Raw genomic sequence first — 57,671 nt, forward strand, 5'->3', positions numbered from 1 at the left:
ACCGCTCGGGAAGCGAGACATGAGTGGGACGCCGGAGCCGGCGCGACCGCCCGTACTCGTTTCTCACTCCTCCCCACTCACTCCTCAAGCCCCGCAGCCCCCTCCCCCGCGGACAGCGGGGGAGGGTTGGGGGAGGGGGCGCTTCTGCTGCGAGAAGTGAGACATGTGAAGTGAGACATTGAGGAGTGAGAAACGAGGGAGGAGATGCGACTGCGCGTTCTCTCCACTCACTTCTCAAGCAGCGCGCTGCGCGCGCTCACCCCCGGTGAGGAGTGAGAGATGAGGAGCGAGAAACAAGAGGAAGCGCACGCACTGGCCCTCGTTCCTCACTCCTCCCACTCACTCCTCAAGCCCCCGACGGCCCGGCCCTTCGGGCACTTCCGGCGGGGCGGGAGGCGGGCCTTCGGGCGTCTCCGGGGGCCGCGGCGATTCCTCGGGGCCCGGCGGGATCTCCTGCGGCGTGGGCGGGGTCTTCTCCGGCGGCGCCGGGTCGGGAATCTCGCGCGGGGCGGGATCCGGGGTCTCGAACGGTTCGGTGTGCATCACGACCTCAGGCGCGCTGCAGGAGGGCGATGGCGAAGTGCGCGGAGGCGTCGGTCCACAGCCGGGCGACCTCGAGGCCGGCGCGGCGGGCCAGCGCGGCGAAGCGGTCCGGCGTGTACTTGCAGCTGTACTCCACCAGCACCGGCTCGCCCTCGGCGAAATGCACGCGGCGCCCGTCCACGGTCACGTCCTGGCCGGCGAGGCTGACGATGTGGGTCTCCACGCGCATGGCCATCGGGTTGTAGACCGCGCGGTGGCGGAACCTCGACAGGTCGAAGTCGGCATCGAGCTCGCGGTTGATGCGCGCCAGGAGGTTGAGCGTGAACTGGGCGGTGACGCCGGCGGCGTCGTTGTAGGCGGCCTCGATCAGGCTGCGTTCCTTGACCAGGTCGATGCCGACGATGGCCGCGCCGTCGCGGCCCATCTCGGCGCGCATCTGCGCGAGCAGGCGGCAGGCGTCGCGATGCTCGAAGTTCCCCAGCGTCGAACCCGGGAAGAAGATCGCGGTGCGCGCGAACTCGCGGCGCGGCCGCGGCAGCACCAGCGGCCGCGTGAAGTCGGCGCAGACCGGCAGCATCTCGACCTCCGGGTAGCGCAGGGCCAGCTCGCGCACGCTGGCGAGCAGCGCCTCGCGCGAGATCTCGATGGGCAGGTAGGCGACCGGGTCCTCGAGCGCGTCGAGCAGCAGGCGCGTCTTGACGCCCGCGCCGCTGCCGTACTCCACCAGGCGCACGCGCGGGCCGAGGGCCTCGGCGATCTCGCCCGCGCGGTCGCGCAGGATGCGCAGCTCGTTGCGGGTGAGCGTGTACTCCGGCTGCGCACAGATCTCCTCGAACAGCGCGGAACCGCGCGCGTCGTAGAAGTACTTCGACGGCAGCTGCTTGGGCGTGCGCGCCAGGCCGGCGCGCACGTCGGCCGCGATGTCGCCGACGGCGGGATGGAGGTCGTACAGGTGCACGCCGTCGGGCGGAACGGGGGTGTGGAGTTCGAACTGTGCGTTCATCGGCCCTCCTGCTCGGCCGTTGGTCCCTGCCCCGCCGTGTCCTTCGCGAGACGGATGCCGGCGAACTGCCAGCGTGCGGCGGGATGGAAGAAGTTGCGGTAGGTCGCGCGGACGTGGCCGGCCGGCGTGGCGCAGGACCCGCCGCGCAGCACCCACTGTCCGCACATGAACTTGCCGTTGTACTCGCCGAGCGCGCCCGGCAACGGGCGGAAGCCCGGGTAGGCGACGTAGGGGCTGGAGGTCCATTCCCACACGTCGCCGAAGAGCTGGCGCGGACCTTCGCCGGCGCCCGCCGGGGCGGGGTGCAGCAGCCCGTCGTCGAGGAAGTTGCCGCGCACCGGCAGGCGTGCGGCACGCGTCTCCCACTCGGCCTCGGTCGGCAGGCGTGCGCCCGCCCAGCGCGCGAAGGCGTCGGCCTCGAAGAAGCTCACGTGGCAGACCGGCGCATGCGGATCGAGCGCGCGCACGCCGCCCAGGGTGAACTCGGACGCCTCGTCCTCCATCCAATAGAGCGGGCGCGTCCAGCCCTCGCGGCACACCAGGTCCCAGCCCTCGGCCATCCACAGTGCGGGCGTGCGGTAGCCGCCGTCGCGCACGAATTCCAGGAACTCGGCGTTGGTCGCGCAGCGGTCGGCGAGGGCGTGCGGCTGAAGAAGCACGCCGTGCCGCGGCGTTTCGCAGTCGAAGGCGAAGCCCTCGCCCTCGGCGGCGTGTCCGATCGTGCGGACGCCCGTCTCGCCGGGCACGAAGCGCAGCGGCGTCGCGCGCCCCGCGGGCGGCGCGGCCAGGTCCTCCCGATAGGCGGGCCGCAGCGGATGGATGGAGAACAGGTGCTTGACGTCGGTCAGCAGCAGCTCCTGGTGCTGCTGCTCGTGGTTGAGGCCGAGGCGGACGAGGGCGTGCAGCGCCGGACCGTCGTCGCGCGCCAGCCGTTCCAGCAGGCAGCCGTCCACGTGCGCGCGCCAGGCGACCACCTCGTCGAGCGTCGGCCGCGTCAGCAGGCCGCGCTGCGGCCGCGCGTGCATCGGCCCCACGCTCTGGTAGTAGGAGTTGAAGAGGTAGTGCCAGTCGGGATGCGGCGGGCGGTAGGCGGGATCGCGCGCGAGCACGAAGGCCTCGAAGAACCAGGTCGTGTGCGCGAGATGCCACTTGACCGGGCTGGCTTCCGGCATCGACTGCGCGACGGTGTCCTCGGGCGCCAGCGGCGCGGCGAGACGCAGCGTCGTCTCGCGCACGCTGCGGTAGGCGTCGGCGGTGCGCTGGCGTGCCGCGCCGACGGCGCGCGCGTCTGCGGCGGAAGCCGTGACGGAGGACATAGGGCGTCGATCTCGGGGGGACGGCAATGCCGTCGCGACCCCGCAAAGGATGCGGATGCAACCATTGAATCCATGTGACGAGCGCGCTGCAGCGCAGCGATTCCGGGTGCGGACGCGCGGTTTCCGTTCAGCCGCGCGGCTGCCTCTCGCGCGACCGCGACGGCCGCATCCGCTCCGCCGGCGGGATGCGGCCCGGGCGCGCGCCTTCCTCAGGCGCTGATGAAGCTCCCGCCGTTGACGTGGATGACCTGCCCGGTGACGTAGGAGGCGTCCTTCGAGGCGAGGAACACGAAGGCCGGGGCCACCTCGGCGGGCTGGCCGGGGCGCTTCATCGGCGTGTCGGCGCCGAAGCTCTTCACCTTCTCCGCGGGGAAGCTCGCGGGGATGAGCGGCGTCCAGATCGGGCCCGGCGCGACCACGTTGACGCGGATGCCGCGCTCGGCGAGCTGGGTCGCCAGCGAGAAGCTGAAAGCGTGGATCGCGCCCTTGGTGGCGGCGTAGTCCGGCAGCGTGCCGTGCCCGCGCGCGCCGGTGACGGAGCCGGTGGCGATGATCGCGCCGTCGTCGGGCAGGTGCGGCAGGGCCGCGGCCACGACGTTCATGTAGGCGAAGATGTTGGTGCGGAAGGTGCGCTCGATCTGCTCGGGGGTGAGTTCCTCCGGGCTCTCGGACTCGTGCTGCTCCGCCGCGTTGTTGACGTAGACGTCGAGCCGCCCCAGCTCGCGCACGGTCTCGTCCACGAGGCGGCGGCACTGTTCGGGGTCGCCGAGGTCGCCACCGAAGACGTGGCAGCGCCGGCCCTCGGCCTCGACCATGCGGCGGGTCTCGCGGGCGTCCTCGTCCTCGTCGAGATGGGCGATGGCGACGTCGGCGCCCTCGCGCGCGAAGTGCACCGCCACCGCGCGGCCGATGCCGCTGTCGCCGCCGGTGATCAGGGCCACCTTGCCGTCGAGCTTGCCGCTGCCGCGGTAGTCCTCGCGGATGACCACGGGCTCGGGATCCATCTTCGTCTCGCGGCCGGGCTGGTGCGCCTGCTGCTGCGCGGGCTGGCCGCCCTGCTGGCGGGAGGTGGGGTCTTCGGTCTTGCTCATGGCTCGGCTCCGGGGGGAGGAACGGGAGCCGGGTTGTCGCACGCGGCGCGCAAAGCCCGCGGCAAGATCGCGCAGGTGATGCGGTCTTCATCCCGGCGCTGCTGGAATCGGAAGGACTCACCCCCGCGTGGATGCCGCCATGGCACGCCCCATCTGGACCGGAACCCTCTCCTTCGGCCTGCTCAACGTGCCGGTCTCGCTGATGACCGCCGAGCGCAAGGTCGATCTGCACTTCCGCATGCTGGACGCGCGCGACAACACGCCGATCCGCTACGAGCGGGTCAACGCCGAGACCGGCGAGGAGGTACCGTGGAAGGAGATCGTCAAGGCCTTCGAGTACGACAAGGGCAACTACGTCGTGCTCGAACCGGACGACATCAAGTCGGCCTCCGCGGAGGGACGCGAGGCGGTCGAGGTGGAGGCCTTCGTCGACGGCGGGGCGATCGTCCCGCAGTTCTACGAGAAGCCCTACGTGCTGGTGCCCGGCAAGAAGGCGGAGAAGGGCTACGTGCTGCTGCGCGAGGTGCTCTCGCGCACCGGCAAGGTCGGCATCGCGCGCGTGGTGATCCGCACCCGCGAGTACCTCTCCGCGGTGATGCCGCAGGGCGACGCGCTGGTGCTCATGCTGCTGCGCTATCCGCAGGAGCTGGTGGACCTGGACGAGTACAGGATCCCCGCCGGGTCGCCCTCGCAGTACCGCATCTCCGACCGCGAGCTGGAGATGGCCGAGCAGCTCATCGAGTCGATGTCGACCGACTGGAAGCCCGAGGACTACCGCGACGAGTTCCGCGAGCGCCTGCAGGCGGTCATCCAGAAGCGGCTCGAGTCCAAGGGCGTGGTCAGCCGCGAGGACGAGCCGCAGGTGCCCGAGGATGCGAGCACCAACGTCGTCGACTTCATGGCCCTGCTCAAGCAGAGCCTGGAGACCAACAGGCGCACCCCGGCCAAGAGCGCGCCGGCCTCCAAGGACGAGGGTGCCCCGGCGAAGAAGACCGCGAGGAAGAGCGCGGCAAAGAGCGCGACGAAGAAGGCGCCGGCCAAGTCCGCGGCCAAGAAGGCGGCCAAGAAGAGCGCGAAGAAGAAGAGCGCGCCGCTGCGCCGGACGGGCTGATCCATGAGCCTGCGCGAGTACGTGCGCAAGCGGCGCTTCGCCGACACGCCCGAGCCCGAGGACGACGCCGCGGCCCGGCGCGCGCCGCGGTCGGGGCGCCGCCCCATCTTCGTCGTCCAGCTCCACCACGCGCGTGCGCGCCATTTCGATTTCCGCCTGGAGGCCGACGGCGCGCTCAAGAGCTGGGCCGTGCCCAAGGGCCCGTCGCTGCGCGCGGGCGAGAAGCGCCTGGCGATGCAGGTGGAGGATCACCCGCTGTCCTACGCCAGCTTCGAGGGCGAGATCCCGGAGGGCAACTACGGCGCCGGGCACGTGATGGTGTTCGACCACGGCGTGTGGGCCTGCGACGGCGATCCGCTGGAAGGCATCGCCGCCGGCAAGCTCGACTTCGAGCTGCACGGCGAGACGCTGCAGGGTGCCTTCAAGCTGGTGCGCACCCGCATGCGCGGCGGCAAGCCCAGCTGGCTGCTGCTCAAGCGCGAGGACGCCTTCGCGCGCGACGCCGACGCCGACGATTTCGTTCCGCCGGAACTGGGCGGCACCGGGCGCCTGCTCGGCAGCAGGCCCGCGGCCGAGGCCGGGACGTCGAAGGGCAGGGGCACGCGCGGCACGAAGGCGACGGGGAAGGCGCCGGCCCGGGCGGCGAAGAAGGCAGCGCGCCGACGCACGCAGGACTGGCACGCGCAGGCGCTGGCCATCGAGGGCGCCCGCGACCGGCCGCTGCCGGCGGGCTTCAGGCCGCAGCTGTGCGGCCTGCGCGAGACGCCGCCCCGCGGCGACGACTGGCTGCACGAGGTCAAGTGGGACGGCTACCGCATGCTGGTCGACCTCGACGACGGCGTGGCGCGCCTGCGCTCCCGCAACGACCTCGACTGGAGCGAGGACTTCCCCGACATCCGCCAGGCCATCGAGGCGCTGCCGGTGCGCAGCGGACGCTTCGACGGCGAGCTGGTCGCACTCGACGCCCAGGGCCGCAGCGACTTCTCGGCCCTGCAGCGCACGCTCGACGGCACCGCGCGCACGCCGCTGCGCTACCTGATGTTCGACATGCCCGCGCTCGAGGACGTGGACCTGACGCGCGCGCCGCTGATCGAGCGCAAGCGCCTGCTGGAGGCCCTGCTCGCCCACGACGGCAGCGAGGCGCTGGCCTTCAGCCAGCACGTCGTGGGGCACGGCGAGGAGGTCTTCGCCGCGAGCGCGAAGCAGGCGCTGGAGGGCATCATCTGCAAGCGCGTCGGCGCCGGCTACACGCAGGGCCGCGGCAGCGACTGGGTGAAGGTGAAGCACACCAACACCGACGAGTTCGTCGTGGTGGGCTACTCCGCGCCCAAGGGCGCGCGCCAGGGTTTCGGCGCCCTGCTCATGGCGCAGGTCGTCGATGGCGTGCCGCGCTACGTGGGCCGCGTCGGCACCGGCTACGACGACCGCACGATCAAGGCGCTGATGCAGCGCCTGAAGCCGCTCGAGCAGCGCGAACCCAGCGTGGTGCTGCCGGGCCACCTGCCCGCCGCCAAGCGCGGCGTCACCTGGGTCCGGCCGGAACTGGTGGCCGAGGTGGCCTTCCGCGGCTGGGCCAAGGAGGGCCTGCTGCGCCAGGCCAGCTTCCAGCGCCTGCGCGAGGACAAGGACGTGGCGGACCTCGGCCTGCGCACCGAACGCGGAGACGAGAGCGTGGACATCAGCCATCCCGAGCGCGTGGTGTTTCCGGAGGACGGCATCACCAAGGGCGACGTCGCCGCCTACTACCGCGCGGTCGCGGCGCACCTGCTCCCGGAGCTGGTCAACCGCCCGCTCTCGCTGATCCGCTGCCCGGACGGCGCCGCCGGCACCTGCTTCTTCCAGAAGCACCACGCCAGCAAGCTGGGCGACAGGGTCGGCGCCATCCCCATCGAGGAGAAGGGGGGCGACCGCGAGGACTACCTCTACGTCGACGGCCTGCCGGCGGTCATGCAGCTGGTGCAGATGAACACCCTCGAGTTCCACCCTTGGGGCGCGCGCATCGACGACCCCGAACACCCCGACCGCATCGTGTTCGACCTCGATCCCGGCGCGGGCGTGGGCTGGAAGGACATCGTCGCCGCGGCGCGGGAGATCCGCTCCCGCCTGCGCGAGGCGGGCCTGGAAAGCTTCGTGCGGCTGTCCGGCGGCAAGGGCGTGCACGTGGTCGTGCCGCTGGACCGCCGCGCCGACTGGGACGAAACCAAGGCCTTCTGCGGCGCCTTCGCCAGGGCGATGGCCGCCCAGGCGCCCGAGCGCTACCTCGCCGTCGCCAGCAAGGCCAAGCGGCCCGGGAGGATCTTCATCGACTGGCTGCGCAACGGCCGCGGCGCCACCAGCGTGACCAACTGGTCGCTGCGCGCGCGTCCCGGCGCGCCCGTCGCCATGCCCATCCGCTGGGACGAACTCGGCCGCACCCGGTCCGGCGCCGACTACACCCTGGCCCGGGCCCTGCGCCGTGCGCAGACGCTCAAGGCCGATCCCTGGGAGGGAATCGCGACGCTGAAGCAGGGGCTGCCGCGGTTCGGGGAGTGAGGGGCGAGGCGAGGAGTGGGAGATGAGGAGTGAGAAGCGAGAGAGAGAGCACGGCCCCCTCGCCCTTCGCTTCCCTCTTCTCTGCACTCACTCCTCGCCTTGCCTCACCGGCCCTCGCGCCGCCGGCCGCGTTCGGCCTGGGCGCTCCAGGTGCGGAAGGCCTCGCCGATGTGGCCGCGCAGTTCGTCGTCGTTCCACGGCTTGGTGAGGAAGCGGTAGATCGCGCCGCGGTTGATCGCGTCGGTCACCGTGGCGAGGTCGGTGTAGCCCGAGAGGATCAGGCGCACGGTGTCGGGGTAGAGCTCCTTCACCTTGCCGAGGAACTCCGTGCCGCTCATGTCCGACATGCGCTGGTCGGAAAGGATGACCTGCACCTCGTGGGTGGCGAGGAGCTGGAAGGCGTCGCGCACGTTGGAGGCGGTGAGCACGCGGTAGCCCTCGGTGCGGAACAGGCGCACCAGCGAGCGCAGCACGTTCTCCTCGTCGTCGAGCAGCAGCAGGGTGCGGTCCGGCCGCGTGGCCGCGAAGGCCTCCGGGCGCAGCACGCGCCGGTGCAGCAGGGCCTCCGCCTCGTCGGCGGGCAGCGGCGGCGCCAGCAGCTGCCCCTGGAGCTCGTCGCAGTGGTTGCGGCGCAGGTAGCCGAGCTGGGCCTCGGTCTCCACGCCCTCGGCCATGACCTTCAGGCCCAGCTCGTGGCCCATGGCGATGATCGCGCGCGCGATCACCGCCTCCCCGGCGTCGGTGGAGATGCCGGCGACGAAACTGCGGTCGATCTTGAGCTTGTCCACCGGCACCTGGGCGAGATGGCCGAGCGCGGAGTGGTCGACGCCGAAGTCGTCCAGGGTGAGGCCGACCCCGACCTCCTTGAGCGCCCCGAGCGTGCGCTTGGCGCGGGCGAAGTTGCTGGTGAGCGAGTTCTCCGCGATCTCCAGCTCGAGCCGGGCCGGCGGCACGTTGTGGCGCTGCAGGGCGGCCTCGACCTCCTCGGCGAAGCGCGGGCGCAGCAGCTGGCGGCCGGCGATGTTGACCGACATGCCGATGTCGTCGAAGCCGCGCCGGATCCAGCCGGACAGCTGCGCGCAGGCCGTATCCACCGCCCAGTCGCCGAGCGAGACCAGCAGGCCGAGGCGGTCGGCGATGTGCATGAAGCGGGAGGCGGTCAGCAGCCCGTGGTGCGGCGACTGCCAGCGCAGCAGCGCCTCGAAGGCGATCACCCGCGCATCCTGCGCGCGGACCTGCGGCTGGTACTGCAGCAGCATCTCGCCGTTGGCCAGCGCGTGGCTGATCAGCGAGCCGAGCGTGTGCCGCTCGCGCCGCTCGCGCCCGCCGTCGGTGTACATGCGCACGCTGTTGGCTTCGCTGCGCTTGCCGACGTCGACCGCACTGGCCGCGCAGGCCAGCACGCCGGCCGCGCCGTCGGCGTGGTCCGGGAACAGCGCCACGCCGACCGTGGCGGTCAGGAACACGTTGTAGGGAAGGATGGTGATGGGCGCTTCCAGCCGCGCGCGCAGCGCCTCGCCCAGCGCCAGCGGATCGAGCTCGGCATCGCGCAGCGGCACCACCGCCAGGAACTCGTCGCTGACCAGTCGCCACACGCGGCCGCGGCCGTCGAGCAGGCCGACCAGGCGCGAGGCGACCTGCGCCAGCGCCTGGTTGCCGACCATCTCGTCCATGTTGTCGTTGACCGCGCGGAAGCCGTCGAGGTCGATGTGGTAGACCGCCACGCGGCCGCCACGCGCCCGCGCGTCCGCGAGCGCCGCGGCGAGGTAGTCCTCGTGCACGCCGAAGCGGGGGATGCCGCTGATCGGATCACGGTCGTCGCGCGCATCGACCTCGGCGGCCGGGTTCGGCGCCTCGCGCAGGTAGACCATGTGCCGGCGTCCCGGGGTGGCCGCGGCCTCGCGCAGGGGCGCCAGCTGCACCTCGAAGGCCGCCTCGCGCCCGTCCGCGCGGCGCAGCAGCAGGGTCGCCACCCCGGCGCGCGCCTCCCGCCGCGCGCGCAGCAGGCGCAGCGCCTCGCGGCGGCCGCGCCGCTGCACGAAGGCGCGGCGCAGCGCTCCGGCGGTGAGGCCCGCCTGCGCGTAGCCGGTGAGCCGCTCGAACGCCGCGTTCGCGTAGACGATCGGGTGCGCCGCCTCCATGTCGAGGATGGCGACGCCCTGCGGGTGGCGGTCGAGCACCTGCTGCAGGAGTTCCGCGCTGGGCGGCTCGCACTGGACCGGGGCGCGCCGCGCGCTGGCGAAGGCGGCGGCCAGGGCGGCCGCTGCGGCGGCGTCCTCGTCGGGCAGGCTGACCGTCGCCGCGGCGGGATCGCTGCCGGCCGGAATTTCGCCGCCGTCGAGGTAGACCACGGCCGGCTGCAGGTGACCGCGCGCCCGCGCCTCGCGCAGCCAGGCCCACGCGCCGCCGGCATCGAGGTCGGCGGCCACCACGTAGGCGTCGCAGTCCGCACCGGCCTCGTCGAGGAAGGCCAGGCCAGCCCGGTAGCCGCCCGGCCGCTCGACCGCCGGCGCCGCGCTGCCGCGCGCCTCGCCGAAGGCCACCTCGCACAGCGCCGCGACCCGCTGCCCACGTGGACGCACGGCATCCAGCACCAGGATCCGCCGCCGCGGTCGCACCGCCTCCGCCTGCATGGGCCCGTCCTCCATCGCCGCTCCCCGGGCATCGCGCCCATGATGGCCCGGATGGCTCGCGCGGCACGCCCGATCCATGCCAGAATGCGCGGCCACGCGCCTGTAGCTCAGCCGGATAGAGTAGCGGCTTCCGAAGCCGTTGGTCGGGGGTTCGAATCCCTCCAGGCGCGCCATCTTCCCGCACCGGCGTTCGCCGGTCGCCTACGCCACGGTGCCTCCGATCCGCCGCTGTGCGACGGCCCGCCGGGATCTCCCGGAGGCGGCACCGTTCAGGGCGTCAACACCGCGCGGCCGCGGATGCGGCCCTCGCGCAGGCGCTGGTAGACGTCCGCCGCCTGCTCCAGCGGGAAGATCTCGACCTCGGCATGGATCCGCCCGGTCTCGGCCAGTGCGATGACCTCCATCAGCTCGGTGCGCGAACCCCAGTAGGGCACGCTGACCTCGCAACCGTAGGGCGGGCTGTTGGCGGCGTACTGGACCACGCCGCCGCCGAGGCCCACGACGGTGATGCGGCTGTTGCGCCCGACCACGCGCACGCACAGGTCCACGGTCGGCTGCGCCCCGACGATGTCGAGCGCCACCGTGACGCCGCGGGGGCCGGCGATCGCCGCGATCCGTTCTGCCGCCGCATCGGCATCGCGGGTGTTCACCAGGTGCTCCACGCCCATCGCGCGGGCGTGCTCCAGCTTGCCGTCGTCGATGTCCGCGGCGATGAGGGTCGCCGGGGTGAGCGCCTGCAGCAGCTGCACGGCCATGTGCCCGAGGCCCCCGATGCCGACCACCAGCACGGTGGCGTCGGGCGTCAGCAGCGGCAGGGCGCGCTTGATCGCGTGGTAGGGCGTGAGCGCCGCGTCGCTCAGCGGCGCCGCCTTCACCGGGTCCAGGCCGCCGAGCGGCACCAGCAGGCGCGGCGAGGGCACGCGCATGTACTCGGCCATGCCGCCGTCGGAGCCGAGGCCGCCGCCGTAGGTCGGGATGCTGGCGTGGCGCTCGCAGTAGTTCTCGGCGGAGGTCTGGCAGGTGCGGCAGCGGCCGCAGCCCCAGGGGCCGTAGACCGCGACCGCGTCGCCCTCCTTCCAGCCCTCGACGCCCGCGCCCACCGCGCTGATCCACCCGGTGTTCTCGTGCCCCAGGGTGAACGGGCCCTGCATGCCCAGGCCATCGTCGAGGATGTGGAGGTCGGAGTGGCAGACCCCGGCACCGGCGACGCGGATCACCACCTCCCCCGACGTCGGTTCCGGCACGGGGACGTCGACGACCTCGGGCGGACGCCCGGCTTCGATGAACTGCACGGCTTTCATTGCACCTCTCCTTCTGCCTGCGCGGCGGATTCCGGCCCGATGGAAGCACGCACGGCGTCGCCGTCGCGACGAGACGAGTGCGGACGACCGCGCGTGACCGTCGCGGGCGCGAAGCGACGGCACGGGCGGCCGGACAGCGCGCAGGCGCCTCACCCGACGACGCCGGCACTCCCGGACCGACAACCTCAGCGCCGCAGGATGCGGTGCTCGACGATGTGCATCCCCGCGTCGGCCGCGGTCTTCATCGCCATGAACATCGCCACGAAGGCGAGGCCGTGGCGCCCCGGGTCCAGGTTCGCCATCACGATGAGGGCGAGGTGCATGGGCACGACGCGCAGGTAGGGCATGAACATCAGCACCCCGGCGTTCCTGGGGCCTGCGGTGTCGGCCGCGAGGTGCTCGCGGTGCGAAGCGCGGTGGGCGATCCAGAACGACAGCGCCAGCACCGCGTAGAACGGCCACCGGATGCCGCCCTGCCCGCCGAGCCTGGCGCCCTCCACGAGCAGGAACACCGCGTAGACCAGGTGGAAGAAACCGTAGTGCAGCGGAAAGAACCAGCCGAGGACGCGCCGGGCCGCCTCGGGGTCCGTCACCTGCCTTCCGTTGATCTTCAGTCCGCCGACGTCGAGATGCGGCGCCAGCAGCAGCCGGCGGCGGGCGTACCAGCCGATGATCAGGCTCTGGATGAAGAACGGCCACAGCAGGTCGAGCACGCTCCACTGCTGCCAGAGCGCGACGCCGAGGGTCAGCGCATTGCTCAGCAGGATGCCGGCGAGGCCGCGGTCGGCATCGGTGCGCGGACGGGAGCGCGTTGCTGGTGGTGTGGTCGGGTCCATTCCGGAAGCTGCATCGGGCGCGCCCGATTCTAGCCCCGCAACCTCTGCAGGCTCACGGCGCGCTCCGGGCGGACGACTGGAATGCCGCAGCCCTGTCCCGCCGGCCCACGGCTGCATCGCCATGCCATGACCGGTTCGCCCGAGCCCAGGACGCCGCGCAGGCGCATCCGGCTGCATCCCCAGGTGCGCGCGCGACGCGGCCCCTGGCTGAGTGGGCGGAGCACGGAAGACAGGCACGCGCTGCGCGCGCTCACCCCCATCCCAGCCTTCCCCCGCAGGCGGGGGAAGGAGCGCGTCGTGCGGGGAGTGAGGCATGAGGAGTGGGAAACGCGGGAAACGTGCGACTCCCCCCGCCCGTTCCTCGCGTCTCTGGACTCACTCCGCGCCGCTGCCCAGCGCGCGTCGCTCATGTCCCTGCACGCATTCCTCAGGCCTGACCGCCCCCTCCCCTGCGAAGCGGGGGAGGGCTGGGGTGGGGGCGCTTCTGCCTTGCTGTCCTTCCCGCCCTCGAACAAGCCCGGCATCGCAGGTGCACCGAGAACAGGCGGGCATTGGCTATGCGAGCGGGTTCGGCCGCCGCACGCACGCTTCGCCGGCGCGCCCATGGAGGGCATCGCGTGGCGTGTGCGGCTCTCGAAGAACGGCGTCTACGCGCACTACCCGGGCAGGAGGCGATCCTCGACGCGCTGCTGATGACCGTGCTCGCACCCGTGGAAGGCGATGCCGGCGCGGGCTGCTCGACGGCATCGGGGACAGGTCCCTGCAGGAGATCGTCGACGGCCATCTCGACCGGATCCATGCGCGGCTGCAGGATCCCGCGGTCGGCACCGCGTTCAAGCTGATGTTCGCCGAGAGCGAACGCGCCGCGCCTCTGATCCGTCGCTGGCACGAACGCGTCGTACCGCGCTGCCGCGCCGGGGACCAGGCGGCGGCGACGCCAGGGTCGAACGCGGCATCGTGCGCCGCGGCGTGCTCCCCGAGCACTCGAGCTCGCCTTGGCGCCCGCAGTGCAGTGGCTGGTGGGCAGCATCCTCATGCAGGGCGTACCGCCCGCCTCCCTCGCGCGGATGCGCGACATGCGCCGTCGCCTGCTGCTCGGCCTGCTGGCGCCGCGCGCTGTGGCGGGCGGGGGAGCCTGACGCGGGAACGGGCGGGCGCCATCCGCCCGTTCCCGCGGTGCCTCAGTCGGCGAGGACGACGCTGCCCTTCATGATGCCGGCATGCCCCGGGAAGGAGCAGATGAAGCCGTAGCTCTCGCCTTGGGCGAGGGCCGATACCGGAATGCTGAAGGTGGTGGTCTCGCCGCCGCCGATCACCGCGCTGTGCGCGACGACGCGCGCGTCGCCGGGCTTCACGTAGTCGTTGTCGAGGCCGGCGGCCATGCCGTCGCTGTTGATGCCGGCGAGGTCGGCGCTCCTGCCGACGACGATGTTGTGGCCCATGACGTTCTTCGGCAGCTTGCCGACGTGCTTCAGGGTGACCTCGAAGGCGTCGCAGGATGCCGGCACCGCGATGGTGGCGGTGCTGAACTGCATGGTGTCGGTCGCCTCCACCGTGGTGGCGCAGTCCGCGGCATGGGCGGTGCCGCCGTGGAGGGCGCCGGCGAGGCCGAGGGCACCGAGCGCGAGGAGGGGGAAGGCGTTGCGGATCATCGGGTTGCTCCGGTCGTTCTCTGGTGCCGGGCACTCTAGGCGGGGCCGTCGGCCCGCGCCTTGATCCAGATCATGCCCGCGACGGCGGCGGATCCGGGATCCTGTCCCGTCCGGCTCATCCCGCCGGCAGGAGGACCTCGCCCGGCACCCGCACCCAGCCTTCCATCAGCACCCGCGCGCTGCGGCTCATGATGGCCTTGGTGACGGTCCAGCCGCCGTCCGCCTGCGTCGCCTCCGCGCCCACGCGCAGGGTGCCGGAGGGGTGGCCGAAGCGGACCGCCTCGTGCGCGCGTCCGCCGGCGGCGAGGCTCACCAGCGTGCCGGGGATGGCGGCGGCCGTGCCGATCGCGACCGCGGCGGTGCCCATCATGGCGTGGTGCAGCTTGCCCATGGACAGCGCGCGCACCAGCAGGTCGATGTCGCCGGCGGCGATGCGCTTGCCGCTGGACGAGACGTAGTCCGCCGGCGGCGCGACGAAGGCCACCTTCGGCGTGTGCTGGCGCCTGGCCGCCTCTTCGACGTGGGCGATCAGGCCCATGCGCAGCGCGCCGTGCGCGCGGATGGTCTCGAACATGGCCAGCGCCTTCGGGTCGCCGTTGATGGCGTCCTGCAGCTCGGTGCCGGTGTAGCCGATGTCGGCGGCGTTGACGAACACGGTGGGGATACCGGCGTTGATCAGCGTCGCCCTGAGCGTGCCGATGCCGGGCACCTCGAGGTCGTCCACCAGGTTGCCGGTGGGGAACATCGCACCGCCGCCCTCGCCGTCGCCCTCGTCGGCCGGGTCCATGAATTCGAGCCGCACCTCGGCGGCGGGGAAGGTCACGCCGTCGAGCTCGAAGTCGCCGGTCTCCTGCACCTGCCCGCCGGCCACCGGCACGTGGGCAACGATGGTCTTGCCGATGTTGGCCTGCCAGATGCGCACGGTGCATACCCCGTCCTGCGGGATGCGTGAGGCCTCCACCAGGCCCGACGCGATGGCGAAGGGCCCCACCGCGGAGGAGAGGTTGCCGCAGTTGCCGCTCCAGTCCACGAACGCGCTGTCGATGGAGACCTGCCCGAAGAGGTAGTCGACGTCGTGGTCAGGCCGCGCGCTCTTCGACACGATCACCGTCTTGCTGGTGCTGGAGGTCGCCCCGCCCATGCCGTCGATCTGCTTGCCGTAGGGGTCGGGGCTGCCGATCACGCGCAGCAGAAGCGCGTCCCGCACCGGGCCCGGCACGCGCGCGACCTCGGGCAGGTCGTCGAGGCGGAAGAACACGCCCTTGCTGGTGCCGCCGCGCATGTAGGTCGCGGGGATGCGGATCTGGGGGGCATGGGGCATGGCGGCGGTCGGGCTGGAGTCAGTCATCGGTGTCCTGCATCGGTGGGTCCGACCCGCGGGCGGCGTCCCGGAGGCGGAACACCTCCACGTGGGTCGGCAGGTCGAGGTAATGGATCGGATGGCGCGCGAAGCGCCGGACGGGGTGGACGCGCAGCGGCGCAGCGAAGCGGACTCCGATGAAGGCATGGCGGAGAGGACCCGTCGCCATGGCCATACCTCCTTGGCATGGATTGCCAGGATGCTAGTGCGGGGCCGCCGCCTCCGACAGGGCCCGGCAGGTCCGGGCCCCGTCCGGCTCGGCTCAGGCCGCCTGCGTCTCCGATTCCAGGAAGTCCTGGGCGAAGCGCTGCAGCACGCCGCCGGCCTCGTAGATGGAGACCTCCTCGTCGGAGTCGAGGCGGCAGGTCACCGGCACCTCCACGCGCTCGCCGTCGCGGCGGTGGATGACGAGGGTGAGGGTCGCGCGCGGGGTGCGCGCGCCGACCACGTCGTAGGTCTCGGTGCCGTCGAGGCCGAGGGTGAGGCGCGTGGTGCCCGGCTGGAACTCCAGCGGCAGCACGCCCATGCCGATCAGGTTGGTGCGGTGGATGCGCTCGAAGCCCTCGGCGACGATGGCCTCCACGCCGGCCAGCCGCACGCCCTTGGCCGCCCAGTCGCGCGAGCTGCCCTGGCCGTAGTCGGCGCCGGCCACGATGATCAGCGGCTGGCGGCGCTGCATGTAGGTCTCGATGGCCTCCCACATGCGCATGACCTGCCCTTCCGGCTCCACCCGCGCGAGCGAGCCCTGGCGCACGCTGCCGTCCGGGTTGCGCACCATCTCGTTGAACAGCTTGGGGTTGGCGAAGGTCGCGCGCTGCGCGGTGAGGTGGTCGCCGCGGTGGGTCGCGTACGAATTGAAGTCCTCCTCCGGCAGGCCCATCTTCGCGAGGTACTCGCCCGCGGCCGAGTCCGGCAGGATCGCGTTCGACGGCGAGAGGTGGTCGGTGGTGATGTTGTCGCCGAGCAGCGCCAGCGGCCGCATGCCGGTGAGCGTGCGCTCGCCGGCCAGCGCCCCTTCCCAGTACGGCGGGCGGCGGATGTAGGTGCTCGCCGGGCGCCAGTCGTACAGCGGGCTCACCTGCTCGCGCGCGTCGGTGGAGGCGGCGAACATCGGGATGTAGACCTTGCGGAAGTGGTCCGGCTTGACCGCGGCCTGCACCACGGCGTCGATCTCGGCGTCGCTCGGCCAGAGGTCCTTGAGCCGGATCTCGCGGCCGTCCGCCACGCCCAGCACGTCCTTCTCGATGTCGAAGCGGATGGTGCCGGCGATGGCGTAGGCGACCACCAGCGGCGGCGAGGCCAGGAAGGCCTGCTTGGCGTAGGGGTGGATGCGGCCGTCGAAGTTGCGGTTGCCCGAGAGCACCGCGGTCGCGTACAGGTCGCGGTCGATGATCTCCTGCTGGATCGCCGGGTCCAGCGCGCCGGACATGCCGTTGCAGGTGGTGCAGGCGAAGGCCACCACGCCGAAGCCCAGGGCTTCGAGGTCGGCGGTGAGGCCGGCCTCCTCGAGATACAGCTGCACCGCCTTCGAGCCGGGCGCCAGCGAGGTCTTCACCCACGGCTTGCGCGCCAGGCCGAGGCGGCGCGCGTTGCGCGCGAGCAGGCCGGCGGCGATGACGTTGCGCGGGTTGCTGGTGTTGGTGCAGCTGGTGATGGCGGCGATGATCACCGCGCCATCCGGCATCCGCCCGGGCACCTCCTCCCAGGCGCCGGCGATGCCGCGTGCGGCGAGGTCGGTGGTGGCGACGCGCGCGTGCGGGTTGGAGGGACCGGCCATGTTGCGCACCACGCTCGACAGGTCGAAGGTCAGCGTGCGCTCGTACTGCGCGTCGGCGAGGTCGCCGGCCCACAGGCCGGCCTGCTTCGCGTAGGTCTCGACCAGCTGCACCTGGGCCTCCTCGCGGCCGGTCAGGCGCAGGTAGTCGAGCGTGTTGTCGTCGATGAAGAACATCGCCGCGGTGGCGCCGTACTCCGGCGCCATGTTGGAGATGGTCGCGCGGTCGCCGAGGGTCAGCGCCGCCGCGCCCTCGCCGCGGAACTCCAGCCACGCGCCGACCACGCGCGCCTTGCGCAGGAACTCGGTCAGCGCCAGCACGATGTCGGTGGCGGTGATGCCCGGCTGCGGGCGGCCGGTCAGTTCGACGCCGACGATGTCCGGCGTGCGCATCCACGAGGCGCGGCCGAGCATCACGTTCTCGGCCTCCAGGCCGCCCACGCCGATGGCAATGACGCCGAGCGCGTCCACGTGCGGGGTGTGCGAGTCGGTGCCGACGCAGGTGTCCGGGAAGGCCACGCCGTCGCGCACCTGGATCACCGGGGACATCTTCTCCAGGTTGATCTGGTGCATGATCCCGTTGCCCGGGGGGATCACGTCGACGTTCTCGAAGGCCTTCTTCGTCCACTCGATGAAGTGGAAGCGGTCCTCGTTGCGACGGTCCTCGATCGCGCGGTTCTTCGCGAAGGCGTCCGGGTCGTCGCCGCCGCACTCCACCGCCAGCGAGTGGTCGACGATCAGCTGCACCGGGACCACCGGGTTCACCTTGGCCGGGTCGCCGCCCTTGTCGGCGATGGCGTCGCGCAGGCCGGCGAGGTCCACCAGCGCGGTCTGGCCGAGGATGTCGTGGCAGACCACGCGCGCCGGGAACCACGGGAAGTCGAGGTCGCGCCTGCGCTCGATCAGCTGCTTCAGCGACTCCGCCAGCGTCGCCGGCGCGCAGCGGCGCACCAGGTTCTCGGCGAGCACGCGCGCGACGTAGGGCAGGCCCGCCCAGGCGCCGGGCCGGATCGCCTCGACCGCCTCGCGCGCGTCGAAGTACTGGAGCTGGGTACCGGGCAGAGTCTTGCGGTGGGCGGTGTTCATGGCTGGCGAAGGCGGGCTCGAGGACGGAATGGGCGGCCGGACGACGCGGCCGCTGCGGATGCGGATGCGCGCCGATCGCGCGCCGGGCGCGGACGGCGTCCGCGCAATCCCGCGATTTTACGCCCTTCGGCGCGGCCGCCCCAGCGCCGCAGGGGCCCGCGCCGACGGACAGGCCGCACGAAGGCGTTTGTGCGGACGGCAGCCGCGGCTATACTCCGCGGTCTTTGATCCCCAACGGGCCACAGGCCCGCCAGGTGCGCCCGTGCGTAATCCCGACCTCGTCTTCCTGAAGCGCTTCTCCGTCATCCTCGGCATCCTCATGGCCGTGGCGGTGTTCCTCATCGTGGTGGCGGTCTCCATCCACTTCTCGCAGCCGCGCGAGGTCGACCCGTCGGTCCAGGCGCGCGTCGAGCAGCGCATCCGCCCGGTCGGCGACGTCTACGCGGGCGCCACCGGCGCCGCGGCCAAGGCCGCCGCCGAGGAGGCCGCGCGCGCCGCCGCCGCCTCGCAGGTCGCCTTCGGCGGCACGCTCGAGGGCGACGTGATCTACAACGGCGCCTGCGCGGCCTGCCACGGCACCGGTGCCGGCGGCGCGCCGACGCTCACCCGCGGGGAGTGGGGCGCGCGCCTCGCGCAGGGCAGCGACACGCTGCACCGCCACGCGATCGAGGGCTTCACCGGCTCGCAGGGCCTGATGCCGGCCAAGGGCGGCATGCCCTCGCTGACCGACGAGCAGGTCATCGCCGCGGTCGACTGGATGGTCGACAACCTGAACTGACCGGCCACGTCCATCGCCGTCCGACGCCGCCTCCGGGCGGCGTCGTCGTATCCGCCACCCGCGATGGCGCACCATCGCATCCGTGAGGTCCGCTCCATGCCGCTGCCGCGCCTTCTCCTGTCGCTCCTCGCCCCGCTGGCGCTCGCCGCCTGCCAGGGCGCCGGCGCTCCCGCCGGAGACGCCGCCGTGACCGATGCACCGGTGGTGCTGGCCGCCCCGCCCACGGACTGGTCGGCGCTGGACGGCCGGCGCGTGCGGATCGAGGCGCCGCTGACGGTGTCCGGCAGCCACCGGTTCGCGAGCGACGGCGAACTGGTGGTCGCCTTCGACGGCCGCCTCCGGGTGCCGACCGAGATCGCCCGCCCCGGGCCCGCCGCCGACGCGGTGGCCGAGGACAACGCGCGCCGCCGCCTGACCCTGGCGCTGGACGGCGCCGCGCGCGAGGCCCTGGCTCCGCGGCCGGACGCCCCGCTGCGCACGGGCACGGTGCTGGAAGGCATCGAGGGCGAGCTCGCGCTCTCTCCGCGCGGCCCGCGCCTGCAGGTGACCGAGCCGCCCGCCACGGTCGCGCAGGCGGAACGGCCCGCGCCGCCGCAGGTGGAGGGCACCCTGCGCATCGCGGCGCTCAACCTGCTCAACCTGTTCAACGGCGACGGGCGCGGCGGCGGCTTCCCGACGCCGCGCGGCGCCCGCACGCCCGAGGCCTACGCGGTGCAGCAGGCCAAGCTGGTGGAGGCGGTGACGGGGCTGGACGCGCACGTGCTGGCGCTGATGGAAGTGGAGAACGACGGCTTCGGCCCGGACTCCGCCCTCGTCCAGTTCGCGGCCGCGGTGTCCGCGGCCAGCGGCCACGACTGGCGCGTGGTCGACGCCGGCGCGGGCCCGGGCGGCGACGCCATCCGCGTGGCGCTGATGTACCGCGCCGACCGCGTGCGCCGCTTCGGCGCCCCCGCCACCCTGTCCGACGGGCCCTTCGCCTGGGGCAGCCGTGCGCCGCTGGCGCAGGCCTTCGTGCCGCTGGCCGACGGGCGCGATGCGGGGCAGGCCATCGTCGTCGCGGTCAACCACTTCAAGTCCAAGGGCGGCTGCGGCAACGCCCGCGGCGGCGATGCCGACCAGGGCGACGGCCAGGCCTGCTTCAACGCGGCCCGCGTGGACAGCGCGCGGCGGCTGGCGGCCTGGCTGGCCGACGATCCGACCGGCGCCGACACGCCCCACGCCCTCATCCTCGGCGACCTCAACGCCTATGCGATGGAGGACCCCATGGAGACGCTCGCGGCGGCCGGCTGGCGCGACGCCTTCGCCATCGCCGGTGGCGAGGCGCCGCACCACAGCTTCGTCTGGGACGCGCAGGCCGGCCGCCTGGACCATGCCCTGGTGTCGCCCGCCCTGGCCGGGCGCCTGCGCGGCGCGGCGCACTGGCACATCAACAGCGACGAGGCGTCGGTCTTCGGCTACGCGCAATGCGGGGACGGAGCCTGCCCCGGCCCGTGGGCCTCGTCCGACCACGATCCCCTCCTGCTCGGCATCGATCCCGCGCCCTAGCAGGTGGTTCGAGGTGGGTCGGTGCGCCATTCCGCGCATGTGGGAGCGGCTTCAGCCGCGAGCCGGAGCCATGCATGGAGCGTCGCGGCCGCCGCCCCTCCTCCGGCCAGGGCCTGCTGGCGACGACGCCCTGCCCCTGTTCCTGCTCCGTACCCGTCGCGGCTGAAGCCGCTCCCACATGGGCCCGACGCGGCCGTACCGGGGCGTCCGGTATCATGCCGGCCATGACGCCGGAAACCTTCCCCACCGAATCCACCTCCTTCCTGCTGCCCGGCCCGGCCGGCGCGCTGGAGGTCGCGGTGGACCTGCCCGAGGAGGACCCGCGGCCCGCGGTCGCCGTCCTCTGCCATCCGCTGCCCACCGAGGGCGGCACCATGCACAACAAGGTGGTGACCATGACCGCCCGCGCCCTGCGCGAGCTGGGCGTCGCCACGGTGCGCTTCAACTTCCGCGGCGTCGGCCAGTCCGAGGGCGAGTTCGACAACGGCCGCGGCGAGACGCTCGACCTGATCGCCGTGGCCGAATGGGTGCAGCAGGTGCTGCCCGACCACGACCTGTGGCTGGGCGGCTTCTCGTTCGGCGCCTATGTCTCCCTGCTGGGCGCGCGCAAGCTGCCGGTGAAGCAGATGATCTCGATCGCGCCGCCGGCCGGACGCTGGGACTTCTCCGCGGCGCTGCCGCCGGACGCCCCGTGGCTGGTGGTGCAGGGCGAGGAGGACGACATCGTCTCGCCGCAGGCCGTCTACGACTGGATCGAGCAGCTCGACGCGCGGCCGACCCTGGTGAAGATGCCGGAGGCCGACCACTTCTTCCATCGCCGCCTGCTCGACCTGCGCGGCGCCATCAAGAACGGCGTCCGCAGGAACCTGCCGCCGTCGCACACGCCCGCCGCCGACGCGTGATGCCCCGCAGGATTCCGCGCGCGCGGGTGTCGCGATGACGCCGTCCGCCGCCTATGCCGCCGGCGTCGCCGAAGGCCGCTGGCAGCAGGACCCGGCGCAGCTGCCGGCCCTCGCCGCCTTCGACCGCATCGCCGCGGAACTTGGCGCGGCACCCGCACGCGGCGGCCTGCTGGCGCGGCTGGGCTTCGGCAGGCCGGCGCCGCCGGTGCGCGGCCTGTACCTGTGGGGCGGGGTCGGGCGCGGCAAGACCTTCATGATGGACCTGTTCTACGCGCAGGTCGGCGAGACGCGGAAGCGCCGCACCCACTTCCACAGCTTCATGCAGGACGTGCACGCGCGCCTGCGTGCCCACGAGGGCAAGGCCGACCGCGTGGCCGAAGTCGCCCAAGACCTCGCCGCCGGCATCCGCCTGCTGGCGCTGGACGAGTTCTTCGTCTCCGACATCGGCGACGCCATGATCCTCGGCCGCCTGCTCGATCGCCTGTTCGCGCACGGCGTGACCCTGGTCACCACCTCGAACACGCCGCCGGCCAACCTCTACAAGGGCGGCCTGCAGCGCGCCCGCTTCCTGCCCGCCATCGCCCTGCTCGAACGGCACTGCGAGGTGCTGGAGCTGGTGAGCGACCAGGACTACCGCCTACGCGAACTGACCCAGGCCGAGACCTTCCGCGTGCCCGCCGGCCCCGAGGCCGACGCCGCCCTGCGCGCGCGCTACGAGCGGCTCAGCCGCAACTGCGGGCAGGAAAGCGAGACGTTGGAGATCAACGGCCGCATCATCCCCACCGTCGAGCACTGCGACGGCGTCGCCTGGTTCCGCTTCGAGGCGCTGTGCGAAGGCCCGCGCGCCGTGGCCGACTACATCGACATCGCCCACGCCTTCCACACCGTGATCGTCTCCGACATCCCGGTGTTCGACGGCAGCAACGACGACCCCGCGCGCCGCTTCGTGCACCTCATCGACGAGCTCTACGACCGCCAGGTTAACCTCCTCGCCTCCGCCGCCGCCGGCCCCGTCGAGCTCTACCGCGGCGAACGCCTCCGCAACGAGTTCGAACGCACCGCCTCGCGCCTGATCGAGATGCGCAGCGCGGAATACCTCGCGGGCGCGCACAGGGGTTGACCCCACCGGCAGCGCCACGACTGGACTGCCGGCGGCGGAACGGTGCAGGCTTGTCGCGGCCGGTGAGACGCGGCAGGCGGACGCTGGCCCGAACGCACGAACCCTCAGGGGGAGGGTGATATGGACATCATCGGCCGCGCCGGCCACACGGCCCGCGGAAGCGACGCAGGCGCTCTGTGCAAGGCACCGCTGGGTCGGCGGGGGTCGCCATGAACGACCTGAGCCCCTCGGATCTCAAGACGATCCTGCATTCCAAGCGCGCGAACATCTATTACCTCCAGCATTGCCGGGTGCTGGTCAACGGCGGCCGCGTCGAATACGTCACCGATGCGGGCAAGCGGTCGCTGTACTGGAACATCCCGATCGCCAACACCACGACGATCCTGCTCGGCACCGGCACGTCTATCACCCAGGCGGCGATGCGCGAGCTGGCCAAGGCCGGCGTGCTGGTCGGCTTCTGCGGGGGCGGCGGCACGCCGCTGTTCTCGGCCAACGAGACGGATGTCGAAGTGGCCTGGTTCTCGCCGCAGAGCGAGTACCGGCCCACCGAGTACCTGCAGGCCTGGGTGAGGTTCTGGTTCGACGACGACCTTCGGCTGTTCGCGGCCAAGGCGTTCCAGCGCGCGCGGGTGGCGCGCCTGCGCGAACAATGGGCGCACCGGCACCTGCGCGAGGCGGGCTTCGCCGCCGACCTGGGCCGCCTGGACGAGCTGCTGCAACGCACCGGCCGGCAGATCGAGCTCGCCCAGGACAACACGGCGCTGCTCGCCGAGGAGGCCCGCCTGACCAAGGCGCTGTTCAAGCTGGCGGTGGACACCGTCGGCTACGGCGACTTCGCCCGCGCCAAGCGCGGCACGGGCAGCGATCCGGCCAACCGCTTCCTCGACCACGGCAACTATCTGGCCTATGGCCTGGGCGCGACCGCCACCTGGGTGCTTGGGCTGCCGCACGGGCTGGCGGTGCTGCACGGCAAGACCCGGCGCGGCGGCCTGGTGTTCGACGTGGCCGACCTGGTCAAGGACGCCAGCATCCTGCCGCAGGCCTTCCTGTCGGCCATGGGCGGCGACGACGAGCAGGCGTTCCGGCGCGGCTGCATCGAAGCGCTCGCGCGCAGCGAGTCGCTCGACTTCATGATCGACACGGTCAAGTCCGTGGCGATGGAGACGGCGGGCAAGGCATGAACGTCCTGCTGATCTCCCAGTGCGACAAGCGCGCCCTGACCGAGAGCCGGCGCATCCTCGACCAGTTCGCCGAACGCCGTGGCGACCGGACCTGGCAGACGCCGATCACCCAGGCCGGCCTGGATACCCTGCGCAAGCTGCTGCGCAGGACCGCGCGCAAGAACACCGCCGTGGCCTGTCACTGGATCCGCGGCCGCGACCACAGCGAGCTGCTGTGGATCGTCGGCGACGCACGCCGCTTCAACGCCGAGGGCGCGGTGCCCACCGACACCACCGTGCGCAACGTCCTGCGGCGGGAGGACGAGAACGATTGGCACACCGCCGAGGACATCCGCCTGCTGGCGCAACTGGCGGCCCTGCTGCACGACCTGGGCAAGGCCAGCGTCGCCTTCCAGGAGCGCCTGCTGGGGAAACTGCAGGAACGGAACCTGTACCGGCACGAGTGGGTGTCGTTGCGGCTGTTCCTGGCCTTCGTCGGCAAGGACGACGACGCGACGTGGTTGGGCCGTCTCGCCGATGCGGACGTGTTCGACGAGCGACTCTGGATCGCCGCCGAGCGCTACCAACGCGACGGGCTGGATGCGCGCGACAGGCACCCGTTCCGCGACCTGCCTCCCCTGGCGGCTGCCGTGGCCTGGCTGATCGTGTCGCACCATCGCCTGCCGGTGGTGCCGGTCAAGGATCCGGAAACCGGAAAGCAGGAATGGCTTGGAAAACGTTATCGAGGCTCGGTTGCCGAATGGCTGAACACGCCACTGGATCAGGTCGCACACGACTCGAACGAGATTTACCAATCCGCCGAACGCGCGCAGGTTGAATCCTATTGGCAAGCTGCCGGCCCTCTTCCGGTCGTTGAGCCCAAATGGCGCGCACAAGCCGCGCGCCTCGCCAAGCGGCTACTGGAACGTCATCCACAACGCGACGGCAACTGGCTCGACAACCCCTACGTCATGCATCTGGCCCGCCTGAGCCTGATGCTGGCCGACCACCACTATTCCGGCCTGCCCAAGGATTCGCCGTTGCGGGTGAGGGGCGACGGCAACACCCGCCTGTATGCGAACACCGACCGCGACGGCCACCTCAAGCAGCCGCTGGACGAACACCTGCTCGGCGTTGCCCGCGATGCGGGCCTGATCGCCCACGCCCTGCCCGGCTTCGAACGCCATCTGCCACGTCTGGCCAACCATCGCGGCCTGCGCAAGCGCAGCGCCGACCCGCGCTTCTCCTGGCAGGACAAGGCCGCCGATGCCGCCACGTCGCTGCGCGATGCCGCACGCGGGCAGGGGGCCTTCATCGTCAACATGGCCTCGACCGGCTGTGGCAAGACGTTGGCCAACGCCCGGATCCTCTACGCCCTGGCCGATCCGCAGCAGGGGCTGCGCGCCACCTATGCGCTCGGCCTGCGCACCCTGACCCTGCAGACCGGCCGCAGCTATCGCAACGACCTGCATCTTGGCGAAGACGAGCTGGCGGTCCGTGTCGGCGGCTCGGCCAGCCGTACTCTGTTCGAGTACTACGAGCGGAAGGCCGAAGCGCAGGGCTCCGCGTCGATCCAGGACCTGATCGAAGAGGACAGCCACGTTCTCTACGAAGGCGTCGTCGCCGACCACCCCCTGCTGTCGCGCGCGCTGCACGACCCTGACATCCGCAACCTGCTGTCGGCGCCGATGCTGGTCTGCACCGTGGACCACATGGTGCCCGCGACCGAAGCGCTGCGTGCCGGACGCCAGATCGCCCCGATGCTGCGGCTGATGAGCGCGGACCTGATCCTCGACGAGCTGGACGACTACGACCTCGACGACCTGCCCGCGCTGACCCGGCTGGTGCACTGGGCCGGCATGCTCGGCACGCGCGTGGTGCTCTCCTCGGCCACGCTGCCGCCGGCGCTCGTGGAGGGCATGTTCCTCGCCTACCGCGCCGGGCGCATCCATTACCGCCGCAATCGCGGCGATGACGCGGGACAACGCCCGGAACAGGTCCAGGTGCCGTGCCTGTGGGCCGATGAGTTCGGCGCGCAGGTCGCCACCTGCACGGACGGCGATGCTTTCGCCAGGCAGCATGCGCAGTTCGTCGGCAAACGTGCGGCGAAGCTGGAGAAGGCCGAACCGCTGCGGCGGGCCGAGCTGGTTCCGCTGGACATCGCCAAGGGCGTTCCCAAGGCAGAACTCCGCACGGAATTCGCCCGGCACGTGCACGCGGCGTGCCTGCGCCTGCACGGCGACCACGCCGAAACCGATCCGGTCAGCGGCAAGCGCGTCAGCTTCGGCATCGTGCGCATGGCCAACATCGACCCGCTGTTCGACGTGGCGCAGGCACTGTTCGCCATAGGCGCACCGGCTGGTAGCCACATCCACCTGTGCGTCTACCACGCGCGCTTCCCGCTGCTTCAGCGATCCGCCATCGAGCAACAACTCGATGCGGCCCTCAATCGGCGCGGCGACGGGCAGGGCGTCTATCGGCTGCCGGCCATACGCGCCGCCCTCGATGCCCACCCGGAAGGCGACCACCTGTTCGTCGTCCTGGCTTCGCCCGTCTGCGAAGTCGGTCGCGATTGGGACGCCGACTGGGCGGTGGCCGAGCCCTCGTCGATGCGCTCGTTGATCCAGCTTGCAGGGCGTGTGCAGCGGCATCGCTGCAAGCGGGGCGAGCGACCGAATCTCCTGGTGTTCGAGCGGAACCTGAAATCGCTGGAAGGCCGGCTGCTGGCCGGCGGTCATCCGGCGCCCGTCTTCGTCCGTCCCGGCTTCGAGCGGCACGACGACACCCATCGCTTCCGCCTGCGCTCCCCACGCCTGGAGCGGGTGCTGTCGCCGGACGAGTACCGCACGCTCACCGCGCTGCCGCGCATCCGCCCACGACCCGAATCCGAATGGGCCAGCCGCGAACGGCTCGTGGACCTGGAGCAGGCGCGCATCGCCGCCGGCATGCTGCCCAGGCAGCGCATGCCCGGTTCGGTGGCGCCGCCGATGGATGCGCCCATGGAGCGCGACGAGTCCGCATGGTCGTGGCAGTACCCGAAGGCGGCCCTGACCGGTGTGCTGCCGCAACAGCAGCCCTTTCGCGAGGACACGCTGCGCAAGACCACCGTGGCCTTCCTGCCTGACGAGGACGAGGAACGCCTGGTCCTGCATCGCGTCGAGGACGACCCGCTCCGGCGCGGCCGGAGCCTGTACGTCTCCATCGACCGCAGCCTTCGCCAGAACGTGAAGCTCGATCCCGGCGCTCGCATCGATGTCTGGGGCCAGTTCGACCTGATGGCGTTGCTGGCCGAGCAGGCCGAGCACCTCGATCTGCCCCTGGCCACCTGCGCCGAGCGGTTGGCGACCGTGGAGGTTCCCGAGAGCGCCCAAGGGTGGCGGTATCACTCTTGGCTGGGGTTTGGAGAGAAGAAGTGAAGGGGCATCCATGCCTCAAGACTGCCTACTCGGCAGTAAGCCGAAGCTGGAACTTCGACTGCTATTTTCTGAGCTGCCTTCTCGGCAGTTTGGAACTTCGACTGCTATGGATTTGCAAGCGCGTTCCTATCCGTGTAGCTTTTAAAGGGCCGGGGCATTGGTGCGAACAATGCCCCGGCCCAGATCACAGCTTGCCGGTTGGGGCCGGCCTTGAAATCCAAGGAGGTAAAGGTGATGGGTGGTTCTCATCTGCGTAGAAGATCGTTAGGGAGCGCTTGCTCCCCATAGAAAACCTCCTCACCCACGGCGCGCTGCTGTGGGTGAGTCTACAGACTAGACCCATCAGGGTCGAATGAAAGGACTCTCCTAATGAGTGAAGAATCGGAACGTGGGTCACGCTCCGAGCTTTTCCGCTCGGCCATCGCCGCGTTCATCGATGCGCGGCGCGAGGCCAAGCTGAAAGGCAAGGAGGACGATGCCGACGGCGCATCGAAGTACGAGTACGGGGTGTGGCTGGCGGATGCGGCGCGCCGGGTTGGCCAGATCCAGGTCGTCACCCACGTGCTCAAGGCCACCCATCCGGACGCGCGCGGCAGCAGCCTGCACGTTGCCCCGGCCAAGCTGCCGCGGCACGCGGAGGTCGGCAGCCATCTGCTCGGCGAGGACTTCGCCGAGGACGTGGTTGGAAACGCCGCCGCACTGGACGTGTTCAAGTTCCTCAAGATCGAAGTCGATGGTCGTCGCTTGCTGGACTGGATGCAGTCCGGCGACGCCGATCTGCGCAGCGCCCTGCATCCAGACCCCACCGTCGCATCCGGGTGGATGGAGGCCTTCGGCGGCCTGGTGCGCAGCGAATCCGCGCCCGCATCGCATGGGGCGGCCAAACAGGTGTACTGGCTCATCGGCGGCCGACCTTCGAACGACGCCGACTACCACCTCCTGCAGCCGCTGTTCTCCAGCAGTCTGGCCCATGCCGTACATGCGGACATCCAGGATGCCCGCTTCGGCGAAACCAACAAACTGGCGCGGCAAGCCTTCCGGGCCAAGGAGGCACATGAGGCACCCTACCGCGACTACCGCAACCTGGTCGCGCGCAAGCTGGGGGGGACGAAGCCACAGAACATCTCCCAGCTCAACAGCGAGCGTGGCGGCATCAACTACCTGTTGGCGTCGCTGCCTCCCCCCAGGTGGGACCAGGACAGGTTCCGACAGCTATTGAACGTGGAGACGGCCCTCGACCGGTTCGCCCACTTCAAGGGCGTGCGCTTCCTGGTGAGTACGCTGGCCGACTTTCTGCTCTCCAATCCCGCTCCGACCATCGACACGCGGAACCGGCGCGAAGCCATCGAGCAAGCCCTGGGCTTCCAGTTGCCCGTGTTCGCCGCCAGCATCCAGGCCAACTCCGAGCCCGGCTGGACCCGCAACCCGGACTGCACGCTTCCGCTCTGCGAACAGCTCTGGCTCGACCCCGAGCGCATCGAATTGCCGTCGCGTGCGGGACATGAACAAGAAGACGAAGACTTCATCGCCGCCTATCACCGCGGCGATTGGCAAGACGAAGTCGCCGGCCGCTTCGCCAACTGGGTCAACGCCCAACTGCGCGAAGCCGGACTGACCACCGTCGGCGATGCCGAGTACAAGCATTGGGCCGGGCTGGCCATCGTCGATGCCGCCTGGCCGGTACCGATGCAGCGCCGCGCTCCAGCGGGAGTCGAGGCATGAGCGCGTGTCCCCGCTTCAGCCACCTGCTCGTACTGCCGCACCTGCACGTGCAGAACGCCAACGCCGTTTCGAGCCCGTTGACGCATGGGTTCCCGTCGATGACGGCGTTCCTCGGCGCGATGTGGGCATTGGAGCGCAAGACCCAAGCAGCCGGCCTCGACCTGGCGTTCAAGGCGGTCGGCGTGGTCAGTCACGGTCACCAGGAGCAGGTCACCGAAGGTGGCTTCGTCAAGGCATTCCGGCTGACCCGCAACCCGGTCGGCAAGGACGGCGGCACCGCCGCCATCGTCGAGGAAGGCCGCATCCATCTGGAACTGAGCCTCGTGCTCGGCGTCGACAGCGAACGCTGGAGCCGCGAACCGGAAGCGCGCGAAGCCGATCTCGCCACCGTGGCGGAGCTGCTTGCCGGCATGCGCATCGCAGGAGGCACCCTGTTGCCCCCCACCCAACCAGGCCGGTTCCGCTACCGTCCCTGGAGTCTGGACCTGACCGGCACCGAAAGCGATCGACAGGCCGAGTTCCGCAAGGCGCGCATGCGGTTGCTGCCCGGCTTCGCACTGGTATCGCGCGAGGATCGGCTGGATGCACGGTTGGCCGAGCTGCAGGCCGAGAAGCCCGCGTCCACCCGCCTCGATGCATGGCTGTCGCTGTCGCGGATCAACTGGCGCTACCAGCCGGGCGAGAAAGACGGCAAGGGCGAATGGCTCAACGACCGCAAGGGCCAGGGCTGGATCGTGCCGATCCCGGTCGGCTATGGCGCGCTCGGCGAGCTGCATCCGGCAGGCAGCGTCGCCAACGCGCGTGATGCGGACACGCCATTCCGCTTCGTGGAAGGCCTCTATTCGGTTGGGGAATGGATCAGCCCACACCGGCTGCAAACGCCCCAGCAACTGCTCTGGTATGCGGACAGCCAACCCGAGATCGGCCTCTATCGCTGCCGCAACGACTACCGCCCCGCTGCCGACGCGCTCGAGCAGCTCTACGACTTCGACTGACAGTCATCCGACAAGGAATCCCATCATGTCCAAAGACCTCAAGACCGCCTCCGTCCTTGCCTTCGAGCGCAAGCTCGATCCCTCCGATGCGCTGTTCTTCGCGGGCGACTGGGCTGCGCGCGGCGAGTCCACCACCTGGCAACCAGTGAAGATCCGCGAGAAGTCGGTGCGCGGCACCATTTCCAATCGGCTCAAGACGAAGGACCAGGACCCGGCCAAGCTCGATGCCGCCATCGAGAACCCCAACCTCCAGACCGTGGACGTAGCCGCCCTTCCACTGGAGGCCGACACGCTCAAGGTCCAGTTCACCCTGCGCGTGCTCGGCGGCACCGGCGAGCCCTCGGCCTGCAACGACGCCGACTACCGCAAGAAGCTCGTCGCCACTGTCGGCGGCTACGTGCAGCAGCACGGCTTCGGCGAACTGGCGCGGCGCTATGCCGCCAACCTCGCCAACGGCCGCTTCCTGTGGCGCAACCGCATCGGCGCCGAGCAGGTGGAGGTGCAGGTCGCACACCTGAAGGATGGCAAGGCCGCCACGCAGTGGACGTTCCAGGCACTCGACCACTCCCTGCGCGAGCTGTCCGCACCGGCCGGCGGGGCCGAGGGGGTGAGCGCCTTGGCGACGGTGGTCGAGTCCGGCCTGGCCGGCAATGCGCATGTCCTGCTTCAGGTCACGGCCTTCGTGCGCGCCGGTGCGGGCCAGGAAGTCTTTCCCTCGCAGGAGCTGATCCTCGACCGCGGCCGGGGCGACAAGAGCAAGACGCTGTACGCCGTCGGCGAAGGCGAGAAAGCCATTGCCGCAATCCACTCGCAGAAGATCGGCAACGCCCTGCGTACGATCGATACCTGGTACCCCGGCGCGGATGAGAACGGACCGATCGCCGTGGAGCCCTACGGCTCGGTCACGACCCAGGGCAAGGCGTACCGTCAACCGAAGGACAAGTTGGATTTCTACAACCTGCTGGACAACTGGGTCATCAAGGACAAGGCGCCCGACCTGGAGCAGCAGCACTTCGTCGTCGCGACCCTGGTCCGCGGTGGCGTGTTCGGCGACGCGGGCTGATGCCATGGATCATTACCTGGAGTGCCGCCTGCGCCGCGACCCGGAACTGACGCCTCAGCATCTGCTCAATGGCCTGTACGCCCGACTCCATCGCGCTCTTGCGCAGTTGGGCTGCCAGGACATCGGCGTCAGCTTTCCCGAACACGACGACAGCAAACCCACACTGGGAGGTCGCGTGCGTCTGCATGGCTTCGAAGCGTCGCTACGGACACTGATGGCAACCGGCTGGATCGAGGGGATGCTCGATCACCTGCATCTGTCGGCGATCACTCCCGTTCCTACGGGTGTCCAGCATCGGCGGGTAAGCCGGGTACAGGCCAAGAGCAGCCCCGCCCGGCTTCGCCGGCGCGCCATGCGTCGCCACGGACTCGACGACGACACTGCGCAGCAGCGCATTCCGGACACGGTCGCCAAGCGGCTCATGCTCCCCCATGTCGTCATCGGAAGCCGCAGCACGGGACAGCCCACGTTTCCGCTCTTCGTTCAGCACGGCCCCCTGCTTCCCGAGCCGGTGTCCGGTGCCTTTAACAGCTACGGCCTGAGCCGGGAGGCGACCGTTCCCTGGTTCTGACCCTTTTCTGAGCGAGCCCAATCTTCGGCCATCTTTCAATCACTTAGCGGCCGACCTCCTGAAAGGGAGGTCGGCCTTCTTTTGCCTCATACGCTAGAGTTGGCGCGGCTTCCGGTGCCATGGCTTCTAGTTCACTGCCGTGTAGGCAGCTCAGAAAATCGCTCGCGAGCTGCGCACGGCCATGGGCGCGTTCACTGCCGTGTAGGCAGCTCAGAAAGCGTCGTCCCGGCAGTTCTCGCTGGACATGCCGTTCACTGCCGTGTAGGCAGCTCAGAAATTGCGCTCCTTGAAGGCGTAGTCCGTCTTGAGGTTCACTGCCGTGTAGGCAGCTCAGAAAGTCACCGCCGTCACCAACGTCACCACCGTCACGTTCACTGCCGTGTAGGCAGCTCAGAAAGCGGACGCCAGCAACACCGCGTACTTCTCGATGTTCACTGCCGTGTAGGCAGCTCAGAAATCGTCCACGAACAAATGACCACCCGGAGGAATGTTCACTGCCGTGTAGGCAGCTCAGAAAACAACGACGAACGCGATCAGCGCCCTCTTGGCGTTCACTGCCGTGTAGGCAGCTCAGAAAGTCGTGGAGGGCAACCACACGGGCAACCCCGAGTTCACTGCCGTGTAGGCAGCTCAGAAAAGTCGGTGAGCCGCATGCCTGCGGCCCTGCTCGTTCACTGCCGTGTAGGCAGCTCAGAAACGGATGGGGTCAGCGAGCACGACTGGCGTTTCGTTCACTGCCGTGTAGGCAGCTCAGAAATCCAGTGAGTACGGCAGGGTTCGGCTGGTACCGTTCACTGCCGTGTAGGCAGCTCAGAAATTCGTGTCGCCGGACGCCGGAATGGTGGCGGTGTTCACTGCCGTGTAGGCAGCTCAGAAACGTGGCCGGCTCCGTACCCGGGGCTTGCGCTCGTTCACTGCCGTGTAGGCAGCTCAGAAAGCGTCAGGGTCCAGCGCTCCCGGCTCACGCTCGTTCACTGCCGTGTAGGCAGCTCAGAAAAGCCCGCCGTGCTTGCGCGCGATGGCGTCGAGGTTCACTGCCGTGTAGGCAGCTCAGAAAATGTGCCCGATGCGCCGGCCGCCGCGCAGGAGGTTCACTGCCGTGTAGGCAGCTCAGAAAATGACGGCGACATCGGGCCGGACATCGCGTTCGTTCACTGCCGTGTAGGCAGCTCAGAAAGGCGACTGCGCCCACGCGGCGAGCACCGGCGAGTTCACTGCCGTGTAGGCAGCTCAGAAAGCGCAACACCTGAAGGAGCGAGAGGACGATGCGTTCACTGCCGTGTAGGCAGCTCAGAAACAGATGTAGTGCTGGTTGACGCCGACGAGCCAGTTCACTGCCGTGTAGGCAGCTCAGAAAGAACGGCACGTAGCCGCCAGCCACGGGCTGGTGTTCACTGCCGTGTAGGCAGCTCAGAAACCGGCACATCAGGGGAGAGGATCCCGACCTTGTTCACTGCCGTGTAGGCAGCTCAGAAAGTGGCCCGTCTGGACAGCTATCGCCAGATAACGTTCACTGCCGTGTAGGCAGCTCAGAAAGTACGTCCAGGCGCGCGAAGAGATGGAGCGCCGTTCACTGCCGTGTAGGCAGCTCAGAAAAGCTCGCGGCTCTCCTGCACGGGGCCGCTACGGTTCACTGCCGTGTAGGCAGCTCAGAAATTGTCGTCGCGGTTGATCGCGAGCGCCGGCGAGTTCACTGCCGTGTAGGCAGCTCAGAAAGGCGCGATCTGGGGCGACTACGACGAGGGCGAGTTCACTGCCGTGTAGGCAGCTCAGAAAGTGTGCAGAAACACAGCGATGTCGGGCAGGTCGTTCACTGCCGTGTAGGCAGCTCAGAAAAAGGACCGCGACGAGGCGATCAAGCGCGTCGCGTTCACTGCCGTGTAGGCAGCTCAGAAAGCGCACGAGGTAGCGCAGTTCCCACACGCCCGGTTCACTGCCGTGTAGGCAGCTCAGAAATGCTCAACCGCCTGCGCGGTCTCCGGGGCCTGGTTCACTGCCGTGTAGGCAGCTCAGAAAGACACCAGCCTGCCGCCGTAGCCCCACTGAGTGTTCACTGCCGTGTAGGCAGCTCAGAAAATCGCAAGGCGCGCGGTTGGTCGTATTCCGTGGTTCACTGCCGTGTAGGCAGCTCAGAAATGGGACTTTGCCGACCTCGCCCGTCCTCGGACGTTCACTGCCGTGTAGGCAGCTCAGAAAGCCGGCCATTTGCCGGACGGCGAAGTGGACGAGTTCACTGCCGTGTAGGCAGCTCAGAAAGTTGCCGTTACTGGGCAAAGATCGTTCGCGCGGTTCACTGCCGTGTAGGCAGCTCAGAAAATCGTCGTCAGGCCCTACAGCGTCGATGGAATGTTCACTGCCGTGTAGGCAGCTCAGAAAATGCGGAATAATCCAGCGCGGCTTTGTAGGCGGTTCACTGCCGTGTAGGCAGCTCAGAAAAGGGTGAGGCCGGCGCCTCCGCCCAACCCGCCGTTCACTGCCGTGTAGGCAGCTCAGAAACGCACGGCGCGCGCGACCGCAGGGATGCTGCCGGTTCACTGCCGTGTAGGCAGCTCAGAAAGCGCTGAGGCCGGTCGCGAATGCCGCGAGTAGGTTCACTGCCGTGTAGGCAGCTCAGAAACAGTCCTGGACGTCGTCGACGATGTGCATGGGGTTCACTGCCGTGTAGGCAGCTCAGAAAAGCTCGCGCAGGGCGAGTTCCATTTCCACGGGGTTCACTGCCGTGTAGGCAGCTCAGAAAATCACCGTCTGCAGGGGCTCCGTGGCCGCCGCGTTCACTGCCGTGTAGGCAGCTCAGAAATCGTCGAACTCGATGCAGGCCAGAACCTTCATGTTCACTGCCGTGTAGGCAGCTCAGAAAAAACGCGCATGCACGCCGGAAAGGTCCACACCGTTCACTGCCGTGTAGGCAGCTCAGAAAGCGAAGGCCTGCTGCACCGGCGCTTTACGCACGTTCACTGCCGTGTAGGCAGCTCAGAAATTCCTGATCGCGGTCAGCAGATGCGGGTTCGTGTTCACTGCCGTGTAGGCAGCTCAGAAACACCGAGGGGTCCGACGGATGCGCCCAGGGGGCGTTCACTGCCGTGTAGGCAGCTCAGAAATGACCGGCCACCCGCAGTTCGGCGCTCGATGAGTTCACTGCCGTGTAGGCAGCTCAGAAAAAGAGCCAACAGCCCGAACAGCATGAGTCGCCGTTCACTGCCGTGTAGGCAGCTCAGAAATCGCTCAGTCGGCTTGGGAGTCGTATGAGCGAGTTCACTGCCGTGTAGGCAGCTCAGAAACAGCACCGCCCCAGCAAGGCCAGCCCAAAACAGTTCACTGCCGTGTAGGCAGCTCAGAAACAAATTCACCCAGCGGTGGCAGCGCCGGACAGCGTTCACTGCCGTGTAGGCAGCTCAGAAAGCAAGCAGGCTCGGCGGATGCGAATGACAGATGTTCACTGCCGTGTAGGCAGCTCAGAAACGTCGATGGCTCCCGAGGCCGGTCCACGGCCGGTTCACTGCCGTGTAGGCAGCTCAGAAATTCGCCGACGGTCTCGGTCGCGGCGAAATCGGGTTCACTGCCGTGTAGGCAGCTCAGAAAATCGCGCGGTGCAGGTCGGAGAGGTTCGCGTTGTTCACTGCCGTGTAGGCAGCTCAGAAATTCGAGCCCGGCGCGTCTCTTCGCGCCGGGGCGTTCACTGCCGTGTAGGCAGCTCAGAAATGCCGGACGTGGGGCGCGACGAGTGCGGCCGCGTTCACTGCCGTGTAGGCAGCTCAGAAAGGTCGGTTCGAGAACGCGGACATCGGGACCCTGTTCACTGCCGTGTAGGCAGCTCAGAAAGCGATGCGCTGCGTCGCGAGCTCGCCACGCCGGTTCACTGCCGTGTAGGCAGCTCAGAAAGGCCGCTTCGTCCAGCCCCGACGCCAGGCGCCGTTCACTGCCGTGTAGGCAGCTCAGAAAACCGGAGACCGCACCGTGTCTGACCTCGCAATGTTCACTGCCGTGTAGGCAGCTCAGAAAACGCCTCGATCCACCGGCCGGTGGTGTCGTCGGTTCACTGCCGTGTAGGCAGCTCAGAAATCGCGCTCGATCAGCGCGATGACCCGTTCCCGGTTCACTGCCGTGTAGGCAGCTCAGAAATCGATGCGCTTCGTGCGGTAGACCTTGCCCAGGTTCACTGCCGTGTAGGCAGCTCAGAAAATCACGCCCGGCGGCGACCTTGTCGTCACTGAGTTCACTGCCGTGTAGGCAGCTCAGAAAAAGCGCATCGTGTACGACCAGGCCCCGGCGAAGTTCACTGCCGTGTAGGCAGCTCAGAAAGCAATCCTGGGTCCGATGTTCCTGCGGTCGCTGTTCACTGCCGTGTAGGCAGCTCAGAAAATCCAGGGCACGCCGTACGTGATCGTGGACATGTTCACTGCCGTGTAGGCAGCTCAGAAAAGGTCGGCAGTTCAAGGCAGGCCCCTGGATTCGTTCACTGCCGTGTAGGCAGCTCAGAAATGACCGACCTGCCCCAGCCAGGAGACAGCCTCGTTCACTGCCGTGTAGGCAGCTCAGAAAGCGTACATCGCCCACTCGAAGGCGGGGTCCTCGTTCACTGCCGTGTAGGCAGCTCAGAAAGACACATCGGCGATGAGCTGGTCGATCTCGCCGTTCACTGCCGTGTAGGCAGCTCAGAAAACCATACGCCAGTGCGAGCCGGCGTCCACGGCGTTCACTGCCGTGTAGGCAGCTCAGAAAGCGCTGCGGCGGCTTGGGTGCCGCTTGCCGCGGTTCACTGCCGTGTAGGCAGCTCAGAAAGCGGCCGTCCCCGCAAAGACAGCCACCTGGCGGTTCACTGCCGTGTAGGCAGCTCAGAAAATGACCGACCATCTGACCATCCCCGCCGCCATGTTCACTGCCGTGTAGGCAGCTCAGAAAACAAGGCATTCGCGAGCGCCGCCGAAGCGCGCGTTCACTGCCGTGTAGGCAGCTCAGAAAACAATCAGCGGCGCGCTGGCAACGAGGGACGGGTTCACTGCCGTGTAGGCAGCTCAGAAATCGACCAGGCACTCCCTGCCTCGTTCCATCATGTTCACTGCCGTGTAGGCAGCTCAGAAATGCAGAGCGCCTCGGCGACGCTTTCGGAGTAGGTTCACTGCCGTGTAGGCAGCTCAGAAATGACACCTTGAATCGAGGAGCAAAGCGATGAGGTTCACTGCCGTGTAGGCAGCTCAGAAAGCACCCATGACCGCACCGCCACAATACACGTCGTTCACTGCCGTGTAGGCAGCTCAGAAAGCCGGAGCCCGTGAGCAATTCCGGCCGCAGGCGTTCACTGCCGTGTAGGCAGCTCAGAAAAACGAATTGGCGAATGTCCGCGCTGCCGTGGCGTTCACTGCCGTGTAGGCAGCTCAGAAATCCGTGGATCGCGATGCGCGCTTCCTCTTCCGGTTCACTGCCGTGTAGGCAGCTCAGAAATTCCGACATCATCCGCGCTGCGGGCCTTATGCGTTCACTGCCGTGTAGGCAGCTCAGAAAGGTTCCGAGGCGGGCGAGGAGGCAGCCGACGTGTTCACTGCCGTGTAGGCAGCTCAGAAAGTTGAGTAGTGGACGGCGCGCGCGGCTTAGGAGTTCACTGCCGTGTAGGCAGCTCAGAAAAGTGGGAGCCAGCGTCCACCGCCCGAATGCGGGTTCACTGCCGTGTAGGCAGCTCAGAAAATCGTGCTACTCGGCATGCTAGTCGCGGCGGCGTTCACTGCCGTGTAGGCAGCTCAGAAAATGCGGCCCGCTCGCGCATCATATGCTCCGCGGTTCACTGCCGTGTAGGCAGCTCAGAAATGTTCTGCTGGGAGACCGTCAACGACGCCAAGGTTCACTGCCGTGTAGGCAGCTCAGAAACGGGAGACACCCCGCCGCATGGGCGCCGTCGAGTTCACTGCCGTGTAGGCAGCTCAGAAACCTGACTGCCGCAATGGCGCACACGCCGTGCGGTTCACTGCCGTGTAGGCAGCTCAGAAAGAGCACGTCGAGCAGCGTGGACTTGAAGTCCTGTTCACTGCCGTGTAGGCAGCTCAGAAACGCTCCTGCATGTCCGCGAAATCGGCGAGCATGTTCACTGCCGTGTAGGCAGCTCAGAAACTGCAGGGCGACAAGCCGCCGCCTGCGCAGCCGTTCACTGCCGTGTAGGCAGCTCAGAAATACTCGCTTGAAGTTGTCGCGCGCGCTGCGTGGTTCACTGCCGTGTAGGCAGCTCAGAAAACTCCACGGCGTAGCCCATGCCGCGCATCGCGGTTCACTGCCGTGTAGGCAGCTCAGAAAGTGCTTAGGCGGACGACCCCGCTTGCGGGCAAGTTCACTGCCGTGTAGGCAGCTCAGAAATGTGGCGCCGCCCGACCCGGACCCGCCCGAAGGTTCACTGCCGTGTAGGCAGCTCAGAAAGCAATCCTCAAGCATTCCGAAGCCCTCGCCACGTTCACTGCCGTGTAGGCAGCTCAGAAAACTGAGCTCGATGTAGACGCACCATTCCGGCAGTTCACTGCCGTGTAGGCAGCTCAGAAAGCATGCAGCTCGCCGATGATGCGGCCAGCGTCGTTCACTGCCGTGTAGGCAGCTCAGAAAATGGTCCGCACCGGTTTTCGATGGGCAAGCGAGTTCACTGCCGTGTAGGCAGCTCAGAAAGAAGTCCTGCGAGATCAGCACGATGTCCATGCGTTCACTGCCGTGTAGGCAGCTCAGAAATGGACACGGCGATGGAGACGCCGCCCAACGCCGTTCACTGCCGTGTAGGCAGCTCAGAAACGCATCGCACGCGTGCATCAGGACGGCACCACGTTCACTGCCGTGTAGGCAGCTCAGAAACTCCACAAACGCCGGCAGTGCGAGGGGCAGCCGTTCACTGCCGTGTAGGCAGCTCAGAGATGGTCGATGTCATCGCGCAGCCGCGGTGCGTGCTCATTGCCCTGCAGGCAGCTCAGAGAGCCAAGGCTATATCTGACGGGAGAGAGCGGGAGTTCGCTGCCGTGCAGACAGCAGGCCGCCCAGAAGACGAGGGCGCCCTTCGCCATTGTCCCCGCCCCGCGCGTTGACCTGCACCCGGGCCGGGCGTAAGGTCGGCCGGCCGAGGTTCCATCGCTTCATCCGCATGTTGCGATGGACTAAGAGGGAATCCGGTGGAAATCCGGAGCTGCCCCGCAGCGGTCAGCGGAAACGAACGCCGTCACGGTGACGCGGCAACGCGCATCGGGAAACGCACTGGGCGGGCACGCCCGGGAAGCGATGGCCAGTAGGTGGGAAGGCGCAGCCTTGCCGTGTCCGCGAGCCCGAAGACCTGCCCCGGCCGCGGCGCGCAGCAGCGCGCCGCGTGTCTGCCGGGCGTCCCGCGGGGGAGGTGCCGGCACGTGCGCGACCGCCGGCCCGCCGGCGGCGTCGCGGCGTGCCGCTCCGCGGGCGGCCGGTCGTCCCGACCCGACCGCACGGAGTTCCGCATGTCCACCGTCACCCTCCTCGGCTTTCCCCGCATCGGCCGCCGCCGCGAACTCAAGAAGGCGCTCGAGGCCTACTGGCGCGGCGAGAGCGACGCCGCCGCCCTCGCCGAGACCGCCCGCACGCTCCGCCATCGCCACTGGACGCTCGCGCGCGACGCGGGCGCCGACGTGGTGCCGGTGAACGACTTCTCCCTGTACGACCACGTGCTCGACACCGCGGTGCTGTTCGACGCCGTGCCGGAACGCTATCGCGCGCTGGGCGACCCGCTGGCGATCTACTTCGCGATGGCGCGCGGCCACGCGCGCGACGGCCACGACCTGCCGGCGCTGGAGATGACCAAGTGGTTCGACACGAACTACCACTACCTGGTGCCCGAGCTGCATGCCGGGCAGCGCTTCCGCCTCGCCGGCGACGCGCCGCTGGCGCAGCTGCGCGAGGCCCGGGCCGCCGGCCACGCGGCGCGGCCGGTGCTGCTGGGGCCGGTCAGCTTCCTGCTGCTGTCCAAGACCGTCGACGGCAGCGCGCCGCTGGACCTGCTGGACGCCCTCGTGCCGGCCTATCGCGCGCTGCTGGACGGCCTGCACGCAGAGGGCGCCGAGTGGGTGCAGATCGACGAGCCCTGCCTGGTCCTCGACCTCGATCCCGCGGCGCGCGCGGCCTGTGCCCGCGCCTACGCGGCGCTCGCCGGCACCGGGCCGCGGCTGCTGCTGGCGACCTATTTCGGGGCGCTCGGCGACAACCTCGACCTCGCCGCCCGGCTGCCCGTGGCCGGCCTGCACGTGGACCTCGTGCGTGCGCCCGGACAGCTCGATGCGGTGCTCAATGCGCTGCCGCCATCCGCCACGCTGTCCCTCGGCGTGGTGGACGGCCGCAACGTCTGGGCCGCCGATCCCGATCGCGCCCTGCCCCTGGTCGAGCGCGCCCGCGCGCGGCTCGGCGACGACCGGCTGTGGATCGCGCCGTCCTGCTCGCTGCTGCACGTGCCGATCGACCTCGACGAGGAGACCCGGCTCGATCCCGAACTCAAGGGCTGGCTGGCGTTCGCGCGACAGAAGATCGCGGAGTGCCGCTGCCTGGCGGACGCGGTCGCGGGCGACCTGGGCGCGCGCGCCGCGCTCGACCACCGCCGCGCGCTGGTGGCGCAACGGCGCAGCGCCGCGCGCGTGCTGCGGCCCGAGGCGCGCGAGCGGGTCGCGGCGCTGGACGCGGCCAGCACGTGGCGCAGCGCCGACCTCGACACGCGCCGCCGGCTCCAGGCCGAGCGCTTCGGCCTGCCGCTGCTGCCCACGACCACCATCGGCTCCTTCCCGCAGACGCCGGCGCTGCGCGCAGCGCGGGCGGCGCACCGGGCCGGCCGGCTGGACGATGCAGGCTACGCAGGGGTGCTGCGCGACGAGATCGCGCACGCCATCCGCGTGCAGGAAGCGCTGGGGCTCGACGTCCTGGTGCACGGCGAGGCCGAGCGCAACGACATGGTCGAGTACTTCGGCGAGCAGCTCGACGGCTTCGCCTTCACCCGCCAGGGCTGGGTGCAGAGCTACGGCTCGCGCTGCGTGAAGCCGCCGATCCTGTTCGGCGACGTCGCACGCCCGGCGCCGATGACCGTGGCCTGGAGCCGCCATGCGCAGTCGCTCACGGCGCGCCCCGTGAAGGGCATGCTGACCGGGCCGGTCACGGTGCTGCAGTGGTCGTTCGTGCGCGACGACCTGCCGCGCGAGGCGGTCTGCCGCCAGCTCGCGCTCGCCCTGCGCGACGAGGTGGGCGACCTGGAGGCGGCGGGCATCGGCATCGTGCAGATCGACGAGCCGGCGCTGCGCGAGGGCCTGCCGCTGCGGCGGGCGGACTGGCCGGCCTACCTCGACTGGGCGGTGGCCTGCTTCCGCATCGCCGCGGGCGGCGCGGCGCCGGCCACGCAGATCCATACCCACATGTGCTACGCGGAGTTCAACGACATCATCGAGGCGGTGGCCGCGCTGGATGCCGACGTCATCTCCATCGAGACCAGCCGCTCGCGCATGCAGTTGCTCGACGCCTTCGTGCGCTTCCGCTACCCGGCCGGCATCGGGCCCGGGGTCTACGACATCCACTCGCCGCGGGTGCCCGACGCGGCGGAGATGCAGGCCCTGCTCGAACGCGCGCTGGAGGTGCTCGACCCGGCGCAGGTCTGGGTGAATCCGGACTGCGGGCTCAAGACCCGCGGCTGGCCCGAGGTCGAGGCCGCGCTGGCGCACATGGTGGCCGCGGCGCGCACGCTGCGGGCGGCGCTCGTGGCGGCGTAGGCCGTCGGCGTCGAGGGGCTTCCGGCCGCGGCGGCCGGGGCCTCCCCTGCCAGGCGGGGCGGGGACGGCAGGGGCGGGATGGGGCCGGTCCGGGCGGGCGCCGGTGCCCGGCACCGCGCCGGACGACGCCGGGCTCAACCTCCGGCGCATGCGGCCGATAGGGAGGCCGAGCTGCGCGCATGCGTCCGCGCGCCGGCCCGCCCGCCCCCGCCTGGAATCCGGCATGTTCGAACTGATCCTCTGCGCCGCCGTGCTCACCGCCGTGGTCACCGTCACGGTGCTGCTGACCCTGCTGTCGCGCCGCCGCCTGGAGATCACCGGACTGGAAGGCGCGCTGGCCGAGGCCGAGGCGCGCCATCGCGCCGACCGGCAGACCCTGCAGCAGGCCCTGCACGAGGCACGGCGGCCGGTGGTGATCGCCCCGCCGCCGGACCGTCCGCGCGCCCTGCCTTCGCAGCGCGGCGGGGCGGCCCAGGACAAGCGCGTGCTGATCGAGCTGGTCGCGCCGCCGTCCACGCCGTGGCGGGCGGTGATCGACCGGCTCGAACCGGTGGCCCGCACCCTGCTGCAGGCCGCGGTGACCGACGACCTGCGCGGGCTGCAGGGCTGGAACGGGAACAGCGAGGTGGGTTTCGCCTTCGGCGTCGCCGGCACCTATCCCTACCCCACCCTGCCGCGCATGCGCCACGGCACCGCCGGCACCACCCGCAGCGAGAGCGCCGCCACCCGTGCCCTGCTGCCGGTGGACGAGCTGGTCCGCAAGGCGCGGCTGGAGGAACTGCAGGCCAACTACCTGGGCGGCGCGTTCAAGCAGCTCCAGGCCCTGCGCGAGGCGGCCGAGATGCTCTACCGCCTGGGGGAGGTCCCCGGCCTGGACCAGCGCGCGCTGCTGCGCACCCTCGAGTCCGCCGACCTCTACCTGTGCAAGTTCGTGGAGCTGGTCGAGCCCGCCGCCACGGGCGAGATCGCGCCCCCCATCGACCCCGACACCGGGATCACCCCGCCGCCGGGCGCGCTGCCGCTGGACGAGCTCTACCAGCGGCTCGACGGCAAGGCCGCCGGCGCCTGCCCCAATTCGCCCCTGGCGGTCGCCGGGGACGGCGCGCCGCCGCGCCAGTGGCAGGTGGATACCGCGCGCACCTTGCCGGAGGGCGGGCATCCGCTGGAGCCGGTCTACGAGACCCCGGGGGAGACGATCCGGCCCCCGGTGCGGGCGGTCGCCGCGGGCTGATCCGCGTCCCAGGACCGCCTGCGACGACGAACGGTCGCCGTCGCAGCCGGCGAGACGGCCGGAAGGCATCGTCGGTGCATCCGGACACCGCCGTCGCGACACGTTACGTGCCGCCGCTGGAACGCTGCGAAGCCCGCTCCCGCGGGGCCCTGCAGCGGTTCGTCGGCGCTATCAGGCACTTGCGTGTCAAGGCCCTGTAAACACCAAATCTTGTGTTGACCCCTCCAGGGCACCCCACTATCTTGGGTGCCCTGCGGCCGCCGACCGGACCGTCGGCGCGCCTTCGCGCCCTGTCCGGATCCGACCGCAGGCCGCCGGCCACGCCGGCCGCCCGCAGTACCCGTGCGCCACGCACCGCCCTTCCGTTGCCACAAGGACGCCACGCCATGAATCCAGTCGATGCCGTCGCCCCCACGACGTCCGAGCCCGCGAGCGCTGCGCGCGAACCGGCCGCTGCGCGCACCGACGCGCCCGCCTTCAACCTCACCGCGCCGCACTCCGCCAGTGCGATGACGGTGACCAAGCGCAACGGCAAGCGCGAGCCGGTCGACCTGAACAAGATCGTCCGCGCGATCACGCGCAACGCCGACGGGCTGTACGAGATCGACCCGATGCGCGTGGCCACGCGCACCATCTCGGGCCTGTACGACGGCGCGACCACGCGCGAGCTCGACGAGCTGTCCATCCGCACCGCGGCGCTGCTGATCGGCGAGGAGCCGGAGTACGGCCGCCTGGCCGCGCGCCTGCTGGCCGACTACATCGACAAGGAAGTGACCGGCCAGGAGATCCACGCGTTCTCGCAGTCGATCGCCCGCGGCCACGAGCTGGGCCTGATCTCCGACCGCCTGCTGAACTTCGTGCAGACCCATGCGCGCAAGCTCAACGCGACCATCGACAAGGACTACGACAAGCGCTTCGACTACTTCGGCCTGCGCACGCTGTACGACCGCTACCTGGTGCGCCACCCGACCGCGCGCCACGTCATCGAGACGCCGCAGCAGTTCTTCATGCGCGTGGCCTGCGCGCTGTCCGAGGACGTGCAGGACGCGCTCGCCCTGTACCACCGCATGGCCTCGCTGGACTACATGCCCAGCTCGCCGACCCTGTTCAACGCCGGCACCAGCCACGAGCAGCTGTCCTCGTGCTTCCTGCTGGACTCGCCGACCGACACCCTGGAGTCGATCTACGCGCGCTACGCCGACGTGGCGATGCTGTCGAAGTTCTCGGGCGGCATCGGCCTCAGCTACACCCGCGTGCGCTCGCGCGGCTCGCTGATCAAGTCCACCAACGGCCACTCCAACGGCATCGTGCCGTGGCTGAAGACGCTCGACTCCTCGGTCGCGGCGGTGAACCAGGGCGGCAAGCGCAAGGGCGCGGCCTGCGTCTACCTGGAGCCGTGGCACGGCGACATCGAGGAGTTCCTCGAACTGCGCGACAACACCGGCGACGAGTCGCGCCGCACGCACAACCTCAACCTGGCCAACTGGATCCCCGACCTGTTCATGAAGCGGGTCGAGGCCGACGGCATGTGGTCGCTGTTCGATCCCAAGGTCGTGCCCGAGCTGACCGACCTGTGGGGCGAGGCCTTCGAGCGCGTCTACGAGCAGGCCGAGGCCAAGGGCCTGGCGATCCGCCAGGTGAAGGCGCGCGAGCTGTACGCGCGGATGATGCGCACGCTGGCCGAGACCGGCAACGGCTGGATGAACTTCAAGGACAAGTCCAACCGCGCCTGCAACCAGACCGCGAAGCCGGGCAACGTGGTGCACCTGTCGAACCTGTGCACCGAGATCCTCGAGGTCACCTCGCAGTCCGAGACCGCGGTGTGCAACCTCGGCTCGATCAACCTCGGCCACCACGTCGAGATCGGCCCGAACGGCGCGGCGACCTTCGACTTCGAGAAGCTCGCCGAGACCGTGCGCATCGCGATCCGCCAGCTCGACCGCGTGATCGACCTCAACTTCTACCCGATCGACACCGCCCGCCAGGCCAACCTGCGCTGGCGCCCGGTGGGCCTGGGCGCGATGGGCCTGCAGGACGTCTTCTTCAAGATGCGCCTGCCGTTCGACTCGGACGCCGCGCGCAGGCTCTCGGCGAAGATCGCCGAGGAGATCTACTTCCACGCCCTGGTCGCCTCCAGCGAACTGGCCGTCGAACACCAGCCGCACCCGTCGTTCAAGGACACCCGCGCGGCCAGCGGCGAGCTGCAGTTCGACGCCTGGGGCGTGGTGCCCGAGGACACCGCGCGCTGGGACGCGCTGCGCGAGCGCATCAGGACCACCGGCCTGCGCAACTCGCTGATGATCGCGATCGCGCCGACCGCGACCATCGCGTCGATCGCCGGCTGCTACGAGTGCATCGAGCCGCAGGTGTCCAACCTGTTCAAGCGCGAGACGCTCTCGGGCGACTTCATCCAGATCAACAAGTACCTGGTGGCCGAGCTCAAGAAGCTGGGCCTGTGGACCGCCGAGCTGCGCGACCGCATCAAGCTGGCCGACGGCTCGATCCAAGGCATCGCCGAGATCCCGGAGTCGCTGCGCCTGGTGTACCGCACCGCGTGGGAGCTGCCGATGCGCTCGCTGATCGACATGGCGGCCGACCGCGGCGCCTTCATCGACCAGTCGCAGTCGCTCAACCTGTTCATCGAGAGCCCGAACATCGGCCAGCTGTCCTCGATGTACATGTACGCCTGGAAGAAGGGCCTGAAGACCAGCTACTACCTGCGCTCGCGCCCGGCGACCAGGATCACCAAGACCACGGTCTCCTCGCCGGCCAAGGCCGCCGTCGACCAGACCCAGGCCAACGCCGCGGTGGTGTGCTCGCTGGAGAATCCCGAGAGCTGCGAGGCCTGCCAGTAAGAACGGAGGAGCGAGTGGGAGGAGTGAGGAACGAGGGCATCAGCCCTCGACCTGCGCGACCTCCCTCCGCCTCCTTCGCAGCACCGTCAGCATGCGACTGATTTCGTCCATCAGCCCCCGCGCCTCCACGGTGTCGGTGCGGGGGCACCAGCCGAGGTCCTCGCACAGTGTCAGCAGCGTTTCCGCTTCCGACAGCGATCCATGCGCGACAGCCAGCAGGTGGGCCTTGTCGCGTGCGGATTCCCGCGTCCAGCCTTCGGCGATGTTCGCGGCTACCGATACCGCCGCACGCGTGATCTGGCTGCGCATCCCGTAGCGCTCCTCACCCGGCAACAGCGACGCCAGGGCATAGATCTCCCGCGCCAGCGCCATTGCCTTCTGCCACACCACTGCCTTCCGGTAATGCACATGACCTCCAATGTCACCGAGAGCACGGCTCCCTCCGTTCCTCACTCCTCCTCACCCACTCCTCGAGTGCGCCAGATGCTGCTCGATCCCGGCTTCGAACTGACGCTGCGCCCGATGCGCTACCCGCAGTTCTACGAGATGTACCGGAACGCCATCAAGAACACCTGGACGGTGGAGGAGATCAACTTCCAGATCGACATCACCGACCTGCACTCGAAGATGACGCCGGCCGACCGGCACCTCATCCACCGCCTGGTCGCGTTCTTCGCCACCGGCGACTCGATCGTGTCGAACAACCTGGTGCTCAACCTCTACCAGCACCTCAACGCGCCCGAGGCGCGCATGTACCTGTCGCGCCAGCTCTACGAAGAGGCGCTGCACGTGCAGTTCTACCTGACCCTGCTCGACAACTACCTGCCCGACCCGGCGGAGCGCGCCAAGGCGTTCGCCGCCGTGGACAACATCCCGTCGATCAAGAAGAAGGCCGACTTCTGCTTCAAGTGGATCGACTCGATCCAGAACCTCCACCGCATCGAGACCCGCGAGCAGCGCCGCCAGTTCCTGCTGAACCAGATCTGCTTCGCGGCCTGCATCGAGGGGCTGTTCTTCTTCGCCGCCTTCGCCTACGTGTACTACTTCCGCTCGCGCGGCCTGCTGCCGGGCCTCGCCTCGGGCACCAACTGGGTGTTCCGCGACGAGAGCGCGCACATGGACTTCGCGTTCGAGTCGGTGCGCGTGGTGCGCGAGGAGGAGCCCGACCTGTTCGACGCGGAGATGAAGCAGCAGGTCTACGACATGCTGGCCGAGGCCATCGAGTGCGAGGTGCAGTTCGCCGAGGACGTGCTCTCCGGCGGCGTCGCCGGCATCTCCACCCGCGACATGCGCCAGTACCTGCAGCACTGCGCGGACAACCACTTCGCCAAGCTCGGCATGGAGAAGGTCTACAACGTCCGCAACCCGCTGCCCTTCATGGAGCTGCAGGACATGCAGGAGCTGACCAACTTCTTCGAGCGCCGGGTGTCGGCCTACCAGGTCGGCGTGCAGGGCGAGGTCAGCTTCGACGAGGCGTTCTGAGCCCCCGCGCGATGCGACCGGAAAGGGCGCCTTCGGGCGCCCTTTTGCTTGGCGCGGATCCGGCCGCTATGGCGCGTCGAGCATGCTGCGCACCGCGTCGGCCAGGGCCTGGAGCGACAGCGGCTTGGTGAGGGTGCGGGTCAGTCGCGGGTCGGACTCGACGTCGGGCTCGCGCTGCTGGGCGTAGCCGGTGACCAGCAGCGCGCGCAGCTCGGGCCGCAGCATGCGCGCCCGGGCGAGCATCTGCCGGCCGTCGCCGCCGGGCAGGCCGATGTCCGAGATCACCAGGTCGACCTCGCGCGCGCTGGCGAGGAGCTGCAGCGCCTCGTCGGCGTCGGCGGCCTCGATCACCGCATAGCCCAGTTCGCGCAGCGCCTCGACGGTCACCGCGCGCACCTGCGGGTTGTCCTCGACCACCAGCAGCGACTCGCCCCGGGCCGCGACCGGCGCAGGCGGCCGGGCCTCGCGCCGCGCCTCGCCGGGCGCGTCGTGCGCGCGCGGCAGCAGCAGGCGCACGAGGGTGCCTTCGCCCGGCGTCGAGGCGATCTCGATGTCGCCGCCGGACTGCTTCACGAAACCGTAGACCATCGACAGGCCGAGGCCGGTGCCCTGGCCCGGCGGCTTGGTGGTGAAGAAGGGCTCGAACACCTTGTCGACCACGTCGCGGCTCATGCCGGTGCCGGTGTCGGCGACCTCCACCGCCACCAGTTCGTCCGGCAGGCGCGGGCTGCGGGCGGCGCCGGGCTCCAGGTTGCGCACCGTGACGGCGATGGTGCCGCCGGCGGGCAGCGCGTCGCGCGCGTTGATGACGAGGTTCAGCAGCGCGTTCTCGAGCTGGTTGGCGTCGCACAGCACGCACCAGGGCGCGCCGTGGGCGACGATGTCGAGGCGGATCGACTCGCCGAGGGTCCGCTGCAGCATGTCCTGCATCGACAGCGCGAGCGCGTGGGCGTCCACGCTGGTGGGCGCGAGCATCTGCTGGCGCGAGAAGGCGAGCAGGCGATGGGTCAGCGCGGCCGCGCGCTCCGAGGCGGCGAGCGCGGCGTCGGCGTAGCGTTCCGCGCCTTCGAACCGCCCCTGCTGCAGGCGCCGCTTGAGCAGCTCCATGTTGCCGGTGATGCCGGTCAGCAGGTTGTTGAAGTCGTGCGCGATGCCGCCGGTGAGACGGCCGACCGCGTCCATCTTCTGCGACTGGCGCAGCTGTTCCTCGGCGCGCTCGCGCTCGCGCACCTCGGCCTCGAGGCGGGCGTTGGCCTCGATCAGCTCGGCGGTGCGCGCCCAGATGTCGTGCTCCAGCCCCTCGCTGTGGCGCTCGGCCGCGCTGCGCGCCTGGCGTTCGCGCTCCAGCACCAGCTCGCGCAGGCGTTCCATGGCCTGGCGCTCGGTGACGTCGGTGACGGTGGCGAGCAGGGTGGCCGGGTCGGTGTGGTGGCCGAGGCGCCACTCGGTCTCGACCACGCGGCCGTCGGCGGCCCGCAGCGGCAGGGTGCCGAGCCAGGTGCCCTCGCGCGCCAGCGCGCCGCGCGCGGCCTCCAGGCGGCTGCCGGCGGCGTCGGCGACGAGGGCCGAGACCGGGGTGCCGCGCAGCGCCTCGGGCGGCATGCCCAGCATCTGCGCGAAGGTGGGGTTGACCTCGCCCAGCTCGAAGCCCGCGCTGAGCAGCACGATGCCGGCGCCGGCCATCTCGAACACCGCGCGGAAGCGCGCCTCGCTGCGGCGCATGCCGAGCTCGGCGCGGCGTGCGCGCAGCAGGCTGCCCACCGTGGCGAGGAGGATGGACGGATCCACCGGATGCACGAGGTAGGCATCGGCGCCGCCCTCCAAGCCGGTGACCACGTCGGGCGTGGTCACCGCGGCCGCGGAGAGATGCACGATGGGCGTGGCGGCGGTGGTCGCCGAGGCGCGCAGGCGCCGGCAGACCTCGAAGCCGGACAGGTCCGGCAGGTTGACGTCGAGGATGACCAGGTCGATGTCCGCGTCGGCCAGGGTCAGGGCCTCGCCGCCGGTGGCGGCCTCGACCGTCGCGTGTCCGCGGGCGCTCAGGATGCGGCGGGTGGCGTAGCGGCTGGCGGCGTTGTCGTCGACGATCAGGATGCGCGCCGTGTCCCGTCCCCCGTTCATTCCGGAACGTCCTCCAGCCGCTCGGGCAGGGTCACGCTGAAGGTCGAGCCCGCGCCGAGGCGGCTCTCGCAGGCGACCTCGCCCCGCAGCAGTTCGGCGAAGCGCCGGCACACCGCCAGGCCCAGGCCGCTGCCGCGGAACTTGCGCTGCAGCGGCGTGTCGACCTGCACGAACTCGTCGAACAGGGTCGGGATCTGCTCGGGCGCGATGCCCGGGCCGGTATCGCTGACGGTGAAGCGGATGCGCCCGTCGTCGAGCCGGCACGCGGCCACGCGGACCTCGCCGCGGGTGGTGAACTTGAGCGCGTTGGAGATGAAGTTGCGCAGGATCTGCGAGAGCTTGCGGTCGTCGGAGTACATCCGCGGCAGCGCGCCGGGGTCCTCGAACACGAGCTGCACCGCGCCGTTGGCGACGATCGGGCGGAACATGCCGCGCAGCGCCGCGAACACGTCCACCAGCGTGAACCAGCCCGGCGAGATGCTGATGCGCCCCGCCTCCACGCGGGCCAGGTCGAGCAGGTCGTCGACCATCTCGGACATCTCGGTGGCGGCGCCGGCGATGAACTCGACCTGGACCCGCTGCTCGCCCGCCAGCGGCCCGTCGACCTCGTCGAGCAGCAGCCGCGCCATGCTGCGGATGGCGCCCAGCGGAGCCCGGAACTCGTGGCTCATGTGCGACAGGAACCGGCTCTTGAGCTCCGAGGCCTGGCGCAGGCGCTCGGCCTGGTCCTCGATCTCGGCGTAGAGCGCGACCACGGCCAGCTCGGCCTGGGCGGCGTTCTGCTCGGGCGTGGGGACGTCGGCCGGCATCATGCGGACGAGCCTAGGGAAAGGGCCAGCACGGTGACGTCGTCGTTGCCGCGGCGGAAGTCGCGGTAGAGCACGCCCGCGAGCACCGCGGGGTGGTAGTTCAGCAGGCCGGGGTAGTCGCGCAGCGAGAACCGCGACTGCAGGCCGTCGGAGAACATCAGCAGGCGGGCGCCGCCTTCGAAGTCCAGCGCGTAGGACTGCCGGCGCCGCGCCGGACCCTGGCCGACGATGCCGCTCTGCGAGGGCAGCCCGCGGCTGCGCTCGGCGGTCGCCAGCAGCACGCCGACGTTGCCGATCCCGGCGGCGACGACGCGCCCGCGGGCGGGATCCACGCCGGCGACGCTGACCGCGCCGCCACGGGTTCCGGCCATGGCCGCGTGCACGGCTTCCAGCACCTCGTCCGGCGCCTCCGCCCGGCTGCCCTCGAAGCCGGCGCGCCCCGCGCGCGCGGCAGCCGCCGCCGCGCTGCCGTGGCCGAGGCCGTCGATCACGATGGCGAGCACGCCATCGCCCCGGGGCCGCACGCACCAGGTGTCGCCGCAGTCCTGCTCGCCCGGCAGCGGAAGGTTGACCACCCCCCAGTCGGGCGAGGGCGCGCGTGCGCCGGGCCGCCCGCGCTCGATGCGGCTCACCAGCACGCTGCCGCGCGCGTCGCTCCACAGGTCGAAGGTGGAGGAGAGCCGCTGGATGGCGCCGAGCCCGGTGCCGGCGGTGCCCGCCGTCGAGTAGCCGTCCACCAGGCAGCGCGCGGGATCGAAGCCGCGGCCGCGGTCGATCGCCAGCACCTCGACGCCCTGGCGCGGCCCGTCCATCGCGCGCAGCAGCAGCTCGCCGCCGCCGGCGTGCCGGACCTGGTTGTTGCCCAGCTCGGTGACGACGATGGCCAGCCGCCCGGCCTCGGTCTCGTCCAGTCCGGCCTCGCGCGCGAGCCCGGCGCCCACCCGCCGCGCCTGGCCGACCTCGCTGGCGTCCGTGACCTGGCAGTGGATCTGCGCCATCGGCGTCGTCCTCAGCGCCAGCGCACGACGGTGACGCGCGTCCCGGCGCCCGGCGCCGACGCGATGTCGAACTCGTTGACCAGCCGGCGCGAGCCGCCGAGCCCCATGCCCAGCCCGCTGCCGGAGGTCCAGCCGTCGGTCAGGGCCTGGTCGATGTCGGGGATGCCCGGGCCCTGGTCGGAGAAGACCAGGCGCACGCCGGTGCGCGCGCCGTCCTCCAGCACCTCGGCGCGCATCTCGCCGCCGAGGCCGTAGACCACGGTGTTGCGCGACAGCTCGCTGGCGGCGGTCACGAGCTTGGTCTGGTCGACGAGGCGGAACCCCGTCTCCTGGGTGAGGCGCCTGACGAGCTGTCGCGCGAGGACGACGTCCTGTTCGACGCGGAGCGGCAGGACCTCAGCGCGTACGACGGTCGGCATCGACGCTCCGGGTGATGCCCAGCAGGCGCATGCCACGCTCGACGTCGAGTGCGGTCAGCACGTTCGGGAGCGACAGGCCCAGCTCGACGAGGGTGATGGCGACCGCCGGCTGCATGCCGACCACCACGGTGCGCGCGTCCATGATCGCGGCGATGCCGGAGATGGTCGCGATCGTGCGGCCGATGAAGGAATCCACCAGCTCCAGCGCGGAGATGTCGATGAGCACGCCGCGCGCGCCGGTCTGGCTGATGCGCGCGGCGAGGTCGTCCTGCAGCGCGAGCGCGATGTCGTCGTGCAGCTCGACCTGGATGGTCACCAGCAGCACGTCGCCCATGCGCAGGATGGGGATGCGGTCCATGCGGATGCCCTCAGGCTTCGACCACGGCGCGACCGATGCGGCTCAGGGCCAGCGCCAGCGCGTCCGCCAGGTTGGCCTTGGTCTGGATGCCCTGGAGGTCCACGCCGAGGTGCACGATGGTCTGCGCGATCTGCGGGCGGATGCCGCTGATGATGCAGTCCGCGCCCATCAGGCGGATCGCGGTGGCGGTCTTGAGCAGGTGCTGCGCGACCAGGGTGTCCACGGTCGGCACGCCGGTGATGTCGATGATGGCGATGCCGGCGCCGGTCTCGGCGATGCGCTGGAGCAGCGACTCCATGACCACCTGGGTGCGCGCGCTGTCGAGCGTGCCGATCATCGGCAGCGCGAGGATGCCGTCCCACAGCTTGACCACGGGCGTGGAGAGTTCCAGCAGCTCTTCCTGCTGGCGCGCGATGACCTGCTCGCGCGAGAGCTGGAAGGCGTTGACCGTGTGCATGCCGAGGCCGTCGATCAGCTCCGACGCGGCCCAGATCTCGCTGGCGCAGGTCGCCGCGTCGCCGGCGTGGATGTCCTCGAGCAGGGCGAACAGCGGCCGCTTGAACGAGAAGATGAAGGTGGCGGTCTGCTCGGCGCTGAAGCCCAGCGTCGCGCGGCGCCGCGACAGGCCGTCGAGGAAGGCGCGCACCGGCGTCCACGCCGCCTCGCCCGAGCCGGACACGGCGTCCGCGAAGAGCCCCAGGAACTCGGCGGCCTGGCTGCGCACCTCGTCGACGCCGGCGCGTCGGTCCTGGGTGACGCCCGATTCCGCGAGCTGCGCCAGCCACTGGTCGAGAAGCTGCTGGCGACGTTCGGCGATGGCGGTGGCAGTGGTCGGGCGCAGGCTCATCCGGACATTCCCCATGTTCGACGAAAGGCCGAACAGGGTGCGGATGCGGCGTGACGTCTCCGCGAAGGCCGCGGCCGTGGGCGCCGGTAGAATCCCCGCATGAGCACCCCCCACGACTCTTCCCTCGGCCGCGAGACGCCCTACCCCACGCGCTACCAGCCGGAGCTGCTGTTCCCGATCCCGCGCGCGACCGGGCGCGCGGCGATCGGCATCGCCGGCACCCCGCCCTTCCATGGCGTGGACATCTGGAACGGCTACGAACTGTCCTGGCTGGATGCGCGCGGCAAGCCGCACGTCGCCGTCGCGACGTTCTCGGTCCCCGCGACCAGCAGCCACCTGATCGAGTCCAAGAGCTTCAAGCTCTACCTGAACTCGCTGAACGCGCACGTCGTCACCGATGCGGAGGCGGTGCGCGCGCTGCTGGCCCGGGACCTGTCCGCCGCGGCCGGCGCGCCGGTGACGGTCGAACTGGTCCCGGCGGCCCGCTTCGACGCCTGCGCCCTGGCGCCGCTCGAAGGCGACCCGATCGACGACGCGGACGTGGCCATCGACAGCTACGGCCCGCCGCAGCCGGCCTTCCTGGCCGCGGACGCGGGATGCCGGGTCGAGGAGACCCTGGTCTCGCACCTGCTGAAGTCGAACTGCCCGGTGACCGGCCAGCCCGACTGGGCGAGCGTGCAGGTCCGCTACGCCGGGCCGCGCATCGACCGCGCCGGCCTGCTGCGCTACCTCGTCTCCTTCCGCGAGCACGCCGATTTCCACGAGCAGTGCGTGGAGCGCATCTTCTGCGACCTGCAGCGCCACTGCGGGCCGGAACGGTTGAGCGTGTACGCGCGCTACACCCGCCGCGGCGGGCTCGACATCAATCCCTTCCGCAGCAGCGCGCCAGGCGAGGTCCCGCCCAATCCGCGCGGCGCGCGGCAGTAGCGGCTACGGCATCGCCCGCGCGTCGGCGGCCCCGGGCAGGACGCGCGGCAGCGCCGGCGGTGCGCGCAGCGCCCGCCACCACCAGGGCACCAGCAGCAGGCCGAGCGCGAGGGCGCCCCAGGCGAACAGCGGCGAGGCCCCGGGCGCCGGCAGCAGCAGGCGCCCGCAGCCGAACAGCACCGAGAACAGCGACACCGCCGCGACCGCGACCACGCCGAGCTGCGCGAACAGGGCGCGCCGCGGCGCGGCGGCCGGCATGCCGGCGCGCACCGCCGTGCGGCCCCAGGCTCCGACCGGCCGCACGCGGGCGTAGAACCGGTCCAGCACCGCGCGGTCTGTCGGCGGCGTGCACAGCGTCGCGACGACGGCGACGGTCGTGGGCACCAGTGCCATCAGCGACAGGCGCACCCATTCGAGGTCCGGGTCGGTGCCGAAGCGCCACAGCAGCAGCGGCGCGGTGACGAGCGAGGCGACCATCGCCGCCAGCTCGGTGTAGAGGCTGGCGCGCTCCCACAGCCAGCGCAGCAGCAGCGCCGGGCCCATGCCCGCGCCGAACAGCAGCGAGACGAACCAGGCGGTCTGGATCGAACCCAGGTTGGCCATGACCGCCACCGCGATCGCCAGGATCAGCAGGTTCGACAGGCGCGCCACCAGGACCAGCTCGCGGTTGCCCGGCTCGCGCCGCAGCCACGCGCGGCAGACGATGCGGTCGTAGACGTCGTTGCTCCAGTACGAGGCGCCCCAGTTCAGGTGGGTGTCCACCGTCGAGGCCAGCGCGGCCAGCAGGCCGACCAGCATCAGCCCGCGCAGCCCCGGCGGCATCAGGTCCTGGATCCCCTGCACGAACAGCAGCTCGCGCGCCGCGGCGAAGGCCGGCTCGGCCGCTTCGGCCGGCGTGAACGGGTACAGGACCAGCAGGCCCACGCAGATGCCCAGCCACAGCAGGCTGCGCAGCAGGATCTGGACCCAGGCGAAGACCACCCCGGCCACGCGCGCGTCGCGGTCGCTGCGGCAGGCCATCGAGCGCTGCGCGAGGTAGCCGGTGCCGTCCGCGTACATCTGGAACAGCCACTGCATGCTCACCACCACGAGGAAGGGCAGCAGGAGTTCGCGCGCGCTCGCCGGGGGCGCGAAGGACAGCAGCTGCGCGGCCCGCACCTCGCCGTAGAGCGCCACTACGCGCTCGCCGAGGCCGGCCACGCCGCCCGCCGCGGCCAGCACGAACCAGGCGTAGGCCGCGGTGCCGACGAGGGCGATCCCGAGCTGGAGCACGTCGGTGTTGATGACCGCGCGCAGTCCGCCGGTGATGGAATAGGTCGCCGAGAAGGCGACGATCAGCAGGATCGAGATCAGGCTGTCGGCCGTGGCGACGTCGGCCGGCAGCCCGGTGGCGCTCTCGCCCAGGCGCAGGCCGGTCGCGTTCACCAGGTCGAGCACCAGCCGGTAGGCGCCTTCCGGCAGCCAGGCGTGCCACGGCAGGAACACCTCGGCGATGCGCACCGCCGCGACCAGCACCATCGCCATCACCACGCAGTTGATGACGGTGCCGTAGTAGATCGCCTTGAGCCCGCGCAGCGCGAGCACGCCGCGGCCGCTGTAGCGCGCCTCCGCCAGCTCGGCGTCGGTGAGCACCCCGCTGCGCCGCCACAGCGCCGAGAGCACGAAGGCGAGCAGCAGGAAGGCCAGACCGTAGATCCACAGGCGCCACAGCGCGAAGACGCCGGCCGTCGCCACCAGGCCCGCCACCAGCAGCGGCGTGTCCGCGGCGAACTGGGTGGCGGACATCGACAGCCCGACCTTCCAGCCCGGCGCCTTGCGGCCGGCGAGGAAGTACTCCTCCAGGTTGCGCGAGGCGGCGCGGCGCGCGCGCAGCCCCGAGAGCACCGCGTAGGCGAGGAACAGCAGGACGATCAGCAGGTCGATCATGCCGCCGCCCGCGCCGGCGCGCGCCCTCCGGGGTCGCGGCCCGCGCGCCGCGGGGACGTCCTGCGTCGTGTCGCCTCCATCGCCTCCGCACCTGCCACGCCGCGCGGCCTCGCGCCGCGACGCCACGACCCTCGCGGCGGCGCCATCACCGGTGCGTGAAGGGTGCGCGCCGCTGCGCATCGCGGGAGAATCGCGGTCCGTTCCGCTCCGCAGCCGCCATGTCCGTCCGCTTCGTCCCGCCCGACGCCATCCGCGCGCGATTCTCGCGCGCGATGTCCGAGATGTACCGCGCCGAGGTGCCGCAGTACGGCACCCTGCTCCGCCTCGTCGCCGACATCAACGCGGCCGCCCTGGCCGCGGACCCGGCACTGGCCGCGCGACTCGACGCGGCCGGCGAGCGCGCGCGGCTGGACGAGGAGCGCCACGGTGCGATCCGTGTCGGCAGCGCGCGCGAACTGGCCACGCTGCGGCGCCTGTTCGCGGTGATGGGCATGCACCCCGTCGGCTACTACGACCTCGCCGTCGCCGGCGTACCGGTGCATTCGACCGCCTTCCGGCCCGTCGAGCGCGCCGCGCTGGCGGCGAACCCGTTCCGCGTGTTCACCTCGCTGCTGCGCCTGGAGCTGATCGAGGACGCGGCGCTGCGCGCGCAGGCGGCCGCGATCCTGGCCCGGCGCGAGATCTTCGTGCCGGACACGCTGCGGCTCATCGCCCAGGCCGAGGCCGAGGGCGGCCTGGACGAGGCGGACGCCGAGCGCTTCGTCGCCGCGGCGCTGGAGACCTTCCGCTGGCACGGCGAGGCGACCGTCGACATCGACACCTACCGCGCCCTGCACGATGCGCACCGGCTCGTCGCCGACGTGGTCTGCTTCCGCGGCCCGCACATCAACCACCTCACCCCGCGCACGCTCGACATCGACGCGGCGCAGGCCGCCATGCCGCGGCACGGCATCGGCGCCAAGGCGGTGATCGAGGGGCCACCCGCGCGGCGAGTGCCGATCCTGCTGCGCCAGACCAGCTTCAAGGCGCTGGAGGAGGCCGTGCGTTTCCCCGGTGCGGACGGCGCCACCGCGGGCACCCACACCGCCCGCTTCGGCGAGATCGAACAGCGCGGCCTGGCGCTGACGCCGGCCGGACGCGCGCGGTACGACGCCCTGCTCGCGCAGGCGCGCGAGGCCGACGGGGCCGGCAGCACCGACGCCGGCTACGCCGGACGCCTCGCGACGGCCTTCGCAGCCTTCCCCGACGACGAGGCGACGCTCCGCCGCGAGCGCCTGGGCTATTTCCGCTACGCGCTGACCGACGCCGGCCGGGCCGCTCGAGGCACCGGCCTCGCCGACCGGCCGCTCGACGCGCTCGTCGAGGCGGGACTGGTGCGCGCCGACCCCATCGTCTACGAGGACTTCCTGCCGGTGAGCGCCGCCGGGATCTTCCAGTCCAACCTGGGCGGTGAGGAGCGGAAGGCCTACGCCGCGCAGGCCAACCGCGCCGCCTTCGAGGCGGCCCTGGGCGCGCCCGTGGCCGACGAGTTCGCACTGTACGAGGCCGAGCAGGCGGCTTCCGTCGCGGCGGTGCGCGACGGGCTGAGATAGGCGCGCCCGCTGCGGCGCGTCCGGGCCGCGCCCGACGCCACGGTCGGTGCGACCGCCCCGCAGGTCGTGCGCGCATCGCGCATCCCGCGCCGCCGCGCGGCGGCGCGTCCGGGGGCCGGATGCCGTCGGACGCGATTCCCCGGGGACACCTGCAGATCCGGGACCGGTGCGGAGACGCGACGGCGACATCGCGCCCACCCGCACTGCGCGAGGCTGGGTGCGCACGTCCGTGCGCCCCTCAGGAGTTCGCCATGTCCCGTCCGCCGATCCGCCTCGTCTCCCTGCTCGCCGCCCTCGCCCTGCTCATGGCGACCAGCGCCTGCCAGCGCGAACCCGAACCCACCCCGACGCCCCCGCCGCAGGGCGCGCCGCACTGAGCGTCCCGCCCAGCGACACCACACCCGTCCGACGTTGCCTGCACGGCACCGCAGGCGCGGGTGGACGCGGCCCGGACCGGACCGGACCGGATCCATCCTGTTCCGTCACGTTTCACCGGAGCGCGTGGATGGAAACGGGCTGAGCACGCCGCACCTCCGGCCGCCGGCCGGGCCGCGCGCCATGGGAGCGCGTGGGTAGAAACTACTTCGACGAGCTCTTTTGGGTGTTCGGCGTTAGTTCCGCTCTGTAGGAGCGCAGGGAACACCTCGTCGCCTGTGGGTGCCTCGCGCCAACGGGCGGCTCATCCCCGCGTGCGCGGGGAACACATGGGCTTGGCCTGGTGGATGGCTCAGGCGGTCGGTTCATCCCCGTGTGCGCGGGGAACACGACGTAGGTCGGCGCCACCGGCATCGCGTCGGCGGTTCATCCCCGCGTGCGCGGGGAACACCCTGGAAACTGCATTGTGTGCGCGCTAGCGATCGGTTCATCCCCG

Annotated in this window: 39 protein-coding genes, 1 tRNA gene, 1 CRISPR repeat array and 1 riboswitch; of the genes, 21 read left to right on the forward strand and 19 right to left on the reverse strand. The window is 70.5% G+C overall.

Annotated features, from left to right (window positions below; all coding sequences use genetic code 11):
- Window positions 1-339: 339 nt before the first annotated feature.
- The 4 genes from ACFO3Q_RS12385 to ACFO3Q_RS12400 form a co-directional block, all read right to left on the reverse strand.
- A complete protein-coding gene (locus ACFO3Q_RS12385) occupies window positions 340-543 on the reverse strand; it encodes a hypothetical protein (RefSeq protein WP_377005035.1) in 204 nt (67 codons plus the stop codon).
- A gap of 7 nt (window positions 544-550) precedes the next feature.
- Window positions 551-1,546 carry an L-histidine N(alpha)-methyltransferase gene (gene egtD / locus ACFO3Q_RS12390; RefSeq protein ID WP_377005036.1) on the reverse strand — a complete coding sequence of 332 codons (996 nt, stop codon included), beginning with the start codon at window positions 1,544-1,546 and terminating at the stop codon, window positions 551-553.
- On the reverse strand, window positions 1,543-2,862 hold the full coding sequence (gene egtB / locus ACFO3Q_RS12395) for an ergothioneine biosynthesis protein EgtB (protein ID WP_377005037.1): 1,320 nt from the start codon (window positions 2,860-2,862) through the stop codon (window positions 1,543-1,545). Before egtB ends, egtD begins: the two co-directional genes overlap by 4 nt.
- A gap of 209 nt (window positions 2,863-3,071) precedes the next feature.
- A complete protein-coding gene (locus tag ACFO3Q_RS12400) occupies window positions 3,072-3,953 on the reverse strand; it encodes an SDR family oxidoreductase (RefSeq protein WP_377005038.1) in 882 nt (293 codons plus the stop codon).
- A gap of 139 nt (window positions 3,954-4,092) precedes the next feature.
- Between ACFO3Q_RS12400 and ku the strand changes: the two genes are divergently transcribed.
- Window positions 4,093-5,064, forward strand: coding sequence for a non-homologous end joining protein Ku (gene ku / locus ACFO3Q_RS12405; protein WP_377005039.1), 972 nt, complete (start codon window positions 4,093-4,095; stop codon window positions 5,062-5,064).
- A gap of 3 nt (window positions 5,065-5,067) precedes the next feature.
- Window positions 5,068-7,596: a DNA ligase D gene (gene ligD, locus ACFO3Q_RS12410; protein WP_377005040.1), complete on the forward strand. Its 2,529-nt coding sequence runs from the start codon at window positions 5,068-5,070 to the stop codon at window positions 7,594-7,596.
- Window positions 7,597-7,700: 104 nt separating this feature from the next.
- On the opposite strand, the gene ACFO3Q_RS12415 is transcribed toward ligD, so the two are convergent.
- Window positions 7,701-10,244, reverse strand: a complete 2,544-nt coding sequence (locus tag ACFO3Q_RS12415) for an EAL domain-containing protein (protein ID WP_417291718.1) — start codon at window positions 10,242-10,244, stop codon at window positions 7,701-7,703.
- Between the two features lie 81 nt (window positions 10,245-10,325).
- Here ACFO3Q_RS12415 and ACFO3Q_RS12425 point away from each other — a divergent pair.
- Window positions 10,326-10,402 (forward strand) — tRNA-Arg (locus tag ACFO3Q_RS12425).
- 96 nt (window positions 10,403-10,498) lie between these two features.
- Here ACFO3Q_RS12425 and ACFO3Q_RS12430 read toward each other — a convergent pair.
- Both ACFO3Q_RS12430 and ACFO3Q_RS12435 read right to left on the reverse strand, forming a co-directional pair.
- A complete protein-coding gene (locus ACFO3Q_RS12430) occupies window positions 10,499-11,530 on the reverse strand; it encodes an NAD(P)-dependent alcohol dehydrogenase (RefSeq protein WP_377005041.1) in 1,032 nt (343 codons plus the stop codon).
- Between the two features lie 185 nt (window positions 11,531-11,715).
- The gene (locus ACFO3Q_RS12435; protein WP_377005042.1) at window positions 11,716-12,366 is read right to left on the reverse strand and encodes a DUF6498-containing protein; all 651 of its coding nucleotides are present in this window, start codon (window positions 12,364-12,366) and stop codon (window positions 11,716-11,718) included.
- Between the two features lie 995 nt (window positions 12,367-13,361).
- On the opposite strand from ACFO3Q_RS12435, the gene ACFO3Q_RS12440 reads away from it, so the two are divergent.
- Complete coding sequence (locus tag ACFO3Q_RS12440; RefSeq protein WP_377005043.1) at window positions 13,362-13,505, forward strand: hypothetical protein; 144 nt, start codon at window positions 13,362-13,364, stop codon at window positions 13,503-13,505.
- A gap of 42 nt (window positions 13,506-13,547) precedes the next feature.
- Here the strand turns inward: ACFO3Q_RS12440 and azu are convergent, their stop codons facing one another.
- From azu to acnD, 4 genes are all read right to left on the reverse strand, one after another.
- Window positions 13,548-14,018, reverse strand: coding sequence for an azurin (azu, locus tag ACFO3Q_RS12445; RefSeq protein WP_377005044.1), 471 nt, complete (start codon window positions 14,016-14,018; stop codon window positions 13,548-13,550).
- Window positions 14,019-14,133: 115 nt separating this feature from the next.
- On the reverse strand, window positions 14,134-15,339 hold the full coding sequence (gene prpF, locus ACFO3Q_RS12450) for a 2-methylaconitate cis-trans isomerase PrpF (protein WP_377005086.1): 1,206 nt from the start codon (window positions 15,337-15,339) through the stop codon (window positions 14,134-14,136).
- Between the two features lie 19 nt (window positions 15,340-15,358).
- The gene (locus ACFO3Q_RS12455; protein ID WP_377005045.1) at window positions 15,359-15,547 is read right to left on the reverse strand and encodes a hypothetical protein; all 189 of its coding nucleotides are present in this window, start codon (window positions 15,545-15,547) and stop codon (window positions 15,359-15,361) included.
- A gap of 93 nt (window positions 15,548-15,640) precedes the next feature.
- Window positions 15,641-18,238: a Fe/S-dependent 2-methylisocitrate dehydratase AcnD gene (gene acnD / locus ACFO3Q_RS12460; RefSeq protein WP_377005046.1), complete on the reverse strand. Its 2,598-nt coding sequence runs from the start codon at window positions 18,236-18,238 to the stop codon at window positions 15,641-15,643.
- A 262-nt stretch (window positions 18,239-18,500) separates the two neighbouring features.
- On the opposite strand from acnD, the gene ACFO3Q_RS12465 reads away from it, so the two are divergent.
- The 13 genes from ACFO3Q_RS12465 to ACFO3Q_RS12525 all read left to right on the forward strand — a co-directional run bounded on the left by ACFO3Q_RS12465 (window position 18,501) and on the right by ACFO3Q_RS12525 (window position 45,321).
- On the forward strand, window positions 18,501-19,016 hold the full coding sequence (locus ACFO3Q_RS12465) for a c-type cytochrome (RefSeq protein ID WP_377005047.1): 516 nt from the start codon (window positions 18,501-18,503) through the stop codon (window positions 19,014-19,016).
- A 96-nt stretch (window positions 19,017-19,112) separates the two neighbouring features.
- Window positions 19,113-20,561: an ExeM/NucH family extracellular endonuclease gene (locus tag ACFO3Q_RS12470; protein WP_377005048.1), complete on the forward strand. Its 1,449-nt coding sequence runs from the start codon at window positions 19,113-19,115 to the stop codon at window positions 20,559-20,561.
- 224 nt (window positions 20,562-20,785) lie between these two features.
- Window positions 20,786-21,463: an alpha/beta hydrolase gene (locus ACFO3Q_RS12475; protein WP_377005049.1), complete on the forward strand. Its 678-nt coding sequence runs from the start codon at window positions 20,786-20,788 to the stop codon at window positions 21,461-21,463.
- A gap of 34 nt (window positions 21,464-21,497) precedes the next feature.
- Complete coding sequence (gene zapE / locus ACFO3Q_RS12480; protein WP_377005050.1) at window positions 21,498-22,583, forward strand: cell division protein ZapE; 1,086 nt, start codon at window positions 21,498-21,500, stop codon at window positions 22,581-22,583.
- 209 nt (window positions 22,584-22,792) lie between these two features.
- Window positions 22,793-23,764 (forward strand): type I-F CRISPR-associated endonuclease Cas1f, encoded by a 972-nt coding sequence (gene cas1f, locus ACFO3Q_RS12485; RefSeq protein WP_377005051.1) that lies wholly within the window; start codon window positions 22,793-22,795, stop codon window positions 23,762-23,764.
- Entirely contained in the window at window positions 23,761-27,159 is a 3,399-nt protein-coding gene (gene cas3f, locus ACFO3Q_RS12490) for a type I-F CRISPR-associated helicase Cas3f (RefSeq protein ID WP_377005052.1), read from the forward strand. Before cas1f ends, cas3f begins: the two co-directional genes overlap by 4 nt.
- 369 nt (window positions 27,160-27,528) lie before the next feature.
- Window positions 27,529-28,881 carry a type I-F CRISPR-associated protein Csy1 gene (csy1, locus tag ACFO3Q_RS12495; RefSeq protein ID WP_377005053.1) on the forward strand — a complete coding sequence of 451 codons (1,353 nt, stop codon included), beginning with the start codon at window positions 27,529-27,531 and terminating at the stop codon, window positions 28,879-28,881.
- Window positions 28,878-29,876, forward strand: coding sequence for a type I-F CRISPR-associated protein Csy2 (gene csy2, locus ACFO3Q_RS12500; protein ID WP_377005054.1), 999 nt, complete (start codon window positions 28,878-28,880; stop codon window positions 29,874-29,876). The genes csy1 and csy2 overlap by 4 nt, the downstream gene beginning before the upstream one ends.
- Before the next feature lie 25 nt (window positions 29,877-29,901).
- Window positions 29,902-30,939 carry a type I-F CRISPR-associated protein Csy3 gene (csy3, locus tag ACFO3Q_RS12505; RefSeq protein WP_377005055.1) on the forward strand — a complete coding sequence of 346 codons (1,038 nt, stop codon included), beginning with the start codon at window positions 29,902-29,904 and terminating at the stop codon, window positions 30,937-30,939.
- 4 nt (window positions 30,940-30,943) lie between these two features.
- Window positions 30,944-31,510, forward strand: coding sequence for a type I-F CRISPR-associated endoribonuclease Cas6/Csy4 (gene cas6f, locus ACFO3Q_RS12510; RefSeq protein ID WP_377005056.1), 567 nt, complete (start codon window positions 30,944-30,946; stop codon window positions 31,508-31,510).
- A gap of 129 nt (window positions 31,511-31,639) precedes the next feature.
- A CRISPR array of direct repeats spans window positions 31,640-38,448; the repeat unit is 28 nt; unit sequence GTTCACTGCCGTGTAGGCAGCTCAGAAA.
- Between the two features lie 126 nt (window positions 38,449-38,574).
- Window positions 38,575-38,820: riboswitch (cobalamin riboswitch) on the forward strand.
- A gap of 135 nt (window positions 38,821-38,955) precedes the next feature.
- The gene (metE, locus tag ACFO3Q_RS12515) at window positions 38,956-41,235 is read left to right on the forward strand and encodes a 5-methyltetrahydropteroyltriglutamate--homocysteine S-methyltransferase (RefSeq protein ID WP_377005057.1); all 2,280 of its coding nucleotides are present in this window, start codon (window positions 38,956-38,958) and stop codon (window positions 41,233-41,235) included.
- Window positions 41,236-41,458: 223 nt separating this feature from the next.
- Complete coding sequence (locus ACFO3Q_RS12520; RefSeq protein ID WP_377005058.1) at window positions 41,459-42,466, forward strand: hypothetical protein; 1,008 nt, start codon at window positions 41,459-41,461, stop codon at window positions 42,464-42,466.
- Between the two features lie 509 nt (window positions 42,467-42,975).
- The gene (locus tag ACFO3Q_RS12525) at window positions 42,976-45,321 is read left to right on the forward strand and encodes a ribonucleoside-diphosphate reductase subunit alpha (RefSeq protein WP_377005087.1); all 2,346 of its coding nucleotides are present in this window, start codon (window positions 42,976-42,978) and stop codon (window positions 45,319-45,321) included.
- A gap of 39 nt (window positions 45,322-45,360) precedes the next feature.
- Here the strand turns inward: ACFO3Q_RS12525 and ACFO3Q_RS12530 are convergent, their stop codons facing one another.
- On the reverse strand, window positions 45,361-45,729 hold the full coding sequence (locus ACFO3Q_RS12530) for a four helix bundle protein (RefSeq protein WP_377005059.1): 369 nt from the start codon (window positions 45,727-45,729) through the stop codon (window positions 45,361-45,363).
- Between the two features lie 75 nt (window positions 45,730-45,804).
- On the opposite strand from ACFO3Q_RS12530, the gene ACFO3Q_RS12535 reads away from it, so the two are divergent.
- Window positions 45,805-46,803, forward strand: a complete 999-nt coding sequence (locus ACFO3Q_RS12535) for a ribonucleotide-diphosphate reductase subunit beta (protein WP_377005088.1) — start codon at window positions 45,805-45,807, stop codon at window positions 46,801-46,803.
- Window positions 46,804-46,869: 66 nt separating this feature from the next.
- On the opposite strand, the gene ACFO3Q_RS12540 is transcribed toward ACFO3Q_RS12535, so the two are convergent.
- From ACFO3Q_RS12540 to ACFO3Q_RS12565, 6 genes are read right to left on the reverse strand one after another with little or no spacing between them, the layout of a single operon-like run.
- Window positions 46,870-48,924, reverse strand: a complete 2,055-nt coding sequence (locus tag ACFO3Q_RS12540; RefSeq protein WP_377005060.1) for a response regulator — start codon at window positions 48,922-48,924, stop codon at window positions 46,870-46,872.
- Window positions 48,921-49,736 (reverse strand): sensor histidine kinase, encoded by an 816-nt coding sequence (locus ACFO3Q_RS12545; protein WP_377005061.1) that lies wholly within the window; start codon window positions 49,734-49,736, stop codon window positions 48,921-48,923. Before ACFO3Q_RS12545 ends, ACFO3Q_RS12540 begins: the two co-directional genes overlap by 4 nt.
- On the reverse strand, window positions 49,733-50,731 hold the full coding sequence (locus ACFO3Q_RS12550) for an ATP-binding protein (protein ID WP_377005062.1): 999 nt from the start codon (window positions 50,729-50,731) through the stop codon (window positions 49,733-49,735). Before ACFO3Q_RS12550 ends, ACFO3Q_RS12545 begins: the two co-directional genes overlap by 4 nt.
- A gap of 11 nt (window positions 50,732-50,742) precedes the next feature.
- Window positions 50,743-51,150, reverse strand: coding sequence for an anti-sigma regulatory factor (locus ACFO3Q_RS12555; RefSeq protein ID WP_377005063.1), 408 nt, complete (start codon window positions 51,148-51,150; stop codon window positions 50,743-50,745).
- A complete protein-coding gene (locus tag ACFO3Q_RS12560; protein ID WP_377005064.1) occupies window positions 51,128-51,508 on the reverse strand; it encodes an STAS domain-containing protein in 381 nt (126 codons plus the stop codon). The genes ACFO3Q_RS12555 and ACFO3Q_RS12560 overlap by 23 nt, the downstream gene beginning before the upstream one ends.
- A 10-nt stretch (window positions 51,509-51,518) precedes the next feature.
- Window positions 51,519-52,355, reverse strand: coding sequence for an STAS domain-containing protein (locus tag ACFO3Q_RS12565; protein ID WP_377005065.1), 837 nt, complete (start codon window positions 52,353-52,355; stop codon window positions 51,519-51,521).
- Between the two features lie 99 nt (window positions 52,356-52,454).
- On the opposite strand from ACFO3Q_RS12565, the gene queF reads away from it, so the two are divergent.
- The gene (gene queF / locus ACFO3Q_RS12570; protein ID WP_377005066.1) at window positions 52,455-53,282 is read left to right on the forward strand and encodes an NADPH-dependent 7-cyano-7-deazaguanine reductase QueF; all 828 of its coding nucleotides are present in this window, start codon (window positions 52,455-52,457) and stop codon (window positions 53,280-53,282) included.
- A 3-nt stretch (window positions 53,283-53,285) separates the two neighbouring features.
- Here queF and ACFO3Q_RS12575 read toward each other — a convergent pair whose 3' ends face one another.
- Window positions 53,286-55,208: a sodium:solute symporter family protein gene (locus ACFO3Q_RS12575; protein ID WP_377005067.1), complete on the reverse strand. Its 1,923-nt coding sequence runs from the start codon at window positions 55,206-55,208 to the stop codon at window positions 53,286-53,288.
- Between the two features lie 218 nt (window positions 55,209-55,426).
- Here ACFO3Q_RS12575 and hglS point away from each other — a divergent pair, with 218 nt between their 5' ends.
- Window positions 55,427-56,800, forward strand: coding sequence for a 2-oxoadipate dioxygenase/decarboxylase HglS (gene hglS / locus ACFO3Q_RS12580; protein WP_377005068.1), 1,374 nt, complete (start codon window positions 55,427-55,429; stop codon window positions 56,798-56,800).
- 251 nt (window positions 56,801-57,051) lie between these two features.
- On the forward strand, window positions 57,052-57,177 hold the full coding sequence (locus tag ACFO3Q_RS12585; protein ID WP_377005069.1) for a hypothetical protein: 126 nt from the start codon (window positions 57,052-57,054) through the stop codon (window positions 57,175-57,177).
- Window positions 57,178-57,671: the final 494 nt, after the last annotated feature.

Origin of the sequence: Coralloluteibacterium thermophilum (assembly GCF_042654365.1) — a bacterium.
Taxonomy (GTDB): Bacteria; Pseudomonadota; Gammaproteobacteria; order Xanthomonadales; family Xanthomonadaceae; genus Coralloluteibacterium; species Coralloluteibacterium thermophilum.

Coding starts and splice junctions, on each gene's coding strand:
- ACFO3Q_RS12385 (WP_377005035.1), bottom strand. CDS start 543: ATGCACACCGAACCGTTCGAGACCCCGGATCCCGCCCCGCGCGAGATT.
- egtD (WP_377005036.1), bottom strand. CDS start 1,546: ATGAACGCACAGTTCGAACTCCACACCCCCGTTCCGCCCGACGGCGTG.
- egtB (WP_377005037.1), bottom strand. CDS start 2,862: ATGTCCTCCGTCACGGCTTCCGCCGCAGACGCGCGCGCCGTCGGCGCG.
- ACFO3Q_RS12400 (WP_377005038.1), bottom strand. CDS start 3,953: ATGAGCAAGACCGAAGACCCCACCTCCCGCCAGCAGGGCGGCCAGCCC.
- ku (WP_377005039.1), top strand. CDS start 4,093: ATGGCACGCCCCATCTGGACCGGAACCCTCTCCTTCGGCCTGCTCAAC.
- ligD (WP_377005040.1), top strand. CDS start 5,068: ATGAGCCTGCGCGAGTACGTGCGCAAGCGGCGCTTCGCCGACACGCCC.
- ACFO3Q_RS12415 (WP_417291718.1), bottom strand. CDS start 10,244: ATGGAGGACGGGCCCATGCAGGCGGAGGCGGTGCGACCGCGGCGGCGG.
- ACFO3Q_RS12430 (WP_377005041.1), bottom strand. CDS start 11,530: ATGAAAGCCGTGCAGTTCATCGAAGCCGGGCGTCCGCCCGAGGTCGTC.
- ACFO3Q_RS12435 (WP_377005042.1), bottom strand. CDS start 12,366: ATGGACCCGACCACACCACCAGCAACGCGCTCCCGTCCGCGCACCGAT.
- azu (WP_377005044.1), bottom strand. CDS start 14,018: ATGATCCGCAACGCCTTCCCCCTCCTCGCGCTCGGTGCCCTCGGCCTC.
- prpF (WP_377005086.1), bottom strand. CDS start 15,339: ATGCCCCATGCCCCCCAGATCCGCATCCCCGCGACCTACATGCGCGGC.
- ACFO3Q_RS12455 (WP_377005045.1), bottom strand. CDS start 15,547: ATGGCGACGGGTCCTCTCCGCCATGCCTTCATCGGAGTCCGCTTCGCT.
- acnD (WP_377005046.1), bottom strand. CDS start 18,238: ATGAACACCGCCCACCGCAAGACTCTGCCCGGTACCCAGCTCCAGTAC.
- ACFO3Q_RS12470 (WP_377005048.1), top strand. CDS start 19,113: ATGCCGCTGCCGCGCCTTCTCCTGTCGCTCCTCGCCCCGCTGGCGCTC.
- ACFO3Q_RS12475 (WP_377005049.1), top strand. CDS start 20,786: ATGACGCCGGAAACCTTCCCCACCGAATCCACCTCCTTCCTGCTGCCC.
- zapE (WP_377005050.1), top strand. CDS start 21,498: ATGACGCCGTCCGCCGCCTATGCCGCCGGCGTCGCCGAAGGCCGCTGG.
- cas1f (WP_377005051.1), top strand. CDS start 22,793: ATGAACGACCTGAGCCCCTCGGATCTCAAGACGATCCTGCATTCCAAG.
- cas3f (WP_377005052.1), top strand. CDS start 23,761: ATGAACGTCCTGCTGATCTCCCAGTGCGACAAGCGCGCCCTGACCGAG.
- csy1 (WP_377005053.1), top strand. CDS start 27,529: ATGAGTGAAGAATCGGAACGTGGGTCACGCTCCGAGCTTTTCCGCTCG.
- csy2 (WP_377005054.1), top strand. CDS start 28,878: ATGAGCGCGTGTCCCCGCTTCAGCCACCTGCTCGTACTGCCGCACCTG.
- csy3 (WP_377005055.1), top strand. CDS start 29,902: ATGTCCAAAGACCTCAAGACCGCCTCCGTCCTTGCCTTCGAGCGCAAG.
- cas6f (WP_377005056.1), top strand. CDS start 30,944: ATGGATCATTACCTGGAGTGCCGCCTGCGCCGCGACCCGGAACTGACG.
- metE (WP_377005057.1), top strand. CDS start 38,956: ATGTCCACCGTCACCCTCCTCGGCTTTCCCCGCATCGGCCGCCGCCGC.
- ACFO3Q_RS12520 (WP_377005058.1), top strand. CDS start 41,459: ATGTTCGAACTGATCCTCTGCGCCGCCGTGCTCACCGCCGTGGTCACC.
- ACFO3Q_RS12525 (WP_377005087.1), top strand. CDS start 42,976: ATGACGGTGACCAAGCGCAACGGCAAGCGCGAGCCGGTCGACCTGAAC.
- ACFO3Q_RS12535 (WP_377005088.1), top strand. CDS start 45,805: ATGCTGCTCGATCCCGGCTTCGAACTGACGCTGCGCCCGATGCGCTAC.
- ACFO3Q_RS12540 (WP_377005060.1), bottom strand. CDS start 48,924: ATGAACGGGGGACGGGACACGGCGCGCATCCTGATCGTCGACGACAAC.
- ACFO3Q_RS12545 (WP_377005061.1), bottom strand. CDS start 49,736: ATGATGCCGGCCGACGTCCCCACGCCCGAGCAGAACGCCGCCCAGGCC.
- ACFO3Q_RS12550 (WP_377005062.1), bottom strand. CDS start 50,731: ATGGCGCAGATCCACTGCCAGGTCACGGACGCCAGCGAGGTCGGCCAG.
- ACFO3Q_RS12555 (WP_377005063.1), bottom strand. CDS start 51,150: ATGCCGACCGTCGTACGCGCTGAGGTCCTGCCGCTCCGCGTCGAACAG.
- ACFO3Q_RS12560 (WP_377005064.1), bottom strand. CDS start 51,508: ATGGACCGCATCCCCATCCTGCGCATGGGCGACGTGCTGCTGGTGACC.
- ACFO3Q_RS12565 (WP_377005065.1), bottom strand. CDS start 52,355: ATGAGCCTGCGCCCGACCACTGCCACCGCCATCGCCGAACGTCGCCAG.
- queF (WP_377005066.1), top strand. CDS start 52,455: ATGAGCACCCCCCACGACTCTTCCCTCGGCCGCGAGACGCCCTACCCC.
- ACFO3Q_RS12575 (WP_377005067.1), bottom strand. CDS start 55,208: ATGATCGACCTGCTGATCGTCCTGCTGTTCCTCGCCTACGCGGTGCTC.
- hglS (WP_377005068.1), top strand. CDS start 55,427: ATGTCCGTCCGCTTCGTCCCGCCCGACGCCATCCGCGCGCGATTCTCG.
- ACFO3Q_RS12585 (WP_377005069.1), top strand. CDS start 57,052: ATGTCCCGTCCGCCGATCCGCCTCGTCTCCCTGCTCGCCGCCCTCGCC.